A 55,908-nucleotide genomic window follows, 5' to 3' on the forward strand; every position below is an offset into this window, starting at 1 on the left:
CCCGTCAACCGCGTCGACAACGCATACGGCGACAGAAACCTAATCTGCACATGCCCACCAATGTCCGAATACGAAGAAGCCGCAGAGTAAACCTAACCCCCCGCCCAAAAAGGCGGGGGGTTTTCTATTCCGCTGCTTCCTTTTGTTGAGTTGAAACCAGTAACGACGCCAGTTCAGGGCGGCAGGACCCACAATTGGTTCCTGCCTGCAAAGCCTCACCAATAGCCTCGACCGAAATCAGACCTTTGGTTTCGATCGCTGTAAGGATCGTATTCACACCAACATCGAAACACGAGCACAATACTGGGCCGGGGTCCGGCATGTCCGCCGGCGCACGCCCCGACAACAAGCCCAGGTTCGGAACCTGCGGTAACGTGGCTAGGTAGTCTCGCATCACTGCAACTGGTTCGGCCGAGATAAAGAGTGCCGCAACCAATTGTCCATTCTGACGGCAAGCCAGCCGGGCAACTCCTCGTGACGTGTCCTCAACTGCCGTAATTTCGGCATCAGGCAGCCCGAACAGGTCGCGAGCAGCCGCGTGCCAATCTTCGATCTGATCAAGGCCTGCCAGTTCAGCGCGATAGCCGGCTTTCGTTGGGCTTTGGGCCCAGTATTCACAGCTCGGCGTCATCTCGCGATCGGAAACGGCAAACCCGAACCAAACTGCGTTGTAGCGAGCTATATTCACAACCGATGCCTTGCTTTCTGGCTGACCTGAAACAGGGTCGGTCGCCGCCGCAATTACGGTATCAATTCGTGCCGAAGGTGCGGTTTCCCCGGTCCAGTGTATCGGTGCAAAAACCTGACCTGGTGATACAGATTCGCTGATCCTAGCGCGTAAAATGGTTTTGCCATGGGGGCTGGACACTTCGACCAGATCAGCGGCCGCAATTTCATTGGAACGGGCATCTGCTGGATGGATATCCAGAAACGGTTCGGGCAGGTGAGATGACAAACGGGCGGAAAGCCCGGTGCGTGTCATCGTATGCCATTGATCGCGGAGCCGTCCGGTGTTTAGCCAGAACGGGTAGCGCGGACCGGGTTTGGCGGCCGGAGGGCACCAGGACACAGGCAATAGCCGCGCTTTGCCGTCTGAGTGATAGAATTGCCCGTCTGCAAAAAAACGTCCACCTTGCCGTGCGGCTGACACAGGCCAGCGGGTAGGGGCCAAGGCTTCATATCCGGATGCGTCCAAATCCGCCCATCCCGAGATGTCAAAATCCCTTTTGAAACGGGCCGCCACGCCGGACAGGGCGGCATATTCGCGAAAAATCTCGTGAGGGGACTGGTAGTCAAAGGCGGTTTTCCAGCCCATTCGCTGGCCAACCTCAGCCAGTATATCCCAGTCGGCACGCGCCTGTCCCGGTGGGGGCAATACACTGCGCTGACGGCTGATCGTTCGGTCGGAATTGGTGACAGTGCCGTCTTTCTCGGCCCAGGCTGCGGCCGGTAGCAGCACATCGGCCAACCGCGCTGTGTCAGTGCGGCCGGTAATATCCGAGACGACGGTAAAGGGGCAGGCGGCAATAGCATCGCGCACGGCATCGGCCTCGGGCATCGACACGGCCGGGTTTGTGTGGATCACCCACAATGCCTTAATTCGACCGTCGCCGACGGCTCGGAACATATCCACCGCTTTCAAACCGGGGACTTCGGGCATATTCGGGGCCGACCAGAAATCTCGCACGGTGGCGCGGTGATCGGCGTTTTCGATATCCAGGTGGCAGGCGAGCATATTGGCTAGTCCACCGACCTCGCGTCCGCCCATAGCGTTCGGTTGACCAGTGACGGACAGCGGCCCGCAGCCGGGTTTACCGATGCGCCCGGTCGCGAGGTGACAATTTAGGATCGCGTTCACCTTGTCGCTGCCCGAGGTGGACTGGTTCACGCCTTGGCTGAAGATCGTCACGACTCTCTGCGTGCCCATCCACATTTCACAGAACTGAGCGATATCGTTCTGGTCCAGCCCGGTGACTGAGACATCATCGGCCTGCGCTGCGGTCAAAGCATCATCAAACCCGTTGGTATGCGTTAAGAAGTCTGCATCTACCAATCCTCGCGCGTCGATCTGGGTCAGTAGGTGGTTGAACACCGCCACATCACTGCCTGCTGCCAGTGGCAGGTGCAGATCGGCGCTGTCACACGATGCCGTGCGGCGCGGGTCGATCACCACAATCTTGGTGCCCCCTGCCTGTCGTGCAGACATCAGGCGTTGATAAAGAACCGGGTGGCACCAGGCGAGGTTCGAGCCGACCAAAACCACCAGATCGGCTTCATCAATATCCTCATACGTGCCCGGGACGGTATCGGTGCCAAAGGCGCGTTTGTGCCCCGCCACGGTCGACGCCATGCAAAGCCGTGAGTTAGTGTCGATATTGGCCGAGCCGATAAAGCCCTTCATCAGCTTGTTGGCGACGTAGTAATCCTCGGTCAGCAGTTGCCCCGAAACATAGAAGGCCACCGAATCCGGCCCGTGTTCAGAGATGGTCTCGCGGAAACGGTCTGCGACCAGTTGTAGGGCGTCGTCCCAGCCGGTCTCTTCGCCTGCAACGACTGGTGAAAGCAGCCGTTGCGACAGGCCCACGGTTTCGGCCAGCGCGGAACCTTTGGAACACAGCCGACCCTTATTGGCCGGATGGTCCGGATCACCGGTGACCGTTATGCCTCCGGCGCCGTCCGGTTGCAGCAGAACACCGCAGCCCACCCCGCAATAGGGACAGGTTGAGCGCGTGGCGCAGGCGGTCAGGTCTTTCACGCGGCGCTCCTTTGACCCAGTGAAGTGCTGTCGAGCAGGATGCGGTCGCCATCCACCTGCACTGGGTAGGTGGCGATCTGGCCTTCATCCGCGCCTTGTGCATGACCGGTATTCAGGTCGAACACCCAGTTGTGCAGCGGGCAGGTGACGGACTGGCCATGAACGATGCCCTCAGAGAGCGGCCCGCCCTTATGGGGGCAGCGGTCCGAGGCGGCAAAGACCTCATTTGTGCCCGTGCGGAACAGGGCGACGCAGCCAACCGGTGTTTTCACTACGCGCGCGCCGCGCAAGGGGATGTCGTCGATATGTCCGATGTCGATCCAGTTCATTCTGCGGCCTCCAGTGTCAGATCGGCCAGCGGCGCAAAGCGCGGGGCCTCTTTGGCCTGTTCGGCCCATGGGTCTTTGCGATAAATGGATTGGCTGAGTTCGAACCGCTCAACCAGCGCACGGCGGTTGTCGAGATCGTCCACCACGGTTTCCTTGATCCAGTCGAGGCCAACCTTCGCCATCCATTTATACAGACGGTCCAGATACTTGCCGCCTTCGCGATAGGCTTGGGTGACGGCCATGACGACCTCAATGGCCTCCTCCTCGGTGGGGACTTGTACCAGCAGTTCGGTTTCCTTGACGTCCATGCCCGCGGCGCCGCCGATGCTGATCTGATAGCCCGAGTCCACGCAGACAACGCCGATATCCTTACAAGTCGCCTCGGCACAGTTGCGCGGGCAGCCAGAGACCGCCAGCTTCAGCTTATGCGGCGTCCACGAGCCCCACAGGATTTTCTCAAGCTTCACGCCAAGGCCCGTGCTGTCCTGCGTGCCGAACCGGCAGTGATCGGTACCGACACAGGTTTTTACAGTGCGCAGACCCTTGGAATAGGCATGACCCGAGACCAGCCCGGCTTTGTTCAGATCGGACCAGATGTAAGGCAGGTCGGAGCCTTTAACACCCAACAAGTCGATACGCTGACCGCCGGTGACTTTGACCGTGGGCACATCGTATTTTTCGGCGGCGTCAGCAATGGCGCGCAGTTCAGCCGGGTTGGTGATGCCGCCCCACATGCGCGGCACAACGCTAAATGTGCCGTCCTTTTGGATGTTGGCGTGTTTGCGTTCGTTGACGAAACGGCTTTGCGGGTCGTCCTGATATTCGACCGGCCAATCAGCCAGCAGGTAGTAGTTCACCGCAGGGCGGCAGACATGGCAACCGTTACGGGTTTTCCAGCCCAGCTCCTGCCAGACGGCCTCCTGACTTTTCAGCTCTTGCGATTTGATCAGGCGGCGAACGTCCTCGTGGGTCAGGTCGCAGCAGCCACAGATGGGCTGCGCGGTGGGCATTTGGAAGTCATCGCCCAGCGTGACCTGCAGCAATTGTTCCACCAGCCCGGTGCAGGTTCCGCAGGACGCGCTGGCTTTGGTCGTCGCGCGGATGGCGCCCAGATCGCTTGCGCCGCCTTCGATGGCGGTGGTGATGTCGGATTTGCAGACGCCGTTGCAGCCACAGATTTCCGCCTCAGGCGGCAATGCTGCAACGGCTGAGAGAGGGTCCGCAGTGGCACCCCCCTGATAGGCCGGGCCAAAGATCAGCGTCTCGCGCATCTCGGAGACGTCTTCACCATCGCGGATCAGACCGAAGAACCAGTTGCTGTCGCCGGTTTCGCCATACATGACGGCGCCGACCAGCTTGTCGCCTTCCAGCACCAGACGCTTGTAGACACCCCGCGCCGGGTCACGGAACACGATGTCTTCGCGGGTCTCGCCCTCAGCAAAGTTGCCTGCACTGAACAGGTCGCAACCGGTTACCTTCAGCTTGGTGGACAGCGAGCGTTGCTTGAACGCGGCTTCCTCGCCCAGCAGGGTCTGCGCCAGTACCTTGGCTTGGTCGTAAAGCGGCGCGACAAGGCCAAAGATCTCGCCCTGATGTTCGACGCATTCACCAACGGCAAAAATATCCGCGTCCGAGGTGATCATCTGATCGTCCACGTGGATGCCCCGGCCCACGGCAAGGCCCGTGTCCTGCGCCAGGGCGGTGTTTGGGCGAATGCCCACAGCCATCACCAACAGGTCGCAGGGCAATTCTGTGCCGTCCTCCAACAGCAGCGCCCGGGCCTTGCCATCCTTGCCCGCGATTTCGGTCGATTTGGCATTCAGCAGAACAGTGATGCCTTTTTCTTCCAGTGATTTCTTCAACAGATACCCAGCGGCAGGGTCCAGCTGACGTTCCATCAAGTGGCCCATGATATGCACCACGGTCACATCGGCCCCGCGTGCGGCCATGCCAGCGGCGGCTTCAAGCCCCAGCAAGCCGCCGCCGATCACGACCACTTTGTTGCCTGCGCCCATGCCCATCATCTGTTCGGTGTCTTCCAGATCGCGATAGGCGATGACGCCGTCCAGATCATGTCCCGGCATCGGGATCATGAACGGGTTCGACCCGGTGCCGAAGATCAGTTTGTCATAAGGCACATGACCGTTTTCTCCCTCGACCACTTTCAACTCGCGGTCGATCTTGACCACTTTCTCGCCAAACCGGCAGGTGATCCCGCGTTCGGCATACCAGGGGTCGTCATGGGTGACGATGTCCTCGTATGTCTGATCGCCTGCCAGAACCGGGCTCAGCATGATGCGGTTATAGTTCCCGCGCGGCTCAGCGTTGAACAGGGTGATGTCGAACGCATCGGGGGCGGCGTCGGTCAGGTGTTCCAACACCCGGCCCGAGGCCATGCCAGCACCGATGACAACCAGTTTCTGTTTCATGTCATTCACTCCGCAGCGATGGCTTTGGGGGCAGGGGATTTGGGCTTGGGTTTGGCCCCGTGCTCGTATTCTTCGAGGAAATCCAACACCTCTTGCCGGTATTCGTAGTAATCAGGATGGGCCAGCAACGCCTTGCGGGTGCGCGGACGTGGCAGGTCGACATTGGTGATCTTGCCGATCGTGGCCTGAGGGCCGTTGGTCATCATCACCACGCGGTCGGCCAGCAGGATCGCCTCGTCCACATCATGCGTGACGCAGATCGTGGTGACTTTGGTGCGCGACCAAACCTCCATCAGAACCTCCTGCAGCTCCCACCGGGTGAGGCTGTCGAGCATCCCGAAGGGCTCATCCAGCAGCAGCAGTTTCGGTGACAGGGCAAAGGCGCGGGCGATTCCAACACGCTGGCGCATCCCGTTCGACATGTCGGCGGCGGATTTGTCCATCGCGTCGGCCAGACCGACCCGTTCCAAGTAGTACTCCACCACATCCTGCCGCTCGGCCTGACTGGCGCGCGGATACACGCGGTCCACACCGACCGAGACGTTTTCCTTGGCAGTCAGCCATGGGAACAGCGAAGGCGATTGGAACACCACAGCGCGCTCGGGATCAGCACCTTCGACATGGCGGCCATCCAGCTTGATCGCACCTTTCGAGATTTCATTTAGACCGGCGGCCATTGTCAGGACCGTGGACTTACCGCAGCCCGAGTGGCCGATCAGCGAAATGAACTCACCCCGGTTGAGCTTGAGGTTGAAATCCTCGACCACAGTCAGCGGGCCTTTGGGCGTGGGGTAGATCTTGTGCAACTGGCTGAAGTCCAGATAGCGTTCGTCGATCAGACCCGTCTGCGCCTCTTTTACTGCCGCAGGTACACCATGGATCGGAGTTACATCGGGTAGGGTTTTGGTGCCTTCAACCTTGGCCTCAATCCCCACATCCATCAGGTACTTGGTGACCTCGCCGCGCAGGGCCTTGAAAGTCTCGTCATGGTTCATGGCCGAGCGGTCGCGGGGGCGGGGGATCGAGACTTTGAACTCGGTCCCCAAAGTGCCATCGGGGTTCAGCGGAATGATGCGGTCTGCCAGCAAGATCGCCTCGTCCACGTCATTGGTGATCAGAACACAGGTCTTGCGGTTCTCTTCCCAGATCTTTTCGATCTCTTCCGCCAGATTGCCGCGGGTCAGCGCGTCCAGCGCCGACAGCGGCTCGTCCAGCAGCAAAACTTCGGGGTCCATCGCCAAAGCACGGGCCACGTTCACCCGCTGACGCATTCCGCCCGACAGTTCGGCAGGGCGGCGACCAGCGGCGTGGCTCAGGCCAACCATGCGGATGTAGTGGGCGACCTTTTCCTCTTTCTCAGCCTTGGGCATCTTGGGAAAGACCGCATCCACGGCCAGTCGCACATTGCCCGTCACCGTCAGCCACGGCATCAGCGAGTAGTTTTGGAAGATCACCCCTCGTTCCGGCGCGGGACCGGCGATGGGTTTGTCGCGGAAGGTGACGCTGCCTTTGGAGGGGAACTCGATCCCCGCCATCAGGTTGATCAGCGTGGTCTTACCGGTGCCGGAAAAGCCCAGCAGAACCACGAACTCGCCTTCTTCAACCGAGAGGTTGATGTCTTTCAGCACATCCGTCGCGGCAGTACCGGTGCCGAAGGATTTGCTGACGTTTTTGAATTCCATCACAGCCATGTCGATCACCGGTTATTCGAGAAGGTGAACAGGGACTGCAGTGCGTACATCACGCGATCCAGCAGGAAGCCGATGATGCCGATAGTGAACACAGCCACCATGATCTTGGCGAGCGAGCTGGAGGAGCCGTTCTGGAACTCATCCCAGACGAACTTGCCCAGACCGGGGTTCTGCGCCAGCATCTCGGCCGCGATCAGAACCATCCAGCCGACGCCAAGCGACAAGCGCAGACCGGTGAAGATCAGCGGCAGGGCCGAGGGCAGAACCAGCTTGGTGATCTTGGTGAAGGTGTTCATTTTCAGAACCTTCGACACGTTCACCAGATCCTTGTCGATCGACGCAACACCCAGCGAGGTGTTGATCAGCGTCGGCCACAGCGAACACAGCGTCACGGTGATGGCCGAGATCAGGAAGGACTTCGCGAACCAGCCGTCATTGGTGACGTACACGGCCGAGACGATCATGGTCACAATCGGCAGCCAGGCCAACGGTGACACCGGCTTGAAAATCTGGATCAGCGGGTTCAGTGCGGCATTTGCAGTGGGCGAAAGGCCCGCAGCAATGCCCAGCGGCACGGCCACGATGGTGGCGATCAGAAAGCCGAAGAAGACCGTTTTGATTGAAGTCCAGATCTGGTTGTAATAGCTCGGCGCGCCGGTATAGGCGACTTCCTTCACCTTCTCAGGTTGGCCGGCGTCGATGAATTTCTGGTTCCGCTTTTCGACCATCGCCTCGAACTTGGCCTTTTTGGCGGCTTTTGCTTGCGCGTCCTGATGCAGACTGACTGCCTCGGACCAAACCTGAGCTGGTCCGGGGACAGCGCCCAGCGAGGTTTGCACCTTGGGCGCCAGCGTGCCCCACAGCAGCAGGAACGCGCAGATGGCCAGTAGCGGCACGGCAAGCAAACGCCAAATCTCGCCCATTTGGGCGCGGGGGTTGTCGCCTGCGGCGGCCTTTAGAACCGGCGTGATCCAGGACAGGCCCAGAACCTGAAACCATTTGTCGGCGGCGTTGATCCGGGTGAACAGGCGGGCCTTGCGGGCCTCGCGTTCAGCATCAGCGGATAGCGTATCGTGGTCGATGGCTGTCATCTTGCGGTCTCCTGGCCCGGGTTGCTGTCCGGGCGGGGTAGAATTCTGTTTGAGAGGGAAGCCCCCCGACCGCTCCGGGCCGGGAGGCAGGGGCGTTAGCCCTGAACTTCGGTGCCGACGACGACCTGCTCGCCTTTCAGGCCAATCGGCAGGCTCTGCAGATAGGCGTTGGGCTGGCGGGCGTCATAAGGGATGCCGTCGATGATATCCTCGGCGGGCGTTGGAGCTTTGTAGCCATCGCTGTCCCAGGGGAAGTCGGCCTCATTCGCCAAGCCTTCGTCGACTAGCATGCGGGCGGCGTCCAAATAGATGTCGGGGCGATAGACCGACTTGGCGACCTCGTCATACCACGCGTCTGTTTGCGGCTCGGCGATCTGACCCCAGCGGCGCATCTGTGTCAGGTACCAGATGGCGTCGGAATAGAACGGGTAGGTCGCGTTGTAGCGGAAGAACACGTTGAAATCGGGTACGTCGCGCTTGTCTCCCTTTTCGTATTCGAACGTGCCGGTCATCGAGTTCGCAATCACGTCGTAATCAGCGCCCACATACTCGGGCTGGCTCAGCATCTCGACCGCGGCGGGGCGGTTGGCGTTGTCATTTTCATCCAGCCAGATCGCGGCACGGATCAGAGCTTTGGTCACGGCGCGGGCAGTGTTCGGGTATTCCTCGGCAAACTCGGCGGTGATACCGAAGACTTTTTCCGGGTTGTTCTTCCACAGCTCATAGTCGGTGATCACCGGCACGCCGATGCCTTTGAAGACTGCCTGCTGGTTCCACGGCTCACCCACGCAATAGCCATAAATAGTGCCTGCCTCCAAAGTGGCTGGCATTTGCGGCGGAGGTGTCACTGACAGGAATACATCCGCGCCAATCTGGCCGGTCACGTCTTCCGGGCTGTAGTAACCTGGGTTCAGACCACCGGCAGCCAGCCAGTAACGCAGTTCGTAGTTATGGGTCGAGACCGGGAAGACCATGCCCATGTTGAACGGCTTGCCTTCGGATTTGTACCTTTCGACCACCGGGGCCAGAGCTTCGGCGCTGATCGGGTGCTGCGGGCGACCGTCATCCATAACCGGAATGTTGGGCTTCATTTCTTCCCAAACTTCATTCGACACGGTGATACCGTTGCCGTTCAGATCCATCGAGAACGGGGTAACGATATGCGCCTGTGTGCCATATCCGATTGTCGCGGCCAAAGGTTGACCGGCCAGCATGTGCGCTCCGTCCAGTTGGCCGTCGATTACGCCGTCCAGCAGAACCTTCCAGTTGGCCTGCGCCTCAAGCGTCACGAACAGGCCTTCGTCCAGGAAGTAGCCGTTTTCATAAGCCACGGCCAAAGGGGCCATGTCGGTCAGTTTAATAAAGCCGAAGGTCAGTTCGTCTTTTTCCAGTTCAAGCGTCTCGGCCATGGCCGGGCTGATCAGGGCGGTTGTGGCGACAAGGCCTGCAAGGAATTTCTTCATGTGGGTCTGTCCCTTTTCTTGTTCCCGGATCACCGGGGTTGAAAAACAAAAAGCCGCTGCACGCTCTGACCGGGAGGAGGAGGCCAGAGAGTGAGCGGCTTTGCTCAGTCGGTCCCAAACTTTGGGATAAATTCTATCGACACACGCCATTGCGTGCCGTTGAGGTCAGATTCGAAGAAGACCGGGCGCGGTTCAAGCAATTTTGCTGCGATGCGGCAAGATTTTCTGCGTTTGCTCTGTCTGCCGCTGAATGCTGCTTAATTTTTGAGCTTCAGATATCCTGAGGATCAAAAATGCGACCATCCAGAAACGCATCCCGTTTCAGTGACAGTTGGCCGTTATGTGAGGCAACAGGGGTTGTTTCTCGAATCGCACCTTCGAGCTTTTCTGACGCGCCGGGCAGATCAGCACCGATACTGGCAAGCTGATTGCGATAGATATCGCTGCGAAATACGCTGCCCGCCTGAGCCAGAGCCAGATGCGGATCCAGATCGTACCGCTCGGCCAGTCGCTGTGCGATCCATTTGGCCTGACTGCGCCAGGGAAAGTTAGCCGCGCCATCGTGGAACTCGACAAACCCCGGTACTTCGCGCTGTTCTGCATGGCCGCTGATGGTAAACCGGCCAGAGAGAGCGCGGTCGATCAGTTCCGAAGGTAGGTTCAGATAAGAGTCGCGTGCGAGAATTTCAGCGGCGGCCGTCTGGCTGCCGGGTCGACCCAGCCAACGTCCCGCGCGCCAGACTGCCCGCATCAACTTGCCCAGCAGGTGCGGTTCCGTATCCGCCCATTCAGTGCGCACAGCCAGCACTTTTTCCGGAGCAAAGGCCCAAATAGCCTGTCCGGGCAGCAACAGCGCACCGGCTTGCGACTCAACGGCGACAGAGCCCCATGGCTCGCCGACACAAAAGGCATCCACATCACCCTCGGCTAGAGCCTGCGCCATCAGTGGCGGGGGAATGGTGCGAACTTCGACCCCGACAGCAGAAAGATCGGTGGCTTCTAGCCAGCAATGCAGAAGTTCAACGTGTAGTGAGAACGGGAAGGGGACTCCAAAGACTAATGGCCGTTCTGCGACTGAGGCCAGCGCAGCGGCTGCCTTGAACGGGTCGCTGAAATCGAAATCATACCCCGTCTCACGCAGGCGGGTTTCCAAAGCGCGGCTGACGCCGATGACGTCTCCGTTCACAGATAAGACTGAAACGGCAGACAAGGGCTGTGTCACCCCGCCCAGACCCAGCGCCATTGCAACGGGCACCGGTGACAACAAATGTGCTGCATCAACCCGGCCAAAGGCCAGCATGTCCCGCACGGATGACCAAGAGGGCGCGGCGATCAGGTCCAGCTCAATCCCTTCGGCGCGGGCCAGACCCATCTCATGCGCCACGATCAATGGGGCGGCATCTACTAGCGGGACATATGCAACAGGCAAGGTGACCGCGTTCATGACAACAACCCCGAAGCCGTCACCAGCGCCTCGGCTACATCGGCGACGCGGCGGCCCTGATCCATCGCAGCCTTGCGCAACAGCGCATAGGCCTCTTCCTCCTCGACCCCGCGCGCTTTCATCAAAAGGCCCTTGGCGCGGTCGATCACTTTGCGTTCTTCCAGCGCGCGTTTGGTCTCGGCCAGTTCGCGGCGCATCTGACGTACGATCTGGAACCGGGCGATTGCGGCATCCAGCACCGGCTTCAGACGGTCGGGCTGCATCCCGTCCACCACATAGGCAGACAGCCCGGCTTCAATTGCCGTCGAGGCCAGATCTCCTGCTGCGCCCGACACGAACATTGCCACTGGGCGCTCTAACGGGCCCGAGGCCAAGGTCAATTCTTCCAGCATATCGCGAGTCGGATTATCGATGTCGATTAACACCACATCCGGCGCAAGTGCTGCGATCTTGCGGGCAAGGCTCGAGACATTGCCGATCACATGCACATCATAGGCGCCCGATGCTTTCAACGCGTCGACGATGGCAATCGCGCGTTCGCGGTCTTCCTCTACAACAACGATAGTCAGGGTGTCAGGCATGGCTTCTTTTCACCGCCCAGATGCCACTTAACAAGAGATTGGGCGCGAATCCGTCGAGGCCCGACCGGTAGTGCCTAAAAATTAGTCAGACGCGCCGATTAGGGGGTTAACCGGTCTTAAATCTTTCGCCTATCGGAAACTCGTGACCGCGAGCGGGACAGAAAGATATGTCGTTTTCTGACTTTGAAGCGTCTTTTCTTCTTGCTGCGCCGCGGCAAGCTTTCTAGGTGTTGAGGTGGGACACCCCTCCCCAACGAGGGGCGTGTATCTGGAAGGGTAATACAGATGACGAATGAACAACCGGCGACGCGGCCGGCAAATCCGCGTTTTTCCTCGGGCCCCTGTGCCAAACCCCCCACATTTGATCTGAGCAAGCTGGCCGATGCTGCGCTGGGCCGGTCGCACCGTGCCGCTGTTGGCAAGGACAAGCTGAAGGCGGCCATTGAAGGTACGCGGGAGATTCTGGGAATTCCGGCGGATTACAAAATCGGCATCGTTCCGGCCTCGGACACCGGCGCGGTTGAGATGGCGTTGTGGTCGCTCTTGGGTGAGCGCAAGGTTGAGATGCTAGCTTGGGAAAGCTTTGGTTCCGGCTGGGTGACTGATGTGGTCAAGCAGCTGAAAATCGACGCCGAGGTAAAAACCGCGGATTATGGTCAGATCGTTGATCTGGCGTCGATCGATTTTGCCAATGACGTTGTGTTTACCTGGAATGGCACCACCTCGGGTGTGCGTGTACCAAATGGCGATTGGATCGCTGATGACCGTCAGGGCCTGACGATTTGCGACGCGACCTCGGCCGCCTTTGCGATGGACCTGCCTTGGGACAAGCTGGATGTGACCACGTTCAGCTGGCAGAAGGTACTGGGTGGCGAAGCGGCACACGGTATGCTGATCCTTAGCCCGCGCGCTGTTGAGCGGTTGGAGAGCTACACCCCAGCATGGCCGCTGCCCAAGATTTTCCGTCTGACCAAAGGTGGCAAGCTGATCGACGGTATCTTTACCGGTGCGACGATCAACACACCTTCGATGCTGGCCGTTGAGGATTACCTATTCGCGCTGGACTGGGCGCGCTCAGTTGGTGGTTTGCAGGGGCTGATCGCCCGTGCAGATGCCAATGCCGGTGCTGTGCATGCGTTCTGTGACCAGAATGAATGGATCGACAATTTGGCCGAGGATACGAGGACGCGGTCAAATACGTCGGTCTGTCTGAAATTCACCGACGCGCGCATCCAGAACGGTGCAACCTTTGCCAAAGCTGTGGCCAAACGGCTGGAGACTGAGAAAATCGCTCTAGACATCGGGGCCTATCGCGACGCGCCTGCAGGGTTGCGCATCTGGTGCGGCGGCACGGTCGAAACCTCGGATATCGAAGCGATGCTGCCCTGGTTGGCATGGGCTTTCGAGGCTGAAATCGCCGCGCAGACAGAAGCTGCCTGACATTTTTCACCGGGCCACACACGGCCCGGTCTTCCCATACAATTCAAGGACCAGAGAATATGGCCCCTAAAGTACTCGTATCTGACAAGCTCAGCGAAACCGCCGTGCAGATCTTCCGGGATCGTGGCATCGACGTAGATTTCATGCCCGACCTAGGCAAGGACAAGGACAAGCTGGCTGAGGTGATCGGTCAGTATGACGGCCTTGCCATTCGTTCCGCAACCAAAGTCACGCCCACCATTTTGGAGAAGGCGGACAAGCTGAAAGTCATTGGTCGTGCCGGGATTGGCACCGACAATATCGACAAGGACGCGGCCTCGAAGAAGGGCGTGATCGTGATGAACACGCCGTTCGGCAACATGATCACCACCGCCGAACACGCGATTGCGATGATGTTCGCTGTGGCGCGGCAAATCCCCGAGGCCAGCACTTCGACCCATGCGGGCAAGTGGGAAAAATCCAAATTCATGGGGATTGAGCTGACCAATAAGACCCTTGGCGTCATTGGCGCGGGCAATATTGGCGGAATCGTTTGTGAACGTGCGTTGGGCCTAAAGATGAAGGTCGTCGCCTATGATCCCTATCTGGGTGACGAAAAAGCCGCCAAAATGGGTGTTGAGAAGGTGGAGCTTGATGAATTGCTGGCCCGCGCCGACTTTATCACTCTGCACGTGCCTCTGACGGATCAGACCCGAAATATTCTGAGCCGGGAAAATCTGGCCAAGACCAAACCGGGCGTTCGCATCGTCAACTGCGCCCGCGGTGGTCTGGTCGATGAGGATGCATTGGCCGAAGCTCTGAAGTCTGGCCACGTTGCTGGAGCTGCTTTTGACGTGTTCAGCGAAGAACCGGCCAAGGATAATGCCCTGTTCAACCTGCCCAACGTAGTTTGCACGCCGCACCTGGGTGCGGCCACGACCGAAGCGCAGGAGAACGTGGCCCTGCAGGTAGCAGAGCAGATCTCGAATTATCTGTTGACCGGAGCCGTTGAGAACGCGCTGAACATGCCCAGCGTGACTGCGGAAGAGGCCAAAGTTATGGGGCCTTGGATCAAGTTGGCTGGCCATCTTGGTAGTTTCATCGGGCAGATGACGGACGAACCGGTCAAGGCGATCAACATTCTTTATGACGGTGTGGCCGCTGAAATGAACCTTGCTGCGCTGAACTGCGCTGTGGTCGCGGGCATCATGAAAAAGTTCAATCCCGAGGTTAACATGGTTTCGGCCCCTGTGGTCGCCAAAGAGCGCGGGATCAAGATTTCGACCACCAATCAGGACAAATCCGGCGCGTTCGAAGGGTATATCAAGGTCACAGTCGTAACCGAAAAACGCGAGCGTTCGATCGGGGGCACCGTGTTCAGCGACGGCAAACCGCGTTTCATTCAGATCAAAGGTATCAACATCGATGCCGAGATCGGTGCGCATATGCTCTATACCACCAACGAAGACGTACCCGGCATCATCGGTACACTGGGCCAGACAATGGGCGATCACGAAGTCAACATCGCGAACTTTACTCTGGGTCGGTCCGAGGCAGGCGGAGAGGCGATCGCCTTGCTGTATGTTGATGAACCGGTTCCAGCAGAGGCGCGTGCCAAGCTGGCTGAAACTGGACTTTTCACTCAGATCAAACCGCTGGAGTTTGACGTCGCCTAGGCGATTGTGTTGAGTTTCTGAGACAATCCTTACCCGCGCCCTTCACGGCGCGGGTATTTTCTTTTCCGATCGCGTAAATCACGCCACAAGCAAGGCATTCATTTTCTCAGAGGGTTTTTCATGACGTCCCCCATCTACGCCATTGGCGATATCCACGGTCAGCTTGAGATGCTGGAGAATGCGCTGTGCCTTATCGAACAGGACGCAGGACCCGATGCGCGCGTGGTTTTTCTGGGCGATTACGTAGATCGCGGTCCCAACAGCCGTGGCGTTCTCGAGTTGCTGATCGAAGGACAGCGAGCCGGTCGGAACTGGGTGATGGTCCAGGGAAACCATGATCGGATGATGTCCCGGTTCGTTCAGGAATGTGAGATTGCAGATAAGCGTCTGCCTATCACGTTGAACTGGCTTGATGCTCGGCTGGGTGGACGGGAAACGTTGGCGTCTTACGGGGTGGAAGTTGAGGATACAGACCGTATTTTTCAGGTGAATGAATGGGCCTGCGCTGCAGTTCCTCCCGAGCATATCGACTTCATCAACGCTTTGCCCCTGTACCATCAAGAGGGAGAGTTGCTATTTGTCCATGCCGGCATCCGTCCGGGTATCTCTCTGGAACAACAGGCTGAGGACGATCTGGTCTGGATACGTCACGAATTTCTTCGCGACCCCGGCCCGCATCCTTGGCTGGTTGTGCATGGGCATACACCGGTGGATCGAGCCGAACACTGCGGTATTCGGATCAATCTGGACGCAGGTGCAGGTTACGGACGACCGCTGGCAACGGCAGTCTTCGAGGGTCGGGACTGCTGGTTGCTGACTGAGGCGGGGCGTGTGCCGCTTACCCCTGGCCCTTTGTGAACAGGTCCTTGTAGTTCTCGCGCAAGATGTTTTTCTGGACCTTGCCCATCGTATTGCGTGGAAGCTCGTTCAGAACGATCAGCTTGCGGGGATGTTTGAAACGGGCCAATGTCTCCTGCACGTTGGCAAGAATGGTCTCGGCGTTGGGGGGCTGACCAGGTTCCGGTACCAGAATGCCCACAGGAGTTTCGCCGAAATCCGGATGCGGGACGCCGATCACTGCGCTCTCCAACACACCGGGCTGGTCATCCAGTACCAGTTCGATCTCTTTAGGGTAGATGTTGTAACCGCCCGAGATGATCAGATCTTTGCCTCGACCCACGATATGGACATAGCCGTCCTCGTCCACGCGCCCCAGATCGCCGGTTATAAAGAACCCATCTTCGCGAAGCTCGGCAGCAGTCTTTTCGGGCATCTGCCAATAGCCTTGGAAAACGTTCGGGCCGCGTACTTCAATCATGCCGATCTCGCCCTTGGGCAGAGTTTCTCCCGTTTCAGGGTCTGTAATTTTCAGGTCAACATCAGGCAGAGGGAACCCGACGGTGCCCGCACGACGCTCTCCTTCATACGGGTTTGAGGTGCTCATGTTGGTTTCGGTCATGCCATAACGTTCAAGGATGCGGTGGCCGGTGCGCTCCTGAAATCGTTCATGTGTTTCAGCAAGCAGCGGGGCTGATCCGGAAATAAACAAGCGCATGTGCCGGGCCAGATCGCCGTTAAAGCGATCGTCTTCCAACAAGCGAGTATAGAACGTTGGCACTCCCATCATCGACGTGGCCTGAGGCATCAGGCGCAACATATCCTCAAGGTCGAACTTTGGCAGAAAGATCATTGACCCGCCCGAGGCCAAAACGACATTTGTCGCCACAAAAAGCCCATGAGTGTGAAAGATCGGCAGCGCATGCAGCAGTACATCATCGCGGGTGAAACGCCATTCCTTGACCAACGTCTCGGCATTCGACAGCAGGTTGGCCTGTGTCAGCATTGCCCCCTTTGATCGTCCTGTAGTGCCGGATGTGTACAGGAACGCGGCCAAATCATCCTCGGTTCGCCGGACCGGTTCAAACGCAGGCAGCATTCCCAGAGACCGCCGCATAAGGGTGCCGGATCCATCGGCGTTCAATGTCTCTAACCGGGCGTTTTGCGCTGCTACGATTGGGGCAAGCCCTTCAGCTTTGGCATCGTCACACACGACAAGTTTCGCGCCGCTGTTTTCGATGAAGTACTGCAGCTCGGCTGTTGTGTAGCCTGTGTTCAGCGGCAAAAAGATCAGTCCGGTCTGCGCGCAAGCTGCGTAGAGCGCCAGCGCTTCGGGCGATTTCTCGACCTGTACGGCTACGCGCTCACCCGGTTCAAGCTCATAGCCCGTTAGGGCGTTCGCAATCTGTGCGGCCATATCCAAAAAGGCGGCGTGCGTCAGGGTCGGCCCGTCAGGGAGATGCAGGAATGGGGTGTGTTTGCCCGCGTGAATGCCAAATAGCCGGTCATATAGCGGGTTACCCATATCAATATTCCTTTACGCCTGCTCGGTACGAGCCGAATCTGTATCGGATTGAAAGGGTGGTAAAGCCCCTGTGCGCAGAAATCGGGGCAAGGGCTAGAATTCCGTAGTCATCCGGTATCCGGCAGCGAAATACATTTTGGCGAAGGTCACCGGCTGACCTTGCAGCCACGTAATCCGCTCGCCGGTAAAAACTGGTTCACCCTCGGGTACGTCTAGAAATTCTGCGACTTTTGTGTCCGCACGGCTGGCCAGAAAACTCAGTTCCACATTGGTGAAGGGAACGGTTTGGATCAGCCATTCATTTGGACCAATTTCCGAGAAGTCCGCCTGTTCAACCTGTGGAACGGCAGCCGTAACGATCCAGCGATCTTCGTACTGGAATGGCGTATTACCGTTGAAATGCATGCATCGCACATGCACGACACTTTGCCCTGCGGCCAAAGCAAGACGTGCACTCAACCATTCCGGTGCAGTCTCTAACCCTGACGAAACCAGCGCATAACGATAAGTGCCGCCTAACGCCTCAACCTCATCGCGCACCATTGGGATGGTAAAACGCGCCTGCCGCTGTGGGGCGCTCAGAACCCGGGTGCCGGCCTTGCGGCGGCGCTCCAGATACCCTTCCTCGGCCAGTTCGCGCAGGGCTCGGTTTACCGTGGTGCGCGTGCACGAAAACTCGACGGCCAGTTCCTGTTCGTTTGGCAGTAGTGAGTCCGGTTGCCAGTGACCCGACCGGATACGATCGAGGACAGTTTTCTTGATGTCTTTATAACTGGTGTTTTCGCTGGGTTGAGCCATGGTCGTATACCCTTAGACCGAGGCCAACAGGCCTGCAATCGCAGATCTATAGGCGGTGGTGATTTGGTCCCGTGCAACATGTCGACCTTGCCTGACCATATGTCGCCCGGCGCTCCAAACATCCGTCACCAGGCCATCTGGTGCAACAAAACACAGCCCGTCCAGCAGTTGGTTGTCTCGTAACGCGCACAGTGCGGGTTGGGTGCGATCGATCGCAACTAGGTCTGCCATTTTGCCGACCGCAATTTCGCCCGCGTTCCGCCCGATTGCCTGAGCGCCACCTTGTGCAGCCCCCGTGTAGAGCGCATGCCCAACCGATCCTTCGTCTTTGACCAGAACGTTGCGCTCCTGGTCTCGTAGCCGTTGTGAGTATTCGAGCGTTCGCAATTCTTCAGACAAGGAAATCCTAATATTAGAGTCTGATCCAACGCCAAATCGCCCGCCGGCTTCGACATAAGTAGCACCGTTAAAGATGCCGTCCCCTAGGTTGGCTTCTGTGATCGGACACAACCCGGCGACGGCACCAGAGCGCGCCAACCCAAGCGTCTCTGTATCGGTCATGTGGGTGGCGTGGATCAGACACCAGCGCGGGTTCACATCGACATTGTTCAGTAACCACTGCACGGGGCGCTGACCAAAAGCAGCCTCTACATCTGCGACCTCTTTGAGCTGCTCTGCAATGTGGATATGGACCGGGCCGCTGGGAACGGCGTTCAACAGGTCTTGCAAATCGGCCGGCGAAGTTGCCCGTAAAGAATGCGGGGCAACTCCAACAACGGTGTCTGTATGAGGCCCTGCAGCCCCGCACTCGTCCAGCAAGTGCAAGAACCGGTCCAGAGCATTCCCAAACCGCAATTGACCGCCCTGCAGCGGGTCCTGTGTGACCCCGCCATAGGTGTAGAGAACCGGCAAGTGCGTCAGGCCAATCCCGGTTTGATCGGCTGCTGCGTATATGCGCTGACTCAGCTCGGATAAATGGTCATAGGGCGTTCCACCCGGTTGGTGATGAACGTAGTGAAACTCTCCTACCGAGGCATAGCCAGCCTCCTGCATTTCCATGAATACCAATGCAGCGATCGCTTCGATCTGCTCGGGGGTAAGGCGGTCCAGGAACCGATACATCAATGTGCGCCACGTCCAAAAGCTTTCGCGCCCCGCGGCTCGGAACTCGGTCATGCCCGCCATTGCCCGCTGAAAAGCGTGGCTATGCAGATTGGCCAGCGCTGGCAGCAATACATCAACCCGCATGTCATCAGGTGAGGAAAGGACCTCGGTTTGCACATGGCTTATGTGACCGTGATCCAGTTCGATCCTGACATCGCGGACCCATTTACAGCCTAACAAAGCAGATTGGGCGTGGATTGGCATGAGGTCCTCAATTTGTGTAGACTTTAAATTAATACACGTATACGAAAATCCACACCAAAAGGGAAAGCCAAAAGAATCGCCATGACAGGAAAATCGGTCTTAACTTGCGCTCAGGTTGCCACGATGGCGGGCAGTGCCTCGGCTTACGGCACGTGCCGGGATGCTGCGGTCGCCGTCAGCGGAACACAGGTTGTTTGGGTTGGGCCTCAGCGTTCCCTGCCTGCCGAATATAAGGATTGGCCGGTAAAGGACTTTGGGCAAAGGCTGATCACACCTGCACTGACTGACGCACATACCCATGTTGTGTTTGGCGGTAATCGCGCCGTCGAGTTTGAAATGCGCCTCAACGGATCTTCTTATGAGGAAATAGCCCGCGCGGGGGGCGGCATACTATCCACGGTCAACGCAACACGGGCCGCCAGTGAAGACGATCTGTTGGCCGACGCTCTGACGCGAGTAGACGCATTGATTGCCGAAGGCGTGTGTACGATCGAGATCAAGTCCGGCTACGGGTTAGACACAGATACCGAGCTGAAGATGTTGCGAGTTGCGCGTCGAATTGAAGAAAATCGTAATATTAGAGTCAAAACTAGTTTTCTGGGCGCGCACGCAATCCCGCCTGAGTTTTCAGGCCGGGCAGATGATTACATCCGGGACGTATGTATCCCGACCCTGCGCGCTGCTCATGCACAGGGGCTAGTGGATGCTGTAGATGGGTTCTGTGAGGGCATAGCGTTCCAGCCATCTCAGATCGCCGAAGTCTTTGACGTCGCCCAAAAGCTTGGTTTGCCGGTCAAACTTCACGCTGAACAATTGTCAAATCTTGGCGGGGCGCAGCTGGCGGCCTCTTATGGGGCTTTGTCTGCTGACCATATCGAGTACCTGGATGCAGATGGAGTGGCTGCGATGGCTGCTGCTGGAACGGTCGCCGTTTTGTTGCCCGGGGCGTTCTACACACTTCGAGAAACACAGCCGCCGCCCGTTGAAACTCTGCGCGAAAATAACGTGCCGATGGTGCTGGCGACGGACTGCAACCCCGGATCATCGCCCCTGTCTTCGCTGCTACTGACTATGAACATGGGGTGCACGCTGTTTCGGCTGACACCAGAAGAGGCGCTGGCCGGTGTTACCAAAAACGCTGCGCGGGCCTTAGGCGTTTCCGACACCGGCACTATTGCTCCGGGTCAGCGAGCCGATCTGGCGGTTTGGGATGTCGAGCACCCCGCAGAACTGGCTTATCGCGTTGGATTTAATCCGCTGCACAAGCGTATTTTCGGAGGTCAGGTATGACATCGCTTTCCCTGATGCCGGGAGATGTTTCCCTGTCACAGCTCTCTGACATTTACTGGAATGAGACCACTGCGACGCTGGGTGAATCCTGTAGGCCCAAAGTGGTCGCGGCTGCTGAACGTATCCAAGCCGCGGCAGCCGGTGAAGAGCCTGTCTATGGCGTTAATACGGGTTTTGGCAAACTAGCGAGCCTAAAGATCGCAGCGAAGGACACGTCCGCGCTTCAACGAAACCTGATCCTGAGCCATTGCTGCGGTGTTGGAACTGCTGTGCCGCGTCGTGTCACCCGAATGATGATGACGCTCAAGCTGTTGTCCTTCGGCCGTGGAGCATCGGGTGTGAGGTGGGAACTGATCGAGCTGTTGCAGCAGATGCTTGCCCACGGCGTCACGCCAGTGATCCCAGCGCAAGGATCGGTTGGCGCATCAGGTGATCTTGCCCCATTGGCGCATATGACCGCCGTGATCATCGGCGCAGGTGAAGCTGAGGTGGAAGGGCAAGTTTTGCCCGGAGGCAAAGCGCTTAAATCGGTAGGTTTAGAGCCTATTGAGCTTGGTCCGAAAGAAGGCCTCGCCTTCATCAACGGCACCCAGTTTTCAACCGCTTTTGCCTTGGCTGGGCTGTTCGAAGCTTGGCGTGCGGCGCAGAACGCATTGGTGATCTCTGCGTTGTCGACCGATGCGATCATGGGATCAACCGCGCCTTTGCAACCTGAAATTCACACCCTGCGCGGTCATCGCGGCCAAACCGAAGCTGCAAGCACCATGCGCGCGACGCTCGCTGGTTCCGAGATCAGGGAAAGCCATCGTGATGGGGACACTCGGGTTCAGGATCCGTACTGCATTCGTTGCCAGCCTCAGGTTACCGGGGCGGCGATGGATGTGTTGCGGCAGGCGGCAACGACCTTGGAGATCGAGGCAAATGCAGCCACCGACAACCCTCTGGTACTGACCGAAGCAGGTGCGATCGTCTCGGGCGGTAATTTCCATGCCGAACCGGTGGGCTTTGCCGCCGACATGATTGCGCTGGCAGTGTCCGAAATTGGTGCGATTGCGCAGCGTCGGATAGCGTTGATGGTAGACCCGGCTCTGAGTTTCGATTTGCCGCCATTTCTGACGCCTGACCCTGGTTTGAATTCGGGCTTGATGATTGCAGAGGTCACCACTGCGGCCTTGATGAGTGAGAACAAGCACCTCGCGAATCCTTGTGTGACCGACAGCACCCCGACCTCGGCCAATCAGGAGGATCACGTATCCATGGCCGCTCATGGTGCGCGACGCCTGACACGGATGGTTGAAAACCTCAGCTATATTCTCGGTGTCGAACTGCTCTGCGCGGCCCAAGGGGTCGAATTCCGTGCACCTTTGATAACCAGCGCTCCGCTTCAGCAGGTAATAGACCGATTGCGTGCTGATGTACCGGCTCTGGACGAAGACCGATACCTGGCACCTGATCTGGAGACTGCGCGGCAATTGGTGGGCGATGGGGCGATACTCAGGTCGGTGGGTACTCCAATGCCGGAGATGGCGTAATGCAGGTCGTGAGTATCGATTGCGGAGATGGCCCGATCGTGCTTGGGCAGCCGCACGGCGGAACATTCGTGCCGGATGATGTCGCCGATCGCTTGAATGAAACAGGGCGCGAATTGGCGGATACGGATTGGCACATAAACAGGCTCTATAACGGGTTATTGAACGGCGCAACGGTCGTGCAGTCCCATATCCATCGCTACGTGATCGACTGCAACCGCGACCCCGCCGGTGTGTCGCTTTATCCGGGGCAGAACACAACGACCCTGGTCCCGCTGACTGATTTCGACGGACAACCGATCTGGCGCGAAGGTCAGGAACCGTCTGACGTTGAGATTGAGCACCGCCGCCGAACCTACCATGCGCCTTACCACACAGCTCTGCATGAACAGTTGCAGCGCGTCAAAGACCGGCATGGGTTTGCGGTTCTGTTCGATTGCCACTCTATCCGCAGCAAGATTCCATTCCTGTTTGATGGAACCCTGCCAGACATGAACATAGGGACAGATGGAGGCGTGACGTGCGCGCCTAAACTAGAGTCTATTACGCAGGATTTGTCTAATTCTTCGCCCTACAGCACCGTTCTGAATGGACGCTTCCGAGGCGGCTGGACCACGCGCCATTATGGTCGCCCGACCGAAGGGCTGCATGCCATTCAGATGGAATTGTCCCAATCCACCTATCTAACCTCGGAGGTTGCGCCGTGGAGTTATGACACGGCCAAAGCCGACCGCCTGCGCCGCTGGCTGCGCGATATTCTGGATGCCATCCAAGACACTGCATTGGAGCTAACGCCATGACCGACCCTCGCAAGAACACCCGCGATATCTATCCACCGACTGGGCCCGAACTGAACGCCAAAAGCTGGGTGACCGAGGCGCCATTGCGGATGCTGATGAACAATCTGCACCCCGATGTGGCCGAAAACCCACATGAGTTGGTGGTCTATGGTGGAATCGGTCGTGCGGCGCGTACGTGGAAGGATTTCGACACTATTGTTGCGGGTTTGAAGGATTTGGAAGAGGATGAGACCCTTATCGTTCAATCCGGCAAGCCTGTTGCAATCGTCCGAACACACAAAGATGCGCCACGAGTGTTGATCGCCAATTCGAACATCGTGCCGCATTGGGCGACCTGGGATCACTTCAATGAGCTCGATAAGAAAGGTTTGATGATGTACGGCCAGATGACGGCTGGCTCGTGGATCTATATCGGCACGCAGGGCATCGTTCAGGGCACCTATGAAACCTTTGCTGAGGCCGGGCGTCAGCACTATGATGGCGACCTGACTGGCAAGTGGATTCTGACTGGCGGCTTGGGTGGCATGGGCGGTGCGCAGCCTTTGGCGGCGGTGTTCGCAGGGGCCTGCTGTTTGGCGGTTGAATGCAACCCGGACAGCATCGATTTCCGTCTGCGGACCAAATATCTCGATGAAAAGGCCGAGACGCTGGACGAGGCGCTAGAGATGATCGACCGCTGGACCAAAGCAGGCGAGGCGAAATCTGTAGGCCTGCTGGGCAACGCGGCTGAGATCTTCCCCGAAATTTACCGCCGCATGGCCGAAGGTGGTATGCGCCCTGACATCGTCACCGACCAGACCAGCGCGCATGATCCGATCAATGGCTATCTGCCTTTGGATTGGACCATGGCGCAGTGGCGTGAAAAGCGCGAAACAGACCCTAAAGCGGTGGAAAGGGCCGCACGCGCTTCGATGAAACAACATGTCGCGGCGATGGTCGATTTCTGGAATGCGGGCGTTCCGACGTTGGATTACGGTAACAACATCCGGCAGGTGGCGCAGGATGAAGGTCTTGAAAACGCCTTCGCCTTCCCCGGTTTTGTGCCTGCTTATATCCGCCCACTGTTCTGCAAAGGTATTGGCCCGTTCCGCTGGTGTGCCTTGTCGGGCGACCCCGAGGATATCTACAAGACCGATGCCAAGATGAAGGAGCTGTTCCCCGAAAACGAGCACCTGCATCGTTGGCTGGAAATGGCGCAGGACCGGATCGCCTTTCAGGGTCTGCCGGCACGTATCTGCTGGATCGGGCTGGGGGACCGTCACCGCGCGGGTCTGGCCTTCAACGAGATGGTTGCCAATGGCGAGTTGAAAGCACCAGTCGTGATTGGCCGCGATCATCTGGACAGTGGCTCGGTCGCAAGCCCCAATCGCGAGACCGAGGCGATGCTGGACGGTTCGGATGCAGTGTCTGATTGGCCATTATTGAACGCGCTTATCAACACCGCCAGCGGAGCGACCTGGGTGTCACTGCATCACGGTGGTGGCGTCGGCATGGGCTTCAGTCAGCACGCGGGCGTGGTGATCTGCGCCGATGGCACCGAAGACGCCGCGCGGCGGTTGGAGCGGGTTTTGTGGAATGACCCGGCCTCGGGCGTCTGGCGTCACGCGGATGCGGGATACGAGATCGCAAAGGACTGCGCTCGTGCTCATGGTCTGCGTTTGCCCGGCATACTGGGGTAGACGCGACAAAGGTCTCTGGTGAATTGGCTGTCTCTGCGATATGCGCAGAACAGCCTGCAGGAGACTGACCATGTACGTAGCCACTCTGTTGACCAACCCAAACACGCCAAAGCTCGATGACGCTTTGGTTGGGGCGCTTTGCAATGCCTGGGGCGGGGAAGAGCCGGTCTGGCTGAGCGAGAACGAGGCGGCCGAATTCAGGTTCCCGGCTTTGTCCGACAATCAATGGAAGGTGTGGGCCGAACTTCAGCTTATGGAAGTGGATCTGATCGTTCAGCCCTTTGGGAAACGTCGCAAGCTGATGCTGTTGGCCGATATGGACAGCACCATGATCCTGCAGGAATGCATCGACGAATTGGCCGATGAGGCCGGCGTTGGCGAACGGGTCAAAGAGATCACTGCGAGGGCGATGAACGGCGAGCTGGATTTCGAAGGTGCTTTGATCGAACGGGTCGGGTTGCTGAAAGGGCTGGACGAGTCTGTGATCGACAAGGTGCTGGAAGAACGCATCACGCTGATGCCTGGTGGTGCGCAGTTGGTTGCAACCATGCGCATGAACGGGGGGTATGCGGCGCTGGTCTCGGGCGGGTTTACGGCTTTCACCTCCAAAGTGGCCGAGCAGCTGGGTTTTGATGAAAACCGTGCCAACACCTTGCTGGCCGAGAACGGCAAGCTGACCGGGGTCGTACAGCGCCCGATTTTGGGCAAGCAGGCCAAGGTGGACGCGTTGGAGCAGATCACCAAGCGGCTGGGCTTGTCCGAGGCTGACGTGCTGGCCGTCGGTGACGGTGCCAACGACTTGGGCATGTTGGGGCGGGCCGGAACCGGAGTGGCGCTACACGCTAAGCCCACGGTCGCACAGCAATGCGACGTACGGGTCAATTATGGGGATTTGACGGCGCTGCTGTACCTGCAGGGTTATTCCCGCGCGGCCTTTGCGGACATCTAATCAACTGGGTCTTCCCTTTATTTAACGAAAATGTTAAATAATGGTCATGAACACGCTTCTGACCGCATTCTCGGCTTTGTCCGATGCCACCCGATTCTCGATCGTCGAACAGTTGATGCAGGAGGGTGAGCTACCCGCCGGCGAACTGATCGAAGGGCGGGGCATGTCTGGTGCCGCAATCTCGCGCCACCTGAAAGTTCTGCGCGAGGCAGGATTGGTGCAGCAACGCGTACACGGCAGCCAGCGGATGTATTCCATTCAACCCGAAGGGCTGCGGGCGATTGCCGAGTGGACCATCTCGAAACGGGAGTTCTGGGAAGGCAGTCTCGACCGTTTGAACGATTTGATTGAAAGGGAAAATTCATGGCCGACCTGAAATTAGAGCGAGAGTTTACGACCACCCCGGAAAACCTGTTTGCCTGGGTCAGCGATGGCGCAAAACTGTTACAATGGTGGGGCCCTGAGGGGATGCATGTGCCCGAACACGATCTGGATTTCTCGCGCCTAGGGCCATGGTACTCGGTCATGCAGAACGCCGAGGGTCAGCGATATAAGGTTTCGGGCCAGGTTACTCATTTAAATCCGCCCAAGTCTGTGGGTTTCACTTGGGGTTGGCACGACGATCAGGATCAGCGTGGAGCTGAAAGCCATGTGACGCTGACTGTCGAGCCCACGGGTAACGGTGCGCGCCTGATCCTTGATCATCGCGAGTTGGGTGATGATGAAATTGCGGCGAACCACAACACCGGCTGGACCTCGTCGTTGCGCAAGCTCGCGGCGCAATTTCAATAAGTTTTCATAGTGGAGGAAGAAATGCCCCAATTTCTATTTATCTATCACGGCGGCCATACCCCAACCGATCCCGCCGAAATCGAAGCGACCATGGCCGCCTGGGGCGCTTGGTTTCAGAACATGGGCGATGCGTTGGATATCCCGGGTAACCCAGTGGGACAGTCCTATACCGTGAGCTCTGATGGCGTTGTGGACAACGGCGGCGCCAATCCAGCTTCGGGCTTTACCGTCATCAAGGCTAACGACATTGACGCCGCAACCGCGATGGCCAAGGGTTGTCCTATGGTTGTGAACGGGACAGGTTCGGTCGAAGTGGCCGAGGTGCATCCGATCGAAATGTGACCCTTAACCGGGGAAACCCGGCGAAGGGCGGATCACGCCGCATTCAATCCCGCGGCGGCTGTATTGAGTGGCGTTCATGAATTTGCGGGTGGCCGGGTGCTCGGCCTCCAGCACGCCAAGGTTGACCAAAATCGCCGCAATGGCGCATTCGCTGGCGCGGGTGGTGCCATCGGTGATCTTCAGTGCCACACCCATGCGGTTTTCCGGGATGATGGCGACGAATACGGCCTCGGCTCCGGTTTTAATCGCGGCGCGGCCATCCATAGCGCGCATTAGTTCGGTGCACGCGCGGCTTTCACCAGCTACCAGTTCAGGATGTTTGATCATCGCGGCGGTCAGTTGTTGCGCCGCGTCACTGGCCCGGTCCGACCGGTCGGCGGCCGAGGCAAACCACGCCATCGATCGAGCCAGACCCACCAGCGATGTTGCAAAGTTGGGGGCCGAGCAACCGTCGATCCCATAGGCTGGACTGGTCTCTCCGGTGGTTTCCTCAAGCGCGGATAGGCATGCTTGTTGTACAGGATGGTCGATCTCAAGGTATTCCGGTCCAGCGCCCATGTGCTGCGCCACAGTTAGAAACCCACAGTGCTTGCCGGAGCAATTGTTGTGAATTTGGCAGGGAGTATCATCTGCTAGAATCAGACCATCACGTGCGGCCATGTCCTGCGGCTCTTGCGGGCCACAGCGCAGATCATGCTCGGTCAGGCCCAGATGGTCCAACCAGGCCGAAACCCGATCCGTGTGAATATGCGCGCCGCTATGCGAAGCGCAGGCCAGTGCCAGATGTTCGGTGTTCAACCCGTATTTTGCAGCCGCGCCCGAAGTAACCAACGGCAATCCCTGAATCATCTTGGCAGAGGAACGAGGGTAGATTACCGCGTTCGGATCGCCCCAGCTTTGCACGATTTGCCCGCTATCATCGCATATCACCGCATGGCCCAAATGCAGGCTTTCCAGCAAAGGCCCACGCCAAAGTTCGGTCATTGGTACGGGTTGTGTCATCTGGACCTCCGATTTTATGCGCAAAATTCTGCCAATCGCCCTTTCGCCTGTGGCGAAACCTGCGTTAGTGTGTGTATGTCGACAATCATCGGAATACGCAACTTACAGACGAACCGGCAGAGTTCGCAGGCGCGTCCGATGGGTATGAGGTATTAGGTCGAGCTAGGAGGCTGGACAGATGGGATCGAAACTCGTCCGCGCAATTGCGGGCCTGTGCGTGGCAGGGATGGCCACAACTGCAACTGCTCAGCAGGCGACAAGCACCAATCGGGTGGCGGCGAAGACGGATTGGAGCGTTTTCGTTGAAGACGATCCTACCGAATGCTGGAGCGTCGCAACGCCAGATGAAACCGTGAACACACGCGGCGGTCGTGTCGTATCAGTACGACGCAGCGATATCCTGTTGTTTGTTGTTTTCAGACCCAGTGAAAACGTTGCTGGCCAGGTTTCCTTTACAGGCGGGTATCCGTTTGCGGCAGGCTCATCCGTCAATGTCCGGATCGACGATGAGGAATTTGAGTTCATCACCGATGGTGAATGGGCGTGGCCTGCAACGAAAGGGCAGGAGCCCAAAGTGATCGAGGCAATGAAAAAAGGCTCAGAAGCGGTTCTGACAGCACGGTCGGAACGGGGAACACAGACTAAAGATACGTTCTCGCTCTTGGGTTTCACTGCTGCCTTGGAAGACGCTGAGAAACGCTGCAACAAATAAGCCAAGCTGAGATTTCACGAAGCCCCGTCTTTTGGCGGGGTTTTTTTGTTGGTGAAGCAATTAACGGCTTTACGCAACGTCCCTTCTGGGACTTGATCCGTATCAAAGCGAGCTGGTCCTGAACTGAACTAATTAGTTCAAGAGTGAAGAAGGAGCTCGGACATGCTGAATAAAACTCTTGCCATATTGATGATAGCATCTGCTGCGCTGCTGAGCGCATGTGACAAGTCCACTGACACCTATCCTGTAACAGGCGAGCAGTGCGGCCCTGAAGATCCGGTAAAAACCCTGGACGCAGCGGACTGTGACATCCTGCCTGCGGCTGTTTAACCACACAGCCCGCCCGAGTTTTTGGGATAATTAAAGATTTATTCGGCCGCACTGGTTTGTCCCGTGCGGCCGAACTGCATTTTGGGGCCGCTTCGTGCTATGGTCGGGATCTGTAAAACACAATTTGCGAGATCACCTCATGCGCTATGTGCTACTGACCTTTCTGCTTTCTACCCCGGCTTTGGCGGACCCTACTTTGGAGTGTCCTGAGGCAGGCTCGCAGGTCGAAATCGGAACTTGTGTCGGGCTGATGGAAGAGCGGGTCAACACTGCACTTGAGGTCGCCTACGGAATCGCGACGGATTCCGCGAAAGAGCTTGATGAGGTAACGGGTCGCGTTGCTGCTGTGCCTGCCCTCGAGGCAGCGCAAAATGCGTGGTCTGGTTACAGAGACTCTCAGTGTGAAGCGGTCGGAGCATCGTTCGGGGGTGGCTCGGGCACGGGCATCGCGATTACATCCTGCAGGGTCGAACTGGGGCGAGCGCGTGTGGACGAGTTGCTGCGCTTTGCGAATTGATAGATACGATTCCTTTTGATCTTTGTGTTTCTTCCTATATAGAGGCGCATCCCAAGCCAGAATCCTTCGAGATACGCCCCAGAGAGAGCCAGAATGTCGCCCAAAGCGCCGATCACGCAAGATGTCATGACCATCCCCCGCAAGCTGCCCGAGGGGAAGATTAACCTTGTCGGACTGACCCGCGACCAACTGCGCGAGGTCCTGATCGAACATGGCACGCCGGAAAAGCAGGCCAAGATGCGCACCGGTCAGATTTGGCAGTGGATTTACCAATGGGGCGTGCGCGACTTTGCCGAGATGACGAATCTGGCCAAGGCCTACCGCGCGCAACTGGCCGATAATTTCGTTATCGAGATTCCCGAGGTTGTGACGCGTCAGGTTTCCGAGGACGGCACCCGCAAATACCTGTGCCGCATCGCAGGCGGCCATGAGGTTGAGGTTGTCTATATCCCCGAAGAGGATCGAGGCACGCTGTGCATTTCCTCTCAAGTCGGGTGCACGCTGACCTGTTCATTCTGCCACACCGGTACGCAAAAACTGGTGCGTAACCTGACCGCGGCGGAAATAGTTGGGCAGGTGATGATGGCGCGTGACGATCTTGAAGAGTGGCCGACACCCGGTGCGCCCAAGGACGAAACCCGTCTTCTGTCCAACATCGTTCTGATGGGAATGGGAGAGCCCCTTTATAACTTCGACAACGTCCGCGACGCGATGAAGATCGCCATGGACCCCGAAGGGATTTCCCTGTCGCGCCGTCGGATCACTCTTTCGACCTCGGGCGTGGTGCCAGAAATTGCGCGCACCGCCGAAGAGATTGGCTGCCTTTTGGCGATTTCCTTCCACGCCACCACGGACGAAACCCGCGATGTGCTGGTGCCAATCAACAAGCGTTGGAATATCGAAGAGCTGCTTCAAGCGTTGTCCAGCTATCCCAAAGCCTCGAATTCTGAGCGGATCACGTTTGAATACGTGATGCTGGACGGTGTGAATGACAGCGATGAGGACGCGCATCGCCTAATCGATCATATCAAGCGCCATAACATCCCGGCCAAGATCAACCTGATTCCGTTCAACGAATGGCCCGGCGCACCGTATAAGCGCAGCTCGAACAATCGTATTCGGGCCTTTGCGAATATCATCTATCAGGCCGGTTATGCCTCACCCATCCGTAAAACGCGCGGTGAGGACATCATGGCTGCCTGTGGTCAGCTGAAGTCAGCGACCGAGCGCGCCCGCAAGTCACGCAAGCAGATCGAGGCCGAAGCAGGGCTGCAAAGCTAACCTGTCTATTGTTTCGAATTGGCCGACAATAATTTAATTGCCGAGCCGCTGTTTTTGGCATGCAAAATTTGCTATGTTTGAGGCGTCAAGGCTGGTTCGGCGCATTTCACTCTTGCGCACAAGGCGGTGAAAGCCGTGTTCTGGCTGTGGCATGTTTGTTCAGTGTCGCTATCTTTTCCAAATACGAAATGCGGCGTTCAGGCGAACCTTATCAACCAGGTGGGCCATTTATATGTTGTTACGATTTACACGAGTTTTTTCGATCTCTTTTGCAGCGTTAGTGTTTTCAGGCATTTCCGCCACCAATGCCGTTGCGCAATCCAATGACGAGGATGCGCATTTGGCCATAGAGAATCCCGCGGAATTGACCAAGGATGAGGCGTCTCAAATCTATAAGTCCCTGCAGCGACGCATGGCGCGTGGCTATGACGCAGCGCAGCTGGATTTGCTGATGAACTATCAGAACTGGCCGCTTTTCAACGATGCGCCCTATATTTCGGCGACTCACGGTCAGCGCTTTGTAAACAGCTATGCCAATCGCATGGCGCATAACTATGGCACCTTGCAAGACGGGGAAAAGCTGCCCGTGGGCTCGGTGCTGGCCAAAGATAGTATGACGGTGACGGACGAGGGGAATGTCTATCCAGGCGCCCTGTTCGTAATGGAGAAGCTGCCCACTGACACCAGCCCTGACACCGCCGATTGGCGCTATATCATGGTAATGCCGGACGGATCACTGTTTGGCGACACGATGGGCGCACGCGCTAATGCGGTCAGCTACTGCCACGATTGCCACGAGGCTGTTGCGGATCGCGATTATACCTTCTTCGTTCCCGAAGAGTTCATTGCGGGCAACTGATCTACTTTCGCCCGAAACGAGCTGTTCCGATAACTTCGATCAGCGATTGACGCACCTGCTCCGGCTGCGCCTCGACCGCGTTCAGCACTTCGCGCAGTTCAGCGCGCAGGCCGTGCATCTGGTCGATCAATGAAATCATCATCGACAACGCATCTGGCTCCATCTCGTACTGATCATGTAGCTCGCAAGCCAGTTCCAGCCGTGCGACATCCAGATTGTGATAGACCAAGCCTTTGTCCGTTTGTTCCGGGATCACGATTTCGGCGGCCAAATACTCGGTCAGTCTGGTTGAAGTCAGGCGGGTAACGGTTGCGATCAGTTGCTCTTCGGTCAGGGTGCGTGTCATGACGGCATTCCTTTGCGCGGGTCATAGCGGTGGTCTTCGCGCCACGTCTCCATGAATTGCTTCAGTTCGTCGTCTATCTGGTCGGGCATCGTAACCGTTAGTTCGATCAGCTGATCACCGCGCTCGGTCGAGCCGCGCTTTTTCACTCCTTTACCGCGCAAGCGCAGGGTCTTACCGCTGCTGGTGCCCGCCGGGACACTGACGTTAACGCCTCCGTCGATGGTTGGGGCGGGAACCTTGCCGCCCAGTATGGCTTCATCAATCGTAATAGGCAGGGTGATGTGAATATTGTCGCCCTGACGGTCGAAAACCGGGTGTTTCGCGACCGATACCGTCACTAAGGCATCTCCCGGGGGGCCTTCGCCAAAGCCAGGGTCACCTTTGCCGCGCAGGCGGATGGTCTGGCCGTCGGTGATGCCAGCGGGAATTTTGACTTCGATCCGGTCGCCATCGGGCAGGGTCAGCTTTTGGCTGGCGCCAAACACAGCGTCCAAAAAACTGATCTGGAGGTTATAGGCCCGATTATGCCCCGGCGCGTGAAACTCATGCGTGCGCTGGCCATACCCGCCACGTCCGCGCATGAACTCTGCAAAAATGTCCGACATATCGTCCGGGTCGGCCTGACGTCCGCGATAGGGGTTTCCAGCTGCCTCGGCATAATCGCGATAATAGTGCTGTTGCGGGCGCTCCTGACCCGAAGCGTCTATTTCACCATTGTCGTAACGTGCGCGGGTTTCCGGATCTTTTAGCAGATCATAGGCTGCGGCTGCGGCTTTGAACTTGGCTTCGGCCTCGGCGTCGCCGGGCTTAAGGTCGGGGTGGCATTCCTTGGCGATCCGCCGATATGCCTTTTTGATCTCGGCGGCGCTTGCGTCTTTGTCGACACCAAGGACGGAATAGGGATCTTCGCTCATCTCACCTCTCGCGGGTCGGGCTGAACAGGATGGTTTTATCATGCGTTTTCAAAGGGCCGAAAGGAAGAGGCTTTTGAAACCGCTCGCAAATTCCCGAAGGTCTGTTAACATATGCATGTTTCGAACTGTTTTTTTGACGGAGTCCCCCATGACGCGCAGAATCAAGTCTATTCTGGCCCTTTTGGCCGGTAATGCCATCGGGTTGTTACTGGCGGCGCTGCTGTTGTCAGAGTTCGCGATCCGCCCGATCTCATTCATCGTGGTGGTGCTTGTCTTTACGCTGGTTCAGGTGATCGCCGAACCGCTGATCCTGAAGCTTGGGGAAAAGAAGGCGCCCGCACTGAAGGGCGGGATCGCTTTGATCGTGACTTTCGTGGGCTTGCTGGTGACTGATTTGGTGACCAACGGACTGACGATAGGGGGTATTTCCAACCTTCTGGCCGCAACGCTGCTGGTTTGGCTGGGCGCGCTGATCGGCAGCATCGTGCTGCCGATCTATGTGTTCACGGAACTGCGTGAACCTAAGAAGTAACTACAACGCGTGCAGGCTGGCCTCGATGGCCTGCCACAGTTCTTCTACCGGTTCGCATCCAACCGAAAGGCGAATAAAGGCGGGATCGACATCGTCCCCCCACCGTGCACGACGTTCGGCCGAGCTGTGGACGCCTCCAAAGGACGTTGCTGGGCGCAGCATTGGGCAAGCGTTGATAAAGGCCTCTGCCTTTTCCTCGCTAGGCAGCGTGATCGACAACAGGAACCCGAACCGGGCTGTCTGTGCCTTAGCCAGCGTGTGCGAGGGGTCGCCGGTCAGGCCGGGATAACGGATGTGTTGGACCGCCGTGTGATCCGCCAGACGCTCGGCCAGAACCTGCGCGGAAGAGCACATCCGGTCAAAACGCACGTCCAGTGTTTCCAATCCACGGTGTAACAACCAGGCCTCGTGCGGGCCGGGGATTGCGCCGGAAACCCGCCGCCATTCCTCGACCCTTTCCATGAACTGTGCGTTGCGACTGGCCACATGTCCCATCAGCAGGTCAGAGTGTCCACCCATGGCCTTGGTGTCCGACGCAACAACAACGTCAACGCCCAGATCCAAAGGCCGCTGTCCCAGTGGTGTCATTGTGGTGTTGTCAGCAATCGTGATGCCACCGGCAGCCCGCACGGCAGAAGCAATCGCAGGCAGGTCCATCATATCCAACCCGGGGTTCGACGGGCTTTCTACAAATACAACGTCGTACCCGTCAAAGCCGCCTTCTGCGAAAGCGGTCGTCGGGCGCTCAGTAACCGAGACACCCAACCCGGATAGAAATCGGGCGGCTAAAACCCGCGTTACGTAATACCCGTCCGAAGGGATCAACAGGCGCGAACCCGCTTTCAGTGAAGCAAACAAAGCAGCCGAAATTGCCCCCATGCCCGACGGGAAGGTCAGGCACGGTGCGTCCTCAAGATGGGCCAGAACGTGTTCGAGATGCTGCCATGTGGGGTTGTCGACGCGGCCATAGGTCGGCTGGCCATCCGGTGCACCCGGGAGGTGATACATGCTGCTTTGGGTCAAAGGCAGCGCGACTGGCTCACCTTTGTTCAGTGCGTTGCCGCGCAAGTGCAGCATGTCTCCGATCTTTGAGACCATGACTTAGCGCCCCGGAATTTCGTCGCGAGGCGGGGCGGGCTCCCAGTTCTCGATGATCTCGACCGCCTCTTGCGCGGTGTCGACGAAACGGAACAGATCCAGATCTTCGTCTGAAATGGTGCCCGCGTCGGCCAGTGCTTCCCAGTTGATTACCTTTTCCCAGAATTCGCGGCCAAACAGTAGGAACGGCACGCGCTCCATCCGACCTGTTTGGATCAGAGTAAGGGACTCAAAAAGCTCATCCATCGTGCCAAAGCCGCCGGGAAAGATGGTGATAGCGCGGGCGCGCATCAGGAAGTGCATCTTGCGGATAGCAAAATAATGAAAGTTGAAGCTGAGGTCCGGCGTCACATACAGGTTCGGGGCCTGTTCGTGCGGCAGCACGATGTTCAAACCGATCGAGCAGCCACCCGCGTCCTGAGCACCACGGTTTCCAGCCTCCATCACGCCGGGGCCGCCGCCTGTGACGATGACGTTTTCACGGCATCCGGTCTGGTTTGATTTCTCGGTCATCAGCCGAGCAAACTCCCGCGCTTCATCGTAATATTGCGACAGGTTGGCCAGGGTTTCGGTGCGGGCGGTGTGTTTCTGCGACGGTTCCGGAATACGCGCTCCGCCGAACATTACGATGGTCGAGGTGATCTCACGCTCGGTCATGATCATCTCAGGCTTCAGCAATTCCAGCTGGAGGCGCACAGGGCGCAGTTCATCCCGGCACAGGAAATCGTCGTCGGCAAAGGCAAGGCGATAGGCGGGTGAGCGCGTCTGCGGCGTGTCCGGCACTTCGCTCGCGGTCGAGCGGTCGGTCTGCGCGTCGCGGAAGGGGCTCAGGCGGTCTTCTCTCATTGGTGATAGTTCCCTGCTTGCGTGTTCTTCAAACAGCTATAGGGTTCGCGGGCAGAGCGCCAGTCACGGAAGAACAACAATGAATTGGAAGAACGAAATTTCAGCGGCCGCTGAACGGATTGCCGGATATGCGCAGGTGACGCCGGTTATGGAAAGCAAGGCCCTTGGGTTGGATTACCCTGTCGAGATGAAGTTGGAGCACTTGCAGCACACCGGCAGTTTCAAGGCACGTGGGGCGTTTAATACGCTGCTTAGCTCAGATGTGCCTGAGGCCGGCGTTGTGGCGGCATCCGGGGGTAATCATGGTGCGGCGGCGGCTTATGCTGCGCGATCGCTGGGCTATCCCGCAAAAATCTTTGTGCCGGAAATTGCCGGGCCGTCCAAAATCGCTCTGATCGAACAGACAGGCGCGGATCTGAGCGTTGTGTCCGGTGAATACGCAAATGCTCTGATGGGCGCGCAGGCCCACGAAGAGGCATCGGGCGCGATGCAGATCCACGCTTATGATGCGCCCGGCACCGTAGCGGGACAGGGTACTTGTTTTGCCGAATGGGAGGCGCAAGGTCTGCAGGCCGATACCATTCTGGTCGCCGTTGGTGGTGGCGGGCTGATCGCCGGGGCATTGGGTTGGTTCGACGGTGCGCGCAAGGTCGTGGCGGTTGAACCCACGACCTCGTGTGCACTCAACGCCGCGCTGACGGCAGGAGAACCCGTGGATGTCTTGGTCTCGGGTATCGCTGCCAACGCGCTGGGTGCACGGAGGATCGGATCGATCTGTTTCGACCTGGCACAGGGAATGACCTCGGTCCTGGTGAGTGATGAAGCCATCGCCGAGGCCCAGCAAATCCTGTGGCAAGCGCATCGGATTCTGGTGGAACCGGCGGGCGCAACGGCACTGGCTGCGCTGCTTTCAGGAGCGTACCAACCTGAGCCCGGCGAGCGGGTGGCAGTGCTAATCTGCGGCGGCAACATCTCTCCTGACCCTCTGGGCGCTTAAAACCACAGCAAACAGCCGCAAAGCGCGTGTCCAGCGTCGCATTGCGGCCAGTCCTTCGCTTGCGTATAGGCAACACCAACGCAAACAGATTCTGCAGGGAGCCGCCAAATGTCCAACGCGCAACTGGAAGTCGCCATCGAAGCCGCCTGGGAGGCGCGCGACACCATTACCCCCGCCACCACTGGCGAGACCCGTGAAGCGATCGAAGATACGCTAAACGCGCTGGACAGCGGTTCGCTGCGTGTGGCCGAAAAGCTTGAAAGCGGCGATTGGCATGTGAACCAGTGGGCCAAGAAAGCGGTTCTGCTGGGCTTTCGTATCAAGGATATGGAAATCCAGACCGGTGGTCCTCAAGCCGGTGGCTGGTGGGACAAGGTGGACAGCAAGTTCGCTGGGTGGGGTGAGAACCAGTGGCAGTCCGCCGGTTTCCGTGCCGTCCCGAACTGCGTCGTTCGCAAGTCGGCCTTTATCGCACCGGGCGTGGTGCTGATGCCGTCTTTCGTGAACCTGGGCGCCTATGTTGACGAAGGCACCATGGTTGACACATGGGCCACCGTCGGTTCCTGCGCGCAGATTGGTAAGAACGTGCACCTGTCTGGTGGCGTTGGTATTGGCGGTGTTCTGGAGCCGATGCAGGCTGGCCCAACCATCATCGAAGACAACTGCTTTATCGGTGCTCGTTCCGAGGTGGTCGAAGGCTGCATCGTCCGTGAAGGCTCGGTTCTGGGAATGGGCGTGTTCATCGGCAAGTCGACCAAGATCGTCGACCGCGAAACCGGCGAAGTCATGTATGGCGAAGTACCGCCTTATTCGGTGGTTGTTGCCGGTTCGATGCCGTCCAAGAACAATGTCAGCCTGTATTGCGCCGTCATCGTGAAGCGTGTGGACGAAAAGACCCGTTCAAAAACCGGGATCAACGAGCTGCTGCGCGATTAATTTCGAAACATAGTCGAATGAGGGCTGTAGCACTTTGCTGCAGCCCTTTTTTGTTATGCGGCTATCCTTTAATCGGATAGCGGTCCGGTTCCTCGAATACGTCGATAACCCGTGATCCAGCTTTTATCTTGCCACCATGTTCGACGCCGGACGGGATTGAGTAGCTGTCGCCCGGACGGTAGGTCTTGGTTTCGTCACCGATAGTCAGCTCAACCTCACCCTCAACCACCGTACCCCATTGGGCCTTGTGGGAATGCGGAGGCAGCTCAAAATCCTTTAGAAATGTGAAGAATGCGACCAACCCTGCATCTGAACGGATTACTGCAGTTTGCACCACATCCTCAGGGAATGGCACGTCGAGGCTTGGGAAATCCGTGATGAAATTTGGATACGTCATGAAACGGCCCTTTGCTGACTGAAACAGGTTTTCCCGGGCACTATGGACGCGCTGGTGACGTCCTGCAATTGCCTGCTGCTTGACCAAGGGCAGGCGCGCGGCTATGGCCCCCTGCATGGAAAAGCAAAAGAAACCCTCTCGTCAGCAAGTTTATACCCTTCTTGTGCAGATCGGCCGTAAGGAAGGCGACGGCCTGCCCGAAGGCGCGACCGGCGCAGCACTGATGTGTTTCGCCAGTGGGGTGGACGAGGCTGAGGCCGTGCGCGAAACCGTGGCGATCCTCAAACAGGCTGACACCGCGCCGCTGGATGTAACCGGCTATGGCACTTTGGCTGAGCGTGAGGCGCAGGGCCACGACATCGATCCGGACGAACGGGAACTGATGCAGCGGGCTTTGGATGAAAATGCGGTTATTGTGGCGCAGATGACGCCTTTTTTCGGAGATGAGGAACAGGTCTAGTTCCGAACGCCGAACCACTTGCGGTAAATCTCATCATAGGTGCCGTCTTCGCGAAGTGACAGCAGAGCTTGGTTCACCTCTTCAACAAGCGGCGAACCAGTTGGGAATGCGATCCCATAGTTTTCGCGAAGAAAGATGCCGCCAGTCATCGACGCTATTTTACGCCCCTCGTGCGAGGCAAAGTAGGACAGGATTGGCGCGTCGAATACGACGGCGTCGAGCTCATCATTGGTGAAGGCCGTCAGCAGGTCATCAAGCCCCGCAAACCCGGCGTACTCGATCTCGCGTCGGTTCAGAAAGCTGGCAGCGGTTGAATCCGTGATTGTACCGACCTGCTTGCCGTAAAGATCGTTAATCGAGTTCACGTTGCCGGTTATAGCATCCACTGTCATGACCGAAGTAATGCGGGCCGTGAAAACCGATACGATAAACAGCGATGAGATAACCAGTATAACGCCCAGCATACGGCCAAAGGGCGTTCGGGGCATCCGTTCCTCAAACCCGCCATTCACTACCAGATTGAGCGCCCACCAAAACGAAGGGAACCACGCCTCTTTGAGTTTCCTATCGAAATAGGGCTGCGAGCGGCGTTCAAAGCTCCACATCAGCATACCGCCACCTAACAAAATGGCGAAGGCCAGGCCGATGGCAATAAACAACTCGATCGACAGCAATGCCTGCAGCAGAGACGGACGGCGCGCGGCCTCAGATGGGACCATGATCTGCAAGCCGGCCTCAAAGATTGGTTGGCTAAAGTCCATCTGTGTTTCACGCGCGGCAGTTATTGAGATGTTGGCGATGGCCAAATCGGCGGAGCCGTCCTGGACTGCGCCCAGCATCTCTCCGAATGAGGAAACCCGATTGATTGAATAATCCCAGTTCAGAGATTGGGCGAGCGCCTCTAGCAAATCCATTGAAAAACCGGCCTGCGCCCCGTCTTCGACATAGGAAAACGGAGGTCGGGTCACCGTGTTGACCGTCAGCGTCTGCGCTTGGCTTTGCTGCGCGAAGACAGCGAAAGTCAGGCTAATCCATACAAAAAGGGCGCGTATCATCGGCAATTCACCTGCATCGCGGCCCTCTAACGCAGTTTTGAACGGCGCGGCAAGGTGGTCGCGAGGTAAATCCCAATGATTTATTGGCGCTGCAATTACTGACATCCGGAAAAAACCATCCGAATTTTGGTGCGCGGGGGTTGGCAATCCGCACAATTCGTTGAATCTGTGCGCGATCCAGCGTGCAGATGAACCAGAGAGGCTATGACATGACAGATCCGGTACAATTGACAGCAGACCTGATCCGTTGCCCTTCTGTCACACCCGAAGAGGGGGGCGCCTTGGTTCTTTTGGATAAACTGCTGTCCGATGCGGGTTTCGACTGCGCCCGTGTGGATCGTGGGGGCATCAGCAATCTATTTGCGCGTTGGGGTAAAAAGGGTCATCCGCGCAGCTTTGGTTTTAACGGGCACACCGATGTTGTGCCGGTTGGCGACGAGGCTGCTTGGACCATGCCTCCGTTCGGGGCAGAAGTCCGAGATGGCGTGATGTTCGGGCGCGGAACCACTGACATGAAGTCGGGCGTGGCGGCCTTCGCGGCGGCGGCAGTTGATTTTGTACGGGACACACCGCCCGATGGCGCGGTTATCCTGACCATTACCGGTGACGAAGAAGCGGATGCGCTGCACGGTACTACAGCGTTGTTGGACTATATGGCCGAGGCGGATGAGAAAATGTCTGTCTGCCTCGTGGGTGAACCGACCTGCCCGAACACGATGGGGGAGATGATGAAGATCGGTCGCCGAGGTTCGATGACCGCATGGTTCACGGTCACCGGCGTACAGGGTCATTCTGCCTATCCGCATCGGGCGAAGAACCCGCTGCCTGCGATGGCGCGTCTGATAGATCGTTTGGCCAGTCATGAACTGGATCAGGGCACCGACCATTTCGACGCCTCGACGCTTGCTGTGGTGAATATCGACACGGGTAACCAGGCCACCAATGTAATCCCTGCGCAATGTCGCGGGGCGGTGAACATCCGCTTTAACGACCGGCACTCGGGCGCTAGCCTGAGCGAATGGTTGAAGACCGAGGCCCAAGCAGTGGCCAAGGCGTTTGACGTCGAGATGGATGTCCGGATCAAAATCTCGGGTGAAAGTTTTTTGACCCCGCCGGGCCCATTATCCGATCTGGTAGCGCAGGCGGTTGAGGCGGAAACTGGCGTGCGGCCCGAGATGTCGACCACAGGCGGCACTTCGGATGCACGGTTTGTGAAGAACCATTGCCCGGTGGTCGAATTCGGTCTGGTGGGCCGGACGATGCATCAGGTGGACGAATGTGTCGAGGTTGCGCAGATCGTCCAGCTCAAGGCGATCTACACACGTATCCTGAGGGACTATTTCGCCTAAGCCATGCAGCGCACTCTGGTCATCATGGTCAAAGAACCACGCCCGGGGCGGGTAAAGACCCGTTTGGGTCGCGACATCGGCATGGTCGGCGCCGCTTGGTGGTTCCGCCGCCAGACCCGATCTCTGATCCGTCGCCTGCGCGATCCACGCTGGCAGATCGTACTTGCGGTTTCTCCGGATCGTGAGGGGCTGACAAGCCGCATCTGGCCGAGTGACCTGCCTCGGGCGGCACAGGGGCAGGGCGATCTTGGCGATCGTATGGGGCGGATGCTGCGCGGAATGCCCAAAGGGCCAGTGTGCCTGATTGGAGCGGACATTCCCGGTATCACGCGAGGCCACATTGCGCAGGCGTTTGAGGCGCTGGGTAGGGACCAAATGGTGTTTGGCCCTGCGCCGGATGGCGGCTATTGGCTGGTCGGTGCGCAAAGATACAGGGCGGTGCCATCGGGGCTGTTCTGCAATGTGCGCTGGTCGACCGAGCATGCGCTGGCCGACACGTTGGAGACGATCCCCGGAGCGCGCGTGGCGCTATTGGATCAGTTGCGAGATGTCGACACGGTTGCAGATCTGACGGCCTGATCCTTTTTAGTCATGACGCCGTCGCACCACCGTGCTACGCCAAAACCATGACTCGCATCCCCACCAAGCAAGAGGTCCTCGATTGGATCTCGGCGAACCCCACCCTGACCTCGAAACGCGATATCGCCAAAGCCTTTGGCATCAAGGGCGCGGATCGGATTGATCTGAAACGTATCCTCAAAGAGCTTGAGGCCGAAGGGCATCTGGAAAAGCGCAAGCGCAGCTATCGCGACCCGGATCGTCTGCCGCCGGTCAGTGTGTTGCAGGTTAAGGCTCCGAACGCGGATGGCGACCTGTTTGCGCGCCCGTTGGAATGGCATGGAGAGGGCATTGAGCCCATCGTCTTGATTGTCGCCCGTGCAAGCGATCCCGCGCTGGGCGAAGGCGATCGCATTCTGGCCCGCCTGACCGTGGTGCATGAAGAAGACCACAACTACGAAGCCCGGTTGATCCGCCGCATCGGGACTAACCCGAAAAAAATCGTGGGTATCTTCCGCAAAGGGGCCGAGGGTGGGCGGATTGTGCCCATCGACAAAACCGGACAGACCGAGTGGCTGGTCAATGACGGTGCTGTTCTGGGTGCTAAGGATGGTGAGTTGGTCGAGGCCGAACAGGCTGGTCCCAAGAACCGTATGGGTCTGCCCCGAGCGCGGATTGTTGAGCGCTTGGGTGATCCGTCTGCGCCCAAAGCTGTATCTCTGATCGCTATCCATCAACACGGTATTCCCGACGACTTCCCCGACAAGGTTATTGCCGAGGCCGATAAGGCCAAACCCATTGGCCTGAAAGGGCGCGAAGACCTGCGGGATATGCCGCTGTTGACTATCGACCCTTCGGACGCGCGCGACCACGATGACGCCTGTTATGCTCATGCCGATGAGGATCCCAAAAACCCCGGCGGCCATGTGATCTGGGTCGCGATTGCCGACGTTGCCGCCTATGTGCAGCCCGGCACCGCGTTAGATCGCGAGGCGCGTAAGCGCGGCAACTCCAGCTATTTCCCGGATCGTGTCGTACCGATGCTGCCGGATCGTTTGTCCGGCGATCTGTGCTCGCTGCACGAAGGTGTTCCGCGCGCCTGTATCGCGGTGCGGATGCAGATCGACGCCGACGGCAACAAGATCGGCCACCGTTTCGTGCGCGGCCTGATGCGCTCTGCTGCTTCTCTGCACTACGCTGAGGTGCAGGAGGCGATCGACGGCAGTCCCAATGACCGCACAGGGCCTTTGTTAGAGACCGTCTTGAAGCCACTCTATGCAGCTTACGACGCGTTGAAAAAAGCGCGGGCCGTGCGGCAGCCGTTGGAATTGGACTTGCCGGAACGCAAGATCGTCCTGTCCGACACAGGCGAAGTGACCAGCGTCGCCTTCCGTGATCGACTGGATGCGCATAAGCTGATCGAGGAATTCATGATCCTCGCCAATGTCGCTGCCGCCGAGACCCTGATCGCCAAACGCCGCCCGCTGTTGTTCCGTGTTCACGAAGAACCCGCGCCCGAAAAGCTGGAAAGCCTGCGAGAAACCGCTCAAGCTGCGGGTCTGAACCTCGCCAAAGGGCAGGTTCTGCAAACCCGCCACCTGAATGCGCTGTTGAACGCCGCGGCGGGGACCGAGGATGCGGAACTGATCAACCTGACGACCCTGCGGTCGATGGCGCAAGCCTATTACAACCCAGAGAACTTTGGTCATTTCGGACTGGCGCTACGGAATTATGCGCATTTCACCTCGCCTATCCGGCGCTATGCGGACCTGATCGTGCATCGCTCGCTAATCTCAGCCCATGGTTGGGGAAAGGACGGTCTGACCGAGGATGAGATCGCCCGGTTGGACGAAACGGCGACCCATATCTCGGACACCGAGCGCCGCTCGATGATGGCGGAACGCGATACGACCGACCGCTATCTTGCCGCCTATCTCAGTGAGCGTGTGGGCAATGAATTCGCTGGTCGCATAAGCGGCATTGCCCGGTTTGGCGCCTTCGTGAAGATGGACGAAACCGGTGCAGACGGGCTGGTGCCGGTACGCTCGCTGGGCCGCGAATTCTTCCATTTCGACCGTGAGGCCGGAACTCTGATGGGCTCCGATACTGGTTTGATCATTGCTATCGGCCAGCGGGTGACTGTGCGTCTGACCGAAGCCACACCCGTGACGGGTGGGTTGGAGTTGGAATTGCTGTCCATAGACGATCAGGCTTTGCCCCGAGGGCGCAGTTCGAAAGGGCGGCCAACGCGGCGCAAGGCGGTCAGCACTAAGCGCAAGAAGGACAAGATCAAGCGCAAGGTCGAACGTAAACGCCGTCAGAGGTGATAGGTTAGCGCCCGTGCGATGAGCCAGCCATGGCGTGTCGGATCGATCTGATCCGGGCTATCGAACAGAATGGCCCGGTTTCCGTCGATCCGATCCTCGCCCGGGAAGGCCGAGGTGAAATCGACCATCAATCGGCTCTGACAATGCACGAACAAGGCAAATTGCGCCGATTTGTGTCCGCCCAGCCGGATCGTTGACCCTTTGGGCGCCAGATAGGCGGGCTGACCCCAACGCAGCGCCTCTTGCAGGGGGTGAGCCTGGGGCAAGGTCTCGGCGGTTTCAAAGATCAGTTCGCGCAAGCTGAGTGCTCCTGCGCGAGTTTCACGAGGAAGCTTCTCAAACGCGGAGGATACTTTGGGGTCGTCAAAAGGTCTCATACAATTGGTATCGCCTGTGTAACACGGTCCGCATAACTACTTAGCAGGGTATCTTCTTTGATGCGTCGGGTCAGCGGTGTTTCTGCGGGGGTGGCGCGCATTGCAGCTAACATGGGTCCGACGCTCATGTCCGCCGATGTTGGTTCATTTCCCAACAAGAACGGCGATTGCCAAAGATACGCCGAGATAGCTTCGAGATCCCGCTCAATCCGTTCCATGCGTTCACTTTCCGAGAACCGCGAGACCCCTTGAAACTGCAAGCCTTTGACGACGTTCTTGCGAATGGCGTTTGTGACCGGCTTGCGCAGTAGGCTTGGTATTCCTGCAAAATAGGTATCGCGCAGGATTGGCCAAACCGCGTCGTTGGCCCAACGATCATGAACGATTTGAAAGTACAGATGATCCTCGGCCAATCGGATCAGTGCGCGGGACTGGGCCTTGCGAATGTCGCTGAGGCCTTTATCAAACTCAGCTCCATTTGCTTCTAACCAATGCCGAATTTGATCACTGTCCGGCACGAGGCGATCCGGCGTACGCAGTACTGGCAGTTTCTGATGCGGCATCTTTCGGGGGTCGATAATATCTGAGCGCCGCCAAGGCTGACCGGAGTGTTGCAGCATAAGGGCGGTCTTCACGCAGAACGGGCTGGCGCTGAATTCGCCAAAGGCAGAGGGGAAAGTTAAAAGGGTCAGCATCGTCGGCTCCTAGATCGGGATGACGGATGAATACAGACCCATGATGACAGAAACTGTCATTAGGTTTAGGGTAGTCTGCACTATGTCCCGTACCGCCCGATTGTTCCAACTTATGCAAGCCTTGCGCTCTGGCACATCGCCGAAAACTTCGGGTCAGTTGGCGCAGGATTTGGGTGTTTCGCCTCGAACAGTGCACCGCGATATCGATGCCTTGCGAGGGCTTGGTGCAGTGATCGACGGTGAGGCTGGTTTCGGTTTTACCTTGATCGAAGACGCGACGCTGCCGCCGTTGGGCTTTACCGATGACGAGCTTGAGGCGCTGGTGTTGGGACTGCGCGAAGTGCAATCAATCGGAGACCCTGGGTTGTCCGATGCGGCCACCGCGGCGCTTCGTAAACTGCAGGGGCGCTTACCCCCGCGCCAGTCTCATCGTCTCAGCCATGCGGTGCTGGCCGCCACACGGTTTGATCGCCCTGCGAAACCGACCATTGATGTGGGTGACTTGCGTCGGGCCACGTGGGAAGAACGTGCGGTGGAGTTTGCCTATACCGACGAGAAAGGTTGCCAAACGCAGCGTCGGGTTAACCCGCTGAGTATTGTCTACATGGACCGGTCCACTGTCTTGATTGCTTGGTGTCACCTGAGGCAGGATTTCCGGTTTTTCAGACTGGACCGAATGCGGAAAATGTCTGTTACGGATCATGGATTTAGACCAAACCGCATCCCGCTTTTGCGCGAGGCTCTGTCGCGTATACAGGCCGAGCGAGAGGCAAATGATTGCTGCCCGCCAAGTTGAGCACTTTGTGAAATAGCGATTTTGCGCTATTCTACGGTCGAGCAGTAATCAGGAAATTCGGAATGCGTAAGTGCATAGGTGGCGTTATGACCGCCGCATTATGGGCATCCATTGTGCAGGCGGAATCTCTTAAAACACCGGATGGACCCGTGTCCATTCAATTGGCCTCGGCAGATATAACGGTGTCCCTTCGGCCCGTTGTGCGGCCATCAACTAAGGAGTACCGGGTGTCGACCGAAGGAAACGCACGGTTTCAGGCGTGGTTGGGGGCGTTTAGAGAACGTGCCTTGGAACAGAGTATTTCAACGTCCACGCTGGACCGGTCTTTGGCCGGTCTGACTTATGACAAGAAGATCACCGAACGCGATCGCAATCAGGCAGAGTTCTCAAAGCCGATTTGGGAGTACCTGGACGCCGCTGTTTCGGACACGCGCGTCACCAACGGTCGCGCCGGTCTGGAACGATATCAGACGACGCTAAATCAGATCGAGGCGCAATACGGCGTCGAAAAAGAGGTGGTGACCGCAATTTGGGGGCTTGAGACTTCGTTCGGGACGTTCCGCGGAAGCGATCATACCATTCGGTCCTTGGCAACCTTGGCCTTTGATGCACGACGGGCGAAATTCTTTGAAACTCAGCTAATCGCAGCGTTGCAGATCGTTCAGGCAGGGGATGTCAGCCCCGGTGATATGATTGGCAGCTGGGCCGGCGCGATGGGGCACACGCAGTTTATGCCGACCTCTTATCTGGATTACGCGGTGGATTTCGACGGTGACGGTCGACGTGATATCTGGTCCGAAGACCCGACCGATGCGTTGGCTTCTGCCGCGGCTTATTTGGCGAGGCATGGCTGGACCAAGGGGCAGCCTTGGGGGGTTGAGGTTCGTCTGCCCGAAGGGTTCGATTATGCCACCGCCAAGCGAAACTATACCTTATTGCCCTCTGACTGGGCTGCGCGCGGGGTTGTCGACCGCAATGGCAAGCCCGTCCCTGATCATGGGTCCGCGGCCATCCTGCTGCCCGCGGGCGGGCAGGGCGTGGCGCTGATGATCTTCGACAATTTCGGGGTGATCGAAAAGTATAACGGTGCAGACGCCTATGTGATTGGGGTCGGTCACCTGTCTGATCGACTGGCCGGACGTACTCCGTTTGAGGCAGAGTGGCCGCGCGGCGACCGGGTGTTGAGTTTTACAGAGAAAAAGGAACTGCAAACCCGCCTGACCGAGGCAGGGTTTGACACTCAGGGTGTCGACGGTCGCACAGGGCCGAACACGACCAATGCCGTTCGGGAATATCAGCTGGCACAAGGGCTGTTACCGGACGGGTATGCTAGTTTGAAGCTTTTGGAACGTTTGCGCTGAATTCTAAAAAAGGGCCGAACCGTCAACGTTGTTCTGACATCTTAGTCAGAACAGTTTGGTCACGGCTGCCATTCTCTTGTGAGTTCCCGCCACTGCCATTGTCGTCATTCTCATAGGCCCCAAGTGTGCATCAAAGTGATGAGGCCGCACTATGATTGATGACGCACCACAGCCAGCTCAGTACTATAACGAACGCAGCATCTGGACCTTGGATCCGACGTCAACGGACAAGGAAGTCTATGATGTCTTTGCCTTGGACGTAGCCAAACTCGTGCGGCTGCTGGACGAAAACGAACCCCTTATGTCTCGGGACGTTTACGCAAGGTTGTTCGCGTCGTTGTTAGAGTTGTCCAGGGTATTGGGAGAGTACGAAGACAGTTGGAGCCGGGGTTACCAAACACCGTAGAAAAAGTGCGTGTGCTTTGCGGTAGCCTCTAACGGCGACTACAGCAAAAAGGGGTGGCTATTGAGACCACCCCTTTTCTTATTGAAGTCCTGCAAACTGCCTTAGGACGCGGCCTTCATAAGGCCTTGGGCAATGATCTCAGCCTGAGCTTCATCCAGCGACTTGTGGATACGGACGAACATTTCATCGATATCCGCAGGGGTCAGGACCAGCGGTGGTGAGATGATCATCCGATCGCCAACATGGCGCATGATCAGGTTGTTGGCAAAGCAGCGGTCCCGGCAAATATAGCCGACTGTACCGGGCTCGGACGCGAACTTGGCGCGGCTGGCCTTGTCTGGGGTCAGAGCGATTGAAGCCATCATGCCAACGATCTTGGCCTCACCCACCAGCGGGTGGTCGGCCAACGCTTCCCATTTCTGTTTCAGGTAGGGCGCGGCGACGTCGCGGACGTGCTCAACGATCTTTTCCTCTTCGAGGATACGAAGGTTTTCCAGCGCTACAGCCGCCGCAACCGGGTGACCAGAATAGGTGTAGCCGTGGTTGAACTCGGTGCCTCCGATGACCTCGGCGATCTCGTCATTGACGATGGACCCGCCGATGGGTGCGTAGCCCGAGCTAAGGCCTTTGGCGATGGTCATGATATGTGGCTTGATACCAACAGTTTCAGATCCGAACCAATTGCCGGTACGGCCAAAGCCACAGATCACCTCATCCGCGATCAGCAGAATATCGTACTTGTCGCAAATCCGCTGAACTTCGGGCCAGTAGGTATCAGGCGCCACGATCACGCCACCTGCACCTTGCACGGGTTCTGCGATAAAGGCCGCAACGCGGTCTTCGCCCAGTTCGAGAATGGCTTCTTCCAGCTCGCGTGCGCGGGCCAAGCCGAACTCTTCGGGGGTCATGTCGCCACCTTCAGCCCACCAGTTCGGCTGATTGATGTGGTGGATGTTCGGGATCGGAATGCCGCCCTGTGCGTGCATCCCGGCCATTCCGCCCAATGATGCCGAGCCGACAGACGAGCCGTGATAAGCGTTTTTTCGGCTGATGATGATATTCTTGTCGGGCTGGCCTTTCTCGGCCCAGTAGGTGCGCACCAAGCGGATATTGGTGTCGTTTGCTTCGGACCCGCCTCCAGCAAAGAAAACATGGTTCAGATCACCCGGCGCGAGCTCGGCCAGTTTTTTGGCCAGCGCAATAGCGGGTACGTGGGTCGTTTTGAAGAAGGTGTTGTAGTAGGGCAGCTCGCGCATCTGGCGCGCAGCGGCATCTGCAAGCTCATCGCGGCCATAGCCGATGTTAACGCACCAGAGACCTGCCATAGCGTCGAGAATCTCTTCGCCTTCGCTGTCTGTCAGGTACACGCCATTGGCGCGGGTGATAACGCGGGCACCTTCCCTGCCTAATGATCCGTTTGCGGAAAACGGGTGCATGTGATGTGCCGCGTCCAGTGCCTGTAGCTCGGCAGTGGGCATATGATTTGTGATGGTGGACATCCGAGAATCTCCTGAAAGAGCGATTGGCGATCACAATATGATCAAATTTTTTTCTGTCAATCGAATCGCGTCAATCTATCGGTTTGACGCGGCCTCAAGCATCAGTTCCATGCCTTGTTCAATGTCCTGAGCAGTTGCTTTTGCCACCTTTTCCGCATCCCGAGTCCGCAGACCGGTAATGATGTCTTTGTGGCGATCCGGCAGGCTTTGCGTTCCGAATCGGCCGCAAACTACCCGAAGCGATGGCCCAAATCTGAGCCAGAGCCTTTCAGCCAGATCTTGCAAAACCGGAGCATCGGCATGCGCATAAAGCGTCTCGTGAAAGCTGTGGTTCAAATGGAGGTAGCCACCAACATCGCCATCCGCGATCATTCGGTCCAGTTGCTGATCTATACGCTCTAGGTGATCAACGTCATGATCGGTCATCTTCACCGCTGCGCGTCGTGAAAGTTCTGATTCTATTGATATTCTCGCAAAAATTACCTGCTCGACGTCACCACCGGACAAGAGCGGTACACTAACCCTTCGGTTGCCCTGAAACACCAACGCGCCATCCGAAATCAAACGCCGAATCGCCTCGCGTACCGGGGTCATCCCAACGCCTAGCGAATCAGTTAAACCTTGTATTGTGACGGGCTGACCTGGAACCAGTTCCCCGTACATGATCATCGATTTGAGGGTTTGATAGACCTGCTCATGAGCTGGGCGTTTGCCTGCTTCGGTATTGGTGTCCGTTGCCTTATTTTTGATCAAATCCAATTGGTTTGCCTTGTATCGAGTGATGCTGACTTGCCAGTTGCCAGACGTTTTGAAACCATACTCGGGATCGAGGGAAAACGCAAAACTTGATCAAATCTAAAAAAACGGGAAAATACCCGCATACTTGCAGGGAGAAAAAAAATGACACTCAAAACGCTGACACTGACAGCGGTACTCGCATTGGGGACTTCGGTGGCCTTCGCCGAAGAGGTGCGAGTTTACAACTGGTCCGACTATATCGATGAGGACCTTCTGAAGAAGTTCGAAGAAGAAACCGGCCTGACGCTGATCTACGATGTGTTTGACAGCAACGAGGTTCTAGAGACCAAGATGCTTGCCGGTGGTTCTGGTTATGACGTGGTGGTTCCGTCAGGCACGTTTCTTCAGCGCCAGATCCAGGCCGGAGCGTTTCAGGAACTGGACACGTCCAAGCTGTCTAACGCAGGCAACCTCTGGGACGTCATTCAGGATCGCACCGCTGGATATGATCCAAGCAATGCCTATTCGATCAACTATATGTGGGGCACCACGGGTATCGGCGTGAACGTGGACAAGGTGAAAGAAGCCTTGGGTGATGATGTTGCGTTGAACAGCATGGACCTGGTTTTGAAGCCAGAGAACATGGAAAAGCTGGCCGCGTGCGGTGTGCATTTCCTAGATGCTCCGGCCGAAATGATTCCGATGACCTTGCAGTACATCGGCGAAGATCCTGACAGCCACGACCCAGACGTCATCAAAAAAGCCGAAGAAGTTCTGGTTAGCGTTCGTCCGCACATTCAGAAGTTTCACAGCTCGGAGTACATTAACGCGCTGGCAAACGGTGATATCTGCGTAGCCGTCGGTTGGTCAGGTGACATTCTGCAAGCGCGGGATCGGGCTGCTGAGGCAGAAAATGGCGTGAACATTGAATATCACCCATTTGCCGAAGGCTCACTGATGTGGTTCGACCAGATGGCAATTCCGGCGGATGCGCCAAACCCAGAAGGTGCGCATAAATTCCTCGACTTCATTCTGGACGCCAACAACATGGCTGCCGCATCGAACTACGTGTACTACGCCAACGGCAACAAGGCGTCACAGGAGTTTCTTGCAGAAGACGTGATCGGGGATCCGGCGATCTATCCCGATGATGCGACCATGCAGAATCTCTACATCACGACGCCTTACCCGTCGAAAACACAGCGCGTCGTGACGCGCATGTGGACCAAGATCAAGTCGGGCACCTAAGCAGGCTGTTTGTGCAGGGCGATAGGTGTCGCCCTGCACCCTTTTCCAGACCAATGTACGGGGGCCGTTTTGAACTCTGACGTCTTTGCGCCGTGGGATGACCCACAGGCGAAACCCTTGATCCAGTTCCAGAATGTAACCAAGCGGTTCGGCGATTTTACGGCCATCGACAACTTGTCTCTGGGTATCTACGAACGTGAATTCTTTGCTTTGCTGGGGCCATCGGGCTGCGGCAAAACCACCATGATGCGGATGCTGGCCGGGTTTGAAAAGCCGACCGATGGGCACATCCTTTTGGGTGGTCAGGACATCGACCCGATTCCACCGAACAAACGGGCGGTGAACATGATGTTCCAGTCCTACGCGCTTTTCCCGCACCTTAGTATTTGGGAAAACATCGCCTTTGGCCTGCGCCGGGACAATATGCCCAAGCATGATCTGCAGGATCGGGTCGAAGAGATGTTGCGACTGACCCGGTTGGAACAATTCGCCCGCCGCAAGCCGCACCAAATTTCAGGTGGTCAACGTCAGAGGGTGGCGCTGGCACGGTCATTGGCGAAAGCGCCGAAATTGCTGCTGCTGGATGAGCCTTTAGGGGCGCTGGACAAGAAACTGCGGCAAGACACGCAGTTCGAACTGATGGATATTCAGGAAAAAACCGGAACGACTTTTGTAATTGTGACACACGACCAAGAAGAGGCAATGACTGTTGCCAGCCGTGTGGCTGTAATGGATCAAGGCCAGCTGATGCAGGTCTCGACCCCGGATCGTATTTATGAAAACCCGAGTTCCGTTTACGTCGCGGACTTCATTGGTGATGTGAACATCATCGAAGGCCGTGCGACGGCAAATGGCGAAGAGACCTATCAGATTGATTGGGCCGAAGGGCAGGCCCCGCTGACCGCGACTTCAGCGAACGGTTTTTCGAACGGTCAGTCATGCCATTTGGCGATCCGGCCCGAGAAGGTTACGATTTCAGCCGACCGCCCGGCAGATGCAATAAACGCGGTTCAGGGCAAGGTTCATGACATCGCTTATCTGGGCAACCTTTCCACTTATCACGTTGAGCTGCCAAACGGCACAATCATCAAGGCGCAGACGGCCAACACGCGCCGCATCTCGCGTCGGTCGTTCACATGGGAAGACCCGGTCTGGCTGTCGTGGACAGCAACGGCCGCGGTTCTGCTGGCAAACTGATGCGCCGCGCGTTCCTGATTGCCGTTCCTTATGTCTGGCTATTGGCGCTGTTTCTGGTGCCGTTCTTCATCGTTCTGAAAATCTCGCTCTCGGATACAGAGCTTGCCATCCCGCCTTACACACCGACCCTGGACTTGTCGCAGGGATGGGCGGGGATCAAGGATTTCTTCAGCCAACTGGACTTTGAGAACTTTGTCTGGCTGACCGAGGACGATTTGTACTGGAAAGCCTACCTGTCCAGCGTCAAGATAGCCGTCATCTCAACCTTTCTGACGTTGTTGGTTGGATACCCGATCGCCTATGGCATGGCGCGCGCGCCGGTCGAATGGCGGCCGACGCTGATGATGCTGGTGATCCTGCCTTTCTGGACCTCATTCCTAATCCGCGTCTATGCGTGGATGGGGATTCTGTCGAACGAGGGCTACCTGAATCAGTTGCTGCTGTGGACGGGCATTATTTCGACCCCGTTGACCATTCTAAATACCAACACAGCCGTCTATATCGGCATCGTTTACACCTACCTCCCATTCATGATCCTGCCGGTCTATTCGTCGTTAGAGCGAATGGACGGCTCGCTCATTGAGGCAGCCGAAGACTTGGGCTGTTCGCGACTGCAAGCCTTTTGGCTTGTGACTATCCCGCTATCGCGCCCCGGTATCATCGCGGGCTGCTTCCTTGTGATGATCCCGGTGATTGGCGAATTCGTTATTCCCTCGTTGCTGGGTGGCTCGGGCACGCTGATGATCGGTAAGGTCTTGTGGGAAGAGTTCTTCTCGAACCGCGACTGGCCCGTGGCCAGCGCCGTGGCCGTCGTTCTGTTGTTGATCCTCGTGGTGCCAATCGTGTTGTTCCAGCGCAACCAGCAAAAGCAGACGGAGGCAGAGCAATGAACAGAATGAGTTGGTTCAACGCGGTTTCTCTGACACTGGGATTTGCGTTTCTATACATCCCGATGATCATCCTGATCATTTACAGCTTCAATGCCGGAAAACTGGTAACTGTCTGGGCTGGCTTTTCGACCAAATGGTATGGGGAGCTTGCCCAAAACGAGGCGTTTTTGGATGCGGCTTGGGTAACGATCCGCGTGGCGGTGTTTTCCTCGACGCTGGCCACCATTTTGGGAACAGCCGCGGCCTATGTGCTGGTCCGCGGCGGACGGTTCTTTGGCCGAACGCTGTTTTCAGGCATGATCTACGCTCCGCTTGTGATGCCAGAGGTGATCACAGGTTTGTCACTGTTGTTGTTGTTCATTGGAATCGGCTTGGATCGCGGCATCCTGACAATCGTTTTGGCACACACGACTTTCTCGATGTGTTTCGTCTCGGTCGTCGTGTCCTCGCGCCTCGTGACATTTGATCAGTCGCTTGAAGAGGCCGCGCTGGATCTGGGTTGCTCTCCTGCACAGGCTTTCCGGCTTGTGACCTTGCCAATCATCGCACCCGCAGTGATTTCCGGCTGGCTGTTGGCCTTTACCTTGTCGTTGGATGACCTGGTGATTGCGTCGTTTACTTCTGGCCCGTCCGCTACGACCCTGCCGATCAAGATTTTCTCGGCTGTGCGTTTGGGGGTCAGTCCTGAAATCAATGCCTTGTCGACGATTATGATCGCCGTGGTGACGATAGGTGTCATTACCGCTTCGTTAGTAACGAAACGTGCGATGATGCGGCAAAAGCAGGATGAAATGGCGGCTGCGCGTACCGAATGAAACGCCTTTTCCCAGACTACACTTATGGGGCCGGTCCACGGGAAGGATGCTGGTGGGATGAAACCATCGACAGCCCGGACTGGCCGGTTCTGCAGAGTGATCTGCGCGCTGACGTCGCTATCATTGGCGGCGGTTTCACGGGCGTTTCAGCCGCAAAGCACTTGGCCAAAGCTGGTGTGTCCGCCGTTGTTCTCGAGGCTGAAACTCCCGGCTGGGGGGCTTCGGGGCGCAACGGAGGGTTTTGCTGTCTGGGCGGCTCAAAGCTGAACCGTGGTGCCATGACGCGGCGGTTTGGCGAGATTGCGACACAAAGTTATGAGCAAGCTGAACAAGATGCCGTTCGCCTCGTCTCTGACCTTTTGGAGAAACATCAAATTGATGCGGACAGGCACTCGAACGGGGAAACGCAGCTAGCACATAATCCGCGCGCAATGGAAAAGCTTCGCCGGAGTGCCGAGCCGGAAGGTACTGTGCATGAACCCGGTGATCTGCCTGCTCTGGGCTTTGGAGAGGGGTTCTTCGGGGGCTATACCAATCCCATCGGGTTCGGCCTGAACCCAAGGAAGTATCTGTTCGGATTGGCCGGTGCAGCCCAATCCCTTGGTGTGAGCCTGTTCCAAAAAAGTGCAGTGCAAAAGATTGAGGCCACTCAATCCGGATACGAACTGAAAACACCGATGGGTGTTGTCAGGGCGACAAATGTTCTGGTGTGCACAAACGGGTACTCGAGCGAGGACGTGCCCCCCTGGATGGCCAGCCGGTACATGCCGACCCAATCTACAGCGATGGTTACAAGGCCGTTGTCCGATGCCGAATTGCGCGCGCAAGGTTGGACTACGGATCAGATGGCTTATGACACCCGGAATCTACTGCACTACTTCCGTCTGATGCCCGATCGCCGTTTCTTGTTTGGAATGCGAGGCGGACTTCAGTCCTCTGAGCGGGCCGAAGCAGGTATACGCCGCAAGGTTCGGTCAGATTTTGCCCGCATGTTTCCGGCATGGGCGTCTGTAGAGGTGGCCCATATGTGGTCTGGAATGGTGTGCCTGTCCCGGGATTTGCTGCCGTATGTAGGCCCTGTGGAAGGCCATCCCGGCTTGTTCGCCGGGTTTGCATATCACGGAAACGGCGTGGCTATGGGAACTTATTGCGGAGCTGCGTTGGCAAAACTCGCTCTGGGGAGTGAGAGCGGATTGCCAGAACCGATTTCAAGTGTTCCCGGGCGATTTCCTCTTGGGCCTTGGCGGCGCGCTTTGATGCCGCCCGCCTATGCGATGATGGCGCTAGCTGACCTTTGAGGGCTAAAGCGTCGCCAACTCCAGTTCCAAACCTTCAGCATAATCCGGTGCGCCATTTTCTACCCGCCACAGGCAATAGGACGCCATGCGCCACGCATACCAACGGCGCAGCGTTTTAAAACGATCTGTCAACTCGGGATGGTTGTAGGCAGTGAGGAATTGTTCTTCCTCGGTCGCAGTCAGAGGTGCGCCACGGTAGACCTGCTGCATTGCGGGCGACAAGAACAACGCAATGTCCTCACATGGGTCGCCTTGGGCTGGGCATTGCCAGTCAATTAAGGTCAATCCAGAAGATGCAGTCAGGATGTTTCCTGGCACCGGATCACCGTGTATCAGGCATGTCAGCTCCGAGGGTGGAACGTGCTCTGTGGGTCTTAGCGAATCCAGACGATCACGAGCGGGCGACGAGCAGCCATCCAATATGCGCTGCCCGTGGCGTGCCAGATCCGCGCTACCGTTGCAGCCATTTGGGGCCTCAACGCATAGGTCCAGGGCATGCAGCCGCCGTAACAAGGTTGCCACCTGTTCTGGCCCCTCCTTCCACGGTGTTCCCGGAGCGTGATCATAAAACACCCAAAGGCCGCTTTGATGCTGCCCTGTTGCGCGCAAACGGGGTACCAAACCTGTATGCTCCAGGGCCCTTAAACATCGGGCTTCTAATTCGGCATCGTTGCGAAACAGAGGATTGCGAAGAGCGTTGCGATAAAGCTTGAGAACTTTACCACCGTTTTCCCCCAGCACTTTCCAGACCTGATTGGTGCGACCACCATACAAGGTTTGAAACTGCGCCCCAGCTTCAACTAGCCCTTTGCGGCGCAGGCTATCCACAAGATCCAACGGAAGAGAAAACGGGTCAGGCAGAGAGATCACCAATACAAAAAAGCGATTCGCAAGTTGTATTGGTTTGGCCTTTCCAGAGTTACAGATCAAGCTCCGCTGCGGACTGCTGTGACCAATCCTGACGGAACAACCTCGCCACTCTCTAGCGTCAGCAACACTGTGTCTTCTCCAAGCTGCGCTTCGACAACCTTGTTGAAGGTGGCAGCTTGCTGTTCTGACATCAGCTCCTCACCGCTATAGCTTTCTAGCGTTGCTGAGTAGTTCCCAGCGGGTAAGGGGCTGCCGTCAGTTGCGGTTCCTGCCCAGACAAATTCGGTTTCGGTTGTTGGAACCGGGATACGTTCGATCACTGAACCTTCGTTGTTTCTGATCACCATAACTGCACCGTCTGCAGTAGGATCAGCCTGAGCAGATAGGGTCACGGGCTCTCCATCGAACCGAAAGG

Annotated in this window: 55 protein-coding genes (1 of these 55 only partly in view); 31 read left to right on the forward strand and 24 right to left on the reverse strand. The window is 57.5% G+C overall.

Annotated features, from left to right (window positions below; all coding sequences use genetic code 11):
- Positions 1 to 124: 124 nt before the first annotated feature.
- The 8 genes from ACR0EO_RS18270 to ACR0EO_RS18305 all read right to left on the reverse strand — a co-directional run bounded on the left by ACR0EO_RS18270 (position 125) and on the right by ACR0EO_RS18305 (position 11,783).
- The gene (locus ACR0EO_RS18270; protein WP_480692236.1) at positions 125 to 2,755 is read right to left on the reverse strand and encodes a molybdopterin-dependent oxidoreductase; all 2,631 of its coding nucleotides are present in this window, start codon (positions 2,753 to 2,755) and stop codon (positions 125 to 127) included.
- Entirely contained in the window at positions 2,752 to 3,084 is a 333-nt protein-coding gene (gene nirD, locus ACR0EO_RS18275) for a nitrite reductase small subunit NirD (RefSeq protein WP_480692238.1), read from the reverse strand. Before nirD ends, ACR0EO_RS18270 begins: the two co-directional genes overlap by 4 nt.
- Positions 3,081 to 5,513, reverse strand: a complete 2,433-nt coding sequence (gene nirB, locus ACR0EO_RS18280; protein WP_480692240.1) for a nitrite reductase large subunit NirB — start codon at positions 5,511 to 5,513, stop codon at positions 3,081 to 3,083. Before nirB ends, nirD begins: the two co-directional genes overlap by 4 nt.
- A gap of 5 nt (positions 5,514 to 5,518) precedes the next feature.
- Positions 5,519 to 7,204 (reverse strand): ABC transporter ATP-binding protein, encoded by a 1,686-nt coding sequence (locus ACR0EO_RS18285; RefSeq protein ID WP_480692242.1) that lies wholly within the window; start codon positions 7,202 to 7,204, stop codon positions 5,519 to 5,521.
- A 5-nt stretch (positions 7,205 to 7,209) separates the two neighbouring features.
- Positions 7,210 to 8,295, reverse strand: a complete 1,086-nt coding sequence (locus ACR0EO_RS18290) for an ABC transporter permease (protein ID WP_480692244.1) — start codon at positions 8,293 to 8,295, stop codon at positions 7,210 to 7,212.
- Positions 8,296 to 8,390: 95 nt separating this feature from the next.
- Positions 8,391 to 9,758 (reverse strand): CmpA/NrtA family ABC transporter substrate-binding protein, encoded by a 1,368-nt coding sequence (locus ACR0EO_RS18295; protein ID WP_480692246.1) that lies wholly within the window; start codon positions 9,756 to 9,758, stop codon positions 8,391 to 8,393.
- 271 nt (positions 9,759 to 10,029) lie between these two features.
- Positions 10,030 to 11,202 (reverse strand): CmpA/NrtA family ABC transporter substrate-binding protein, encoded by a 1,173-nt coding sequence (locus ACR0EO_RS18300; RefSeq protein ID WP_480692248.1) that lies wholly within the window; start codon positions 11,200 to 11,202, stop codon positions 10,030 to 10,032.
- Positions 11,199 to 11,783, reverse strand: a complete 585-nt coding sequence (locus ACR0EO_RS18305; protein WP_480692250.1) for an ANTAR domain-containing response regulator — start codon at positions 11,781 to 11,783, stop codon at positions 11,199 to 11,201. Before ACR0EO_RS18305 ends, ACR0EO_RS18300 begins: the two co-directional genes overlap by 4 nt.
- A 285-nt stretch (positions 11,784 to 12,068) precedes the next feature.
- On the opposite strand from ACR0EO_RS18305, the gene ACR0EO_RS18310 reads away from it, so the two are divergent.
- The 3 genes from ACR0EO_RS18310 (at position 12,069) to ACR0EO_RS18320 (ending at position 15,736) form a co-directional block, all read left to right on the forward strand.
- Entirely contained in the window at positions 12,069 to 13,223 is a 1,155-nt protein-coding gene (locus ACR0EO_RS18310; RefSeq protein WP_480692252.1) for a phosphoserine transaminase, read from the forward strand.
- Positions 13,224 to 13,282: 59 nt separating this feature from the next.
- Complete coding sequence (serA, locus tag ACR0EO_RS18315; RefSeq protein ID WP_480692254.1) at positions 13,283 to 14,878, forward strand: phosphoglycerate dehydrogenase; 1,596 nt, start codon at positions 13,283 to 13,285, stop codon at positions 14,876 to 14,878.
- 120 nt (positions 14,879 to 14,998) lie between these two features.
- Positions 14,999 to 15,736, forward strand: a complete 738-nt coding sequence (locus ACR0EO_RS18320) for a metallophosphoesterase family protein (RefSeq protein WP_480692256.1) — start codon at positions 14,999 to 15,001, stop codon at positions 15,734 to 15,736.
- Here ACR0EO_RS18320 and ACR0EO_RS18325 read toward each other — a convergent pair.
- The 3 genes from ACR0EO_RS18325 to ACR0EO_RS18335 form a co-directional block, all read right to left on the reverse strand.
- Positions 15,717 to 17,240 carry a malonate--CoA ligase gene (locus tag ACR0EO_RS18325; RefSeq protein ID WP_480692258.1) on the reverse strand — a complete coding sequence of 508 codons (1,524 nt, stop codon included), beginning with the start codon at positions 17,238 to 17,240 and terminating at the stop codon, positions 15,717 to 15,719. The two genes, ACR0EO_RS18320 and ACR0EO_RS18325, sit on opposite strands and share 20 nt — an antisense overlap.
- A 93-nt stretch (positions 17,241 to 17,333) precedes the next feature.
- Positions 17,334 to 18,038 (reverse strand): GntR family transcriptional regulator, encoded by a 705-nt coding sequence (locus tag ACR0EO_RS18330; RefSeq protein ID WP_480692259.1) that lies wholly within the window; start codon positions 18,036 to 18,038, stop codon positions 17,334 to 17,336.
- 12 nt (positions 18,039 to 18,050) lie between these two features.
- Positions 18,051 to 19,406, reverse strand: a complete 1,356-nt coding sequence (locus ACR0EO_RS18335) for a formimidoylglutamate deiminase (protein WP_480692260.1) — start codon at positions 19,404 to 19,406, stop codon at positions 18,051 to 18,053.
- An 81-nt stretch (positions 19,407 to 19,487) separates the two neighbouring features.
- Here ACR0EO_RS18335 and hutI point away from each other — a divergent pair, with 81 nt between their 5' ends.
- The 8 genes from hutI (at position 19,488) to ACR0EO_RS18375 (ending at position 26,787) form a co-directional block, all read left to right on the forward strand.
- Complete coding sequence (gene hutI / locus ACR0EO_RS18340; protein ID WP_480692261.1) at positions 19,488 to 20,696, forward strand: imidazolonepropionase; 1,209 nt, start codon at positions 19,488 to 19,490, stop codon at positions 20,694 to 20,696.
- Positions 20,693 to 22,228, forward strand: coding sequence for a histidine ammonia-lyase (gene hutH / locus ACR0EO_RS18345; protein ID WP_480692262.1), 1,536 nt, complete (start codon positions 20,693 to 20,695; stop codon positions 22,226 to 22,228). Before hutI ends, hutH begins: the two co-directional genes overlap by 4 nt.
- On the forward strand, positions 22,228 to 23,025 hold the full coding sequence (hutG, locus tag ACR0EO_RS18350) for an N-formylglutamate deformylase (protein WP_480692263.1): 798 nt from the start codon (positions 22,228 to 22,230) through the stop codon (positions 23,023 to 23,025). Before hutH ends, hutG begins: the two co-directional genes overlap by 1 nt.
- Positions 23,022 to 24,704, forward strand: a complete 1,683-nt coding sequence (gene hutU, locus ACR0EO_RS18355) for a urocanate hydratase (protein ID WP_480692264.1) — start codon at positions 23,022 to 23,024, stop codon at positions 24,702 to 24,704. Before hutG ends, hutU begins: the two co-directional genes overlap by 4 nt.
- A gap of 70 nt (positions 24,705 to 24,774) precedes the next feature.
- Entirely contained in the window at positions 24,775 to 25,653 is an 879-nt protein-coding gene (gene serB, locus ACR0EO_RS18360) for a phosphoserine phosphatase SerB (protein ID WP_480692265.1), read from the forward strand.
- A gap of 46 nt (positions 25,654 to 25,699) precedes the next feature.
- On the forward strand, positions 25,700 to 26,029 hold the full coding sequence (locus ACR0EO_RS18365; protein WP_480692266.1) for an ArsR/SmtB family transcription factor: 330 nt from the start codon (positions 25,700 to 25,702) through the stop codon (positions 26,027 to 26,029).
- The gene (locus tag ACR0EO_RS18370) at positions 26,017 to 26,445 is read left to right on the forward strand and encodes an SRPBCC family protein (protein WP_480692267.1); all 429 of its coding nucleotides are present in this window, start codon (positions 26,017 to 26,019) and stop codon (positions 26,443 to 26,445) included. Before ACR0EO_RS18365 ends, ACR0EO_RS18370 begins: the two co-directional genes overlap by 13 nt.
- A 21-nt stretch (positions 26,446 to 26,466) precedes the next feature.
- A complete protein-coding gene (locus ACR0EO_RS18375; protein WP_480692268.1) occupies positions 26,467 to 26,787 on the forward strand; it encodes a YciI family protein in 321 nt (106 codons plus the stop codon).
- A gap of 3 nt (positions 26,788 to 26,790) precedes the next feature.
- Here the strand turns inward: ACR0EO_RS18375 and ACR0EO_RS18380 are convergent, their stop codons facing one another.
- The gene (locus ACR0EO_RS18380; RefSeq protein WP_480692269.1) at positions 26,791 to 27,789 is read right to left on the reverse strand and encodes an asparaginase; all 999 of its coding nucleotides are present in this window, start codon (positions 27,787 to 27,789) and stop codon (positions 26,791 to 26,793) included.
- A 178-nt stretch (positions 27,790 to 27,967) separates the two neighbouring features.
- On the opposite strand from ACR0EO_RS18380, the gene ACR0EO_RS18385 reads away from it, so the two are divergent.
- From ACR0EO_RS18385 to ACR0EO_RS18405, 5 genes are all read left to right on the forward strand, one after another.
- Positions 27,968 to 28,501 carry an invasion associated locus B family protein gene (locus tag ACR0EO_RS18385; RefSeq protein WP_480692270.1) on the forward strand — a complete coding sequence of 178 codons (534 nt, stop codon included), beginning with the start codon at positions 27,968 to 27,970 and terminating at the stop codon, positions 28,499 to 28,501.
- A 162-nt stretch (positions 28,502 to 28,663) separates the two neighbouring features.
- Positions 28,664 to 28,831 (forward strand): hypothetical protein, encoded by a 168-nt coding sequence (locus ACR0EO_RS18390; RefSeq protein WP_480692271.1) that lies wholly within the window; start codon positions 28,664 to 28,666, stop codon positions 28,829 to 28,831.
- 139 nt (positions 28,832 to 28,970) lie between these two features.
- On the forward strand, positions 28,971 to 29,348 hold the full coding sequence (locus ACR0EO_RS18395; protein ID WP_480692272.1) for a lysozyme inhibitor LprI family protein: 378 nt from the start codon (positions 28,971 to 28,973) through the stop codon (positions 29,346 to 29,348).
- A gap of 93 nt (positions 29,349 to 29,441) precedes the next feature.
- Positions 29,442 to 30,629 carry a dual-specificity RNA methyltransferase RlmN gene (gene rlmN, locus ACR0EO_RS18400; protein ID WP_480692273.1) on the forward strand — a complete coding sequence of 396 codons (1,188 nt, stop codon included), beginning with the start codon at positions 29,442 to 29,444 and terminating at the stop codon, positions 30,627 to 30,629.
- A 232-nt stretch (positions 30,630 to 30,861) separates the two neighbouring features.
- Positions 30,862 to 31,488, forward strand: a complete 627-nt coding sequence (locus tag ACR0EO_RS18405; protein ID WP_480692274.1) for a cytochrome P460 family protein — start codon at positions 30,862 to 30,864, stop codon at positions 31,486 to 31,488.
- Between the two features lies 1 nt (position 31,489).
- On the opposite strand, the gene ACR0EO_RS18410 is transcribed toward ACR0EO_RS18405, so the two are convergent.
- Together ACR0EO_RS18410 and ACR0EO_RS18415 are read right to left on the reverse strand one after the other, a co-directional pair.
- A complete protein-coding gene (locus tag ACR0EO_RS18410) occupies positions 31,490 to 31,834 on the reverse strand; it encodes a hypothetical protein (protein ID WP_480692275.1) in 345 nt (114 codons plus the stop codon).
- Complete coding sequence (locus ACR0EO_RS18415; protein ID WP_480692276.1) at positions 31,831 to 32,748, reverse strand: DnaJ C-terminal domain-containing protein; 918 nt, start codon at positions 32,746 to 32,748, stop codon at positions 31,831 to 31,833. The genes ACR0EO_RS18410 and ACR0EO_RS18415 overlap by 4 nt, the downstream gene beginning before the upstream one ends.
- A gap of 148 nt (positions 32,749 to 32,896) precedes the next feature.
- Here ACR0EO_RS18415 and ACR0EO_RS18420 point away from each other — a divergent pair, with 148 nt between their 5' ends.
- Complete coding sequence (locus ACR0EO_RS18420) at positions 32,897 to 33,280, forward strand: hypothetical protein (protein ID WP_480692277.1); 384 nt, start codon at positions 32,897 to 32,899, stop codon at positions 33,278 to 33,280.
- Here the strand turns inward: ACR0EO_RS18420 and ACR0EO_RS18425 are convergent, their stop codons facing one another.
- Positions 33,281 to 34,378, reverse strand: coding sequence for a cystathionine gamma-lyase (locus ACR0EO_RS18425; protein ID WP_480692278.1), 1,098 nt, complete (start codon positions 34,376 to 34,378; stop codon positions 33,281 to 33,283). It lies immediately after the preceding gene.
- 3 nt (positions 34,379 to 34,381) lie between these two features.
- On the reverse strand, positions 34,382 to 35,224 hold the full coding sequence (locus ACR0EO_RS18430; RefSeq protein WP_480692279.1) for an LOG family protein: 843 nt from the start codon (positions 35,222 to 35,224) through the stop codon (positions 34,382 to 34,384).
- A 79-nt stretch (positions 35,225 to 35,303) separates the two neighbouring features.
- On the opposite strand from ACR0EO_RS18430, the gene ACR0EO_RS18435 reads away from it, so the two are divergent.
- Positions 35,304 to 36,221, forward strand: a complete 918-nt coding sequence (locus ACR0EO_RS18435; RefSeq protein ID WP_480692280.1) for a threonine/serine dehydratase — start codon at positions 35,304 to 35,306, stop codon at positions 36,219 to 36,221.
- A gap of 108 nt (positions 36,222 to 36,329) precedes the next feature.
- The gene (dapD, locus tag ACR0EO_RS18440) at positions 36,330 to 37,157 is read left to right on the forward strand and encodes a 2,3,4,5-tetrahydropyridine-2,6-dicarboxylate N-succinyltransferase (protein ID WP_480692281.1); all 828 of its coding nucleotides are present in this window, start codon (positions 36,330 to 36,332) and stop codon (positions 37,155 to 37,157) included.
- A gap of 61 nt (positions 37,158 to 37,218) precedes the next feature.
- Here dapD and ACR0EO_RS18445 read toward each other — a convergent pair whose 3' ends face one another.
- Complete coding sequence (locus ACR0EO_RS18445; protein WP_480692282.1) at positions 37,219 to 37,554, reverse strand: cupin domain-containing protein; 336 nt, start codon at positions 37,552 to 37,554, stop codon at positions 37,219 to 37,221.
- Positions 37,555 to 37,669: 115 nt separating this feature from the next.
- Here ACR0EO_RS18445 and ACR0EO_RS18450 point away from each other — a divergent pair, with 115 nt between their 5' ends.
- Positions 37,670 to 38,014 carry a hypothetical protein gene (locus tag ACR0EO_RS18450; RefSeq protein WP_480692283.1) on the forward strand — a complete coding sequence of 115 codons (345 nt, stop codon included), beginning with the start codon at positions 37,670 to 37,672 and terminating at the stop codon, positions 38,012 to 38,014.
- On the opposite strand, the gene ACR0EO_RS18455 is transcribed toward ACR0EO_RS18450, so the two are convergent.
- The gene (locus ACR0EO_RS18455) at positions 38,011 to 39,069 is read right to left on the reverse strand and encodes a transporter substrate-binding domain-containing protein (protein ID WP_480692284.1); all 1,059 of its coding nucleotides are present in this window, start codon (positions 39,067 to 39,069) and stop codon (positions 38,011 to 38,013) included. The two genes, ACR0EO_RS18450 and ACR0EO_RS18455, sit on opposite strands and share 4 nt — an antisense overlap.
- A 209-nt stretch (positions 39,070 to 39,278) precedes the next feature.
- Between ACR0EO_RS18455 and dapE the strand changes: the two genes are divergently transcribed.
- From dapE to rnr, 3 genes are read left to right on the forward strand one after another with little or no spacing between them, the layout of a single operon-like run.
- Positions 39,279 to 40,418, forward strand: a complete 1,140-nt coding sequence (dapE, locus tag ACR0EO_RS18460; protein WP_480692285.1) for a succinyl-diaminopimelate desuccinylase — start codon at positions 39,279 to 39,281, stop codon at positions 40,416 to 40,418.
- A 3-nt stretch (positions 40,419 to 40,421) separates the two neighbouring features.
- Entirely contained in the window at positions 40,422 to 40,997 is a 576-nt protein-coding gene (locus tag ACR0EO_RS18465; protein WP_480692286.1) for a TIGR04282 family arsenosugar biosynthesis glycosyltransferase, read from the forward strand.
- Positions 40,998 to 41,044: 47 nt separating this feature from the next.
- Positions 41,045 to 43,303: a ribonuclease R gene (rnr, locus tag ACR0EO_RS18470; RefSeq protein WP_480692287.1), complete on the forward strand. Its 2,259-nt coding sequence runs from the start codon at positions 41,045 to 41,047 to the stop codon at positions 43,301 to 43,303.
- Here rnr and ACR0EO_RS18475 read toward each other — a convergent pair.
- Together ACR0EO_RS18475 and ACR0EO_RS18480 are read right to left on the reverse strand one after the other, a co-directional pair.
- Positions 43,294 to 43,680 carry a DUF1801 domain-containing protein gene (locus ACR0EO_RS18475; protein WP_480692288.1) on the reverse strand — a complete coding sequence of 129 codons (387 nt, stop codon included), beginning with the start codon at positions 43,678 to 43,680 and terminating at the stop codon, positions 43,294 to 43,296. The two genes, rnr and ACR0EO_RS18475, sit on opposite strands and share 10 nt — an antisense overlap.
- On the reverse strand, positions 43,677 to 44,375 hold the full coding sequence (locus tag ACR0EO_RS18480; RefSeq protein WP_480692289.1) for a glutathione S-transferase family protein: 699 nt from the start codon (positions 44,373 to 44,375) through the stop codon (positions 43,677 to 43,679). The genes ACR0EO_RS18475 and ACR0EO_RS18480 overlap by 4 nt, the downstream gene beginning before the upstream one ends.
- An 82-nt stretch (positions 44,376 to 44,457) precedes the next feature.
- Between ACR0EO_RS18480 and ACR0EO_RS18485 the strand changes: the two genes are divergently transcribed.
- From ACR0EO_RS18485 to ACR0EO_RS18495, 3 genes are all read left to right on the forward strand, one after another.
- A complete protein-coding gene (locus ACR0EO_RS18485; protein WP_480692290.1) occupies positions 44,458 to 45,171 on the forward strand; it encodes a helix-turn-helix transcriptional regulator in 714 nt (237 codons plus the stop codon).
- Positions 45,172 to 45,233: 62 nt separating this feature from the next.
- Positions 45,234 to 46,532 (forward strand): lytic murein transglycosylase, encoded by a 1,299-nt coding sequence (locus tag ACR0EO_RS18490; RefSeq protein WP_480692291.1) that lies wholly within the window; start codon positions 45,234 to 45,236, stop codon positions 46,530 to 46,532.
- A gap of 151 nt (positions 46,533 to 46,683) precedes the next feature.
- Positions 46,684 to 46,938 (forward strand): hypothetical protein, encoded by a 255-nt coding sequence (locus tag ACR0EO_RS18495; RefSeq protein ID WP_480692292.1) that lies wholly within the window; start codon positions 46,684 to 46,686, stop codon positions 46,936 to 46,938.
- A 101-nt stretch (positions 46,939 to 47,039) separates the two neighbouring features.
- Here ACR0EO_RS18495 and ACR0EO_RS18500 read toward each other — a convergent pair whose 3' ends face one another.
- Positions 47,040 to 48,437: an aspartate aminotransferase family protein gene (locus ACR0EO_RS18500; protein WP_480692293.1), complete on the reverse strand. Its 1,398-nt coding sequence runs from the start codon at positions 48,435 to 48,437 to the stop codon at positions 47,040 to 47,042.
- A gap of 75 nt (positions 48,438 to 48,512) precedes the next feature.
- Positions 48,513 to 49,196 (reverse strand): GntR family transcriptional regulator, encoded by a 684-nt coding sequence (locus ACR0EO_RS18505; protein WP_480692294.1) that lies wholly within the window; start codon positions 49,194 to 49,196, stop codon positions 48,513 to 48,515.
- Between the two features lie 141 nt (positions 49,197 to 49,337).
- Here ACR0EO_RS18505 and ACR0EO_RS18510 point away from each other — a divergent pair, with 141 nt between their 5' ends.
- The 5 genes from ACR0EO_RS18510 (at position 49,338) to ACR0EO_RS18530 (ending at position 54,623) form a co-directional block, all read left to right on the forward strand.
- Entirely contained in the window at positions 49,338 to 50,423 is a 1,086-nt protein-coding gene (locus ACR0EO_RS18510) for a polyamine ABC transporter substrate-binding protein (protein ID WP_480692295.1), read from the forward strand.
- A gap of 69 nt (positions 50,424 to 50,492) precedes the next feature.
- Positions 50,493 to 51,620 (forward strand): ABC transporter ATP-binding protein, encoded by a 1,128-nt coding sequence (locus tag ACR0EO_RS18515; protein WP_480692296.1) that lies wholly within the window; start codon positions 50,493 to 50,495, stop codon positions 51,618 to 51,620.
- Positions 51,620 to 52,510 (forward strand): ABC transporter permease subunit, encoded by an 891-nt coding sequence (locus tag ACR0EO_RS18520; RefSeq protein WP_480692425.1) that lies wholly within the window; start codon positions 51,620 to 51,622, stop codon positions 52,508 to 52,510. The genes ACR0EO_RS18515 and ACR0EO_RS18520 overlap by 1 nt, the downstream gene beginning before the upstream one ends.
- Positions 52,507 to 53,325: an ABC transporter permease gene (locus tag ACR0EO_RS18525; RefSeq protein ID WP_480692297.1), complete on the forward strand. Its 819-nt coding sequence runs from the start codon at positions 52,507 to 52,509 to the stop codon at positions 53,323 to 53,325. The genes ACR0EO_RS18520 and ACR0EO_RS18525 overlap by 4 nt, the downstream gene beginning before the upstream one ends.
- Positions 53,322 to 54,623: an NAD(P)/FAD-dependent oxidoreductase gene (locus tag ACR0EO_RS18530; protein WP_480692298.1), complete on the forward strand. Its 1,302-nt coding sequence runs from the start codon at positions 53,322 to 53,324 to the stop codon at positions 54,621 to 54,623. The genes ACR0EO_RS18525 and ACR0EO_RS18530 overlap by 4 nt, the downstream gene beginning before the upstream one ends.
- A 3-nt stretch (positions 54,624 to 54,626) precedes the next feature.
- Here the strand turns inward: ACR0EO_RS18530 and ACR0EO_RS18535 are convergent, their stop codons facing one another.
- Positions 54,627 to 55,553, reverse strand: a complete 927-nt coding sequence (locus ACR0EO_RS18535; RefSeq protein ID WP_480692299.1) for a phosphotransferase family protein — start codon at positions 55,551 to 55,553, stop codon at positions 54,627 to 54,629.
- On the reverse strand, positions 55,550 to 55,908 hold the 3' portion of the coding sequence (locus ACR0EO_RS18540) for a flagellar hook capping FlgD N-terminal domain-containing protein (RefSeq protein ID WP_480692300.1). The gene runs 307 nt beyond the window's last position; only the last 359 of its 666 coding nucleotides appear in the window; the start codon falls outside the window, past its right edge; its stop codon occupies positions 55,550 to 55,552. The genes ACR0EO_RS18535 and ACR0EO_RS18540 overlap by 4 nt, the downstream gene beginning before the upstream one ends.

It is taken from the genome of Ruegeria sp. BE9 (assembly GCF_056538765.1).

Excerpts from the sequence above, each read along its gene's own strand:
- rlmN (WP_480692273.1), top strand. The coding sequence starts at position 29,442 with ATGTCGCCCAAAGCGCCGATCACGCAAGATGTCATGACCATCCCCCGC.
- dapD (WP_480692281.1), top strand. The coding sequence starts at position 36,330 with ATGTCCAACGCGCAACTGGAAGTCGCCATCGAAGCCGCCTGGGAGGCG.
- ACR0EO_RS18450 (WP_480692283.1), top strand. The coding sequence starts at position 37,670 with ATGGAAAAGCAAAAGAAACCCTCTCGTCAGCAAGTTTATACCCTTCTT.
- ACR0EO_RS18465 (WP_480692286.1), top strand. The coding sequence starts at position 40,422 with ATGCAGCGCACTCTGGTCATCATGGTCAAAGAACCACGCCCGGGGCGG.
- ACR0EO_RS18325 (WP_480692258.1), bottom strand. The coding sequence starts at position 17,240 with ATGGGTAACCCGCTATATGACCGGCTATTTGGCATTCACGCGGGCAAA.
- serA (WP_480692254.1), top strand. The coding sequence starts at position 13,283 with ATGGCCCCTAAAGTACTCGTATCTGACAAGCTCAGCGAAACCGCCGTG.
- serB (WP_480692265.1), top strand. The coding sequence starts at position 24,775 with ATGTACGTAGCCACTCTGTTGACCAACCCAAACACGCCAAAGCTCGAT.
- ACR0EO_RS18310 (WP_480692252.1), top strand. The coding sequence starts at position 12,069 with ATGACGAATGAACAACCGGCGACGCGGCCGGCAAATCCGCGTTTTTCC.
- ACR0EO_RS18490 (WP_480692291.1), top strand. The coding sequence starts at position 45,234 with ATGCGTAAGTGCATAGGTGGCGTTATGACCGCCGCATTATGGGCATCC.
- nirD (WP_480692238.1), bottom strand. The coding sequence starts at position 3,084 with ATGAACTGGATCGACATCGGACATATCGACGACATCCCCTTGCGCGGC.
- ACR0EO_RS18385 (WP_480692270.1), top strand. The coding sequence starts at position 27,968 with ATGGGATCGAAACTCGTCCGCGCAATTGCGGGCCTGTGCGTGGCAGGG.
- dapE (WP_480692285.1), top strand. The coding sequence starts at position 39,279 with ATGACAGATCCGGTACAATTGACAGCAGACCTGATCCGTTGCCCTTCT.
- ACR0EO_RS18375 (WP_480692268.1), top strand. The coding sequence starts at position 26,467 with ATGCCCCAATTTCTATTTATCTATCACGGCGGCCATACCCCAACCGAT.
- ACR0EO_RS18390 (WP_480692271.1), top strand. The coding sequence starts at position 28,664 with ATGCTGAATAAAACTCTTGCCATATTGATGATAGCATCTGCTGCGCTG.
- ACR0EO_RS18335 (WP_480692260.1), bottom strand. The coding sequence starts at position 19,406 with ATGCCAATCCACGCCCAATCTGCTTTGTTAGGCTGTAAATGGGTCCGC.
- hutG (WP_480692263.1), top strand. The coding sequence starts at position 22,228 with ATGCAGGTCGTGAGTATCGATTGCGGAGATGGCCCGATCGTGCTTGGG.
- ACR0EO_RS18295 (WP_480692246.1), bottom strand. The coding sequence starts at position 9,758 with ATGAAGAAATTCCTTGCAGGCCTTGTCGCCACAACCGCCCTGATCAGC.
- ACR0EO_RS18405 (WP_480692274.1), top strand. The coding sequence starts at position 30,862 with ATGTTGTTACGATTTACACGAGTTTTTTCGATCTCTTTTGCAGCGTTA.
- hutU (WP_480692264.1), top strand. The coding sequence starts at position 23,022 with ATGACCGACCCTCGCAAGAACACCCGCGATATCTATCCACCGACTGGG.
- ACR0EO_RS18500 (WP_480692293.1), bottom strand. The coding sequence starts at position 48,437 with ATGTCCACCATCACAAATCATATGCCCACTGCCGAGCTACAGGCACTG.
- ACR0EO_RS18290 (WP_480692244.1), bottom strand. The coding sequence starts at position 8,295 with ATGACAGCCATCGACCACGATACGCTATCCGCTGATGCTGAACGCGAG.
- ACR0EO_RS18475 (WP_480692288.1), bottom strand. The coding sequence starts at position 43,680 with ATGAGACCTTTTGACGACCCCAAAGTATCCTCCGCGTTTGAGAAGCTT.
- ACR0EO_RS18415 (WP_480692276.1), bottom strand. The coding sequence starts at position 32,748 with ATGAGCGAAGATCCCTATTCCGTCCTTGGTGTCGACAAAGACGCAAGC.
- ACR0EO_RS18510 (WP_480692295.1), top strand. The coding sequence starts at position 49,338 with ATGACACTCAAAACGCTGACACTGACAGCGGTACTCGCATTGGGGACT.
- ACR0EO_RS18410 (WP_480692275.1), bottom strand. The coding sequence starts at position 31,834 with ATGACACGCACCCTGACCGAAGAGCAACTGATCGCAACCGTTACCCGC.
- ACR0EO_RS18370 (WP_480692267.1), top strand. The coding sequence starts at position 26,017 with ATGGCCGACCTGAAATTAGAGCGAGAGTTTACGACCACCCCGGAAAAC.
- ACR0EO_RS18365 (WP_480692266.1), top strand. The coding sequence starts at position 25,700 with ATGAACACGCTTCTGACCGCATTCTCGGCTTTGTCCGATGCCACCCGA.
- ACR0EO_RS18445 (WP_480692282.1), bottom strand. The coding sequence starts at position 37,554 with ATGACGTATCCAAATTTCATCACGGATTTCCCAAGCCTCGACGTGCCA.
- ACR0EO_RS18420 (WP_480692277.1), top strand. The coding sequence starts at position 32,897 with ATGACGCGCAGAATCAAGTCTATTCTGGCCCTTTTGGCCGGTAATGCC.
- ACR0EO_RS18495 (WP_480692292.1), top strand. The coding sequence starts at position 46,684 with ATGATTGATGACGCACCACAGCCAGCTCAGTACTATAACGAACGCAGC.
- ACR0EO_RS18455 (WP_480692284.1), bottom strand. The coding sequence starts at position 39,069 with ATGATACGCGCCCTTTTTGTATGGATTAGCCTGACTTTCGCTGTCTTC.
- hutH (WP_480692262.1), top strand. The coding sequence starts at position 20,693 with ATGACATCGCTTTCCCTGATGCCGGGAGATGTTTCCCTGTCACAGCTC.
- ACR0EO_RS18300 (WP_480692248.1), bottom strand. The coding sequence starts at position 11,202 with ATGAACGCGGTCACCTTGCCTGTTGCATATGTCCCGCTAGTAGATGCC.
- ACR0EO_RS18330 (WP_480692259.1), bottom strand. The coding sequence starts at position 18,038 with ATGGCTCAACCCAGCGAAAACACCAGTTATAAAGACATCAAGAAAACT.
- ACR0EO_RS18525 (WP_480692297.1), top strand. The coding sequence starts at position 52,507 with ATGAACAGAATGAGTTGGTTCAACGCGGTTTCTCTGACACTGGGATTT.
- ACR0EO_RS18430 (WP_480692279.1), bottom strand. The coding sequence starts at position 35,224 with ATGAGAGAAGACCGCCTGAGCCCCTTCCGCGACGCGCAGACCGACCGC.
- ACR0EO_RS18305 (WP_480692250.1), bottom strand. The coding sequence starts at position 11,783 with ATGCCTGACACCCTGACTATCGTTGTTGTAGAGGAAGACCGCGAACGC.
- ACR0EO_RS18380 (WP_480692269.1), bottom strand. The coding sequence starts at position 27,789 with ATGACACAACCCGTACCAATGACCGAACTTTGGCGTGGGCCTTTGCTG.
- ACR0EO_RS18480 (WP_480692289.1), bottom strand. The coding sequence starts at position 44,375 with ATGCTGACCCTTTTAACTTTCCCCTCTGCCTTTGGCGAATTCAGCGCC.
- ACR0EO_RS18435 (WP_480692280.1), top strand. The coding sequence starts at position 35,304 with ATGAATTGGAAGAACGAAATTTCAGCGGCCGCTGAACGGATTGCCGGA.
- ACR0EO_RS18485 (WP_480692290.1), top strand. The coding sequence starts at position 44,458 with ATGTCCCGTACCGCCCGATTGTTCCAACTTATGCAAGCCTTGCGCTCT.
- nirB (WP_480692240.1), bottom strand. The coding sequence starts at position 5,513 with ATGAAACAGAAACTGGTTGTCATCGGTGCTGGCATGGCCTCGGGCCGG.
- rnr (WP_480692287.1), top strand. The coding sequence starts at position 41,045 with ATGACTCGCATCCCCACCAAGCAAGAGGTCCTCGATTGGATCTCGGCG.
- hutI (WP_480692261.1), top strand. The coding sequence starts at position 19,488 with ATGACAGGAAAATCGGTCTTAACTTGCGCTCAGGTTGCCACGATGGCG.
- ACR0EO_RS18395 (WP_480692272.1), top strand. The coding sequence starts at position 28,971 with ATGCGCTATGTGCTACTGACCTTTCTGCTTTCTACCCCGGCTTTGGCG.
- ACR0EO_RS18320 (WP_480692256.1), top strand. The coding sequence starts at position 14,999 with ATGACGTCCCCCATCTACGCCATTGGCGATATCCACGGTCAGCTTGAG.
- ACR0EO_RS18425 (WP_480692278.1), bottom strand. The coding sequence starts at position 34,378 with ATGGTCTCAAAGATCGGAGACATGCTGCACTTGCGCGGCAACGCACTG.
- ACR0EO_RS18520 (WP_480692425.1), top strand. The coding sequence starts at position 51,620 with ATGCGCCGCGCGTTCCTGATTGCCGTTCCTTATGTCTGGCTATTGGCG.
- ACR0EO_RS18530 (WP_480692298.1), top strand. The coding sequence starts at position 53,322 with ATGAAACGCCTTTTCCCAGACTACACTTATGGGGCCGGTCCACGGGAA.
- ACR0EO_RS18285 (WP_480692242.1), bottom strand. The coding sequence starts at position 7,204 with ATGGCTGTGATGGAATTCAAAAACGTCAGCAAATCCTTCGGCACCGGT.